The sequence below is a fragment of the uncultured Bacteroides sp. genome, assembly GCF_937912035.1.
GTDB lineage: Bacteria > Bacteroidota > Bacteroidia > Bacteroidales > Bacteroidaceae > Phocaeicola.
Genome location: NZ_CALDPF010000045.1, coordinates 1 through 57,671, shown reverse-complemented (window position 1 = coordinate 57,671; position 57,671 = coordinate 1). Strand labels below are relative to the sequence as shown.

At 40.8% G+C, this 57,671-nt stretch carries 39 protein-coding genes and 2 pseudogenes; 19 read left to right on the top strand and 22 right to left on the bottom strand.

The features are described from left to right. Window positions 1–35 precede the first annotated feature (35 nt). Window positions 36–764: a pyruvate formate-lyase-activating protein gene (gene pflA / locus Q0486_RS13365; RefSeq protein ID WP_299234319.1), complete on the top strand. Its 729-nt coding sequence runs from the start codon at window positions 36–38 to the stop codon at window positions 762–764. A gap of 80 nt (window positions 765–844) precedes the next feature. Beyond that, window positions 845–1,078, top strand: a complete 234-nt coding sequence (locus tag Q0486_RS13360) for a hypothetical protein (protein WP_299234316.1) — start codon at window positions 845–847, stop codon at window positions 1,076–1,078. A gap of 153 nt (window positions 1,079–1,231) precedes the next feature. Here the strand turns inward: Q0486_RS13360 and Q0486_RS13355 are convergent, their stop codons facing one another. Both Q0486_RS13355 and Q0486_RS13350 read right to left on the bottom strand, forming a co-directional pair. Continuing rightward, window positions 1,232–1,840 (bottom strand): response regulator transcription factor, encoded by a 609-nt coding sequence (locus tag Q0486_RS13355; protein ID WP_299234313.1) that lies wholly within the window; start codon window positions 1,838–1,840, stop codon window positions 1,232–1,234. Then, a complete protein-coding gene (locus Q0486_RS13350; RefSeq protein ID WP_299234310.1) occupies window positions 1,837–2,532 on the bottom strand; it encodes a hemerythrin domain-containing protein in 696 nt (231 codons plus the stop codon). Before Q0486_RS13350 ends, Q0486_RS13355 begins: the two co-directional genes overlap by 4 nt. A 198-nt stretch (window positions 2,533–2,730) precedes the next feature. Here Q0486_RS13350 and uvrA point away from each other — a divergent pair, with 198 nt between their 5' ends. The 4 genes and pseudogenes from uvrA to Q0486_RS13330 all read left to right on the top strand — a co-directional run bounded on the left by uvrA (window position 2,731) and on the right by Q0486_RS13330 (window position 10,578). Beyond that, entirely contained in the window at window positions 2,731–5,502 is a 2,772-nt protein-coding gene (uvrA, locus tag Q0486_RS13345; protein ID WP_299234307.1) for an excinuclease ABC subunit UvrA, read from the top strand. 228 nt (window positions 5,503–5,730) lie between these two features. Further along, window positions 5,731–8,325: a xylan 1,4-beta-xylosidase gene (gene xyl3A, locus Q0486_RS13340; RefSeq protein WP_299234304.1), complete on the top strand. Its 2,595-nt coding sequence runs from the start codon at window positions 5,731–5,733 to the stop codon at window positions 8,323–8,325. A 65-nt stretch (window positions 8,326–8,390) separates the two neighbouring features. Continuing rightward, window positions 8,391–9,844, top strand: a pseudogene (locus Q0486_RS13335) (RNase adapter RapZ). Next, window positions 9,841–10,578, top strand: coding sequence for a nucleotidyltransferase family protein (locus Q0486_RS13330; protein ID WP_299234301.1), 738 nt, complete (start codon window positions 9,841–9,843; stop codon window positions 10,576–10,578). The pseudogene Q0486_RS13335 and the gene Q0486_RS13330 overlap by 4 nt, the downstream one beginning before the upstream one ends. Before the next feature lie 55 nt (window positions 10,579–10,633). On the opposite strand, the gene Q0486_RS13325 is transcribed toward Q0486_RS13330, so the two are convergent. The 8 genes from Q0486_RS13325 to Q0486_RS13290 all read right to left on the bottom strand — a co-directional run bounded on the left by Q0486_RS13325 (window position 10,634) and on the right by Q0486_RS13290 (window position 22,496). After that, the gene (locus Q0486_RS13325; RefSeq protein WP_299234298.1) at window positions 10,634–12,097 is read right to left on the bottom strand and encodes a TlpA disulfide reductase family protein; all 1,464 of its coding nucleotides are present in this window, start codon (window positions 12,095–12,097) and stop codon (window positions 10,634–10,636) included. Window positions 12,098–12,264: 167 nt separating this feature from the next. Then, entirely contained in the window at window positions 12,265–14,559 is a 2,295-nt protein-coding gene (locus Q0486_RS13320; protein WP_299234295.1) for a hypothetical protein, read from the bottom strand. A 60-nt stretch (window positions 14,560–14,619) separates the two neighbouring features. Further along, window positions 14,620–16,896 (bottom strand): hypothetical protein, encoded by a 2,277-nt coding sequence (locus Q0486_RS13315; protein WP_299234292.1) that lies wholly within the window; start codon window positions 16,894–16,896, stop codon window positions 14,620–14,622. A 195-nt stretch (window positions 16,897–17,091) separates the two neighbouring features. Beyond that, window positions 17,092–19,851, bottom strand: a complete 2,760-nt coding sequence (gene metH / locus Q0486_RS13310; protein WP_299234289.1) for a methionine synthase — start codon at window positions 19,849–19,851, stop codon at window positions 17,092–17,094. Window positions 19,852–19,860: 9 nt separating this feature from the next. Next, the gene (gene smpB / locus Q0486_RS13305; RefSeq protein ID WP_235328590.1) at window positions 19,861–20,322 is read right to left on the bottom strand and encodes an SsrA-binding protein SmpB; all 462 of its coding nucleotides are present in this window, start codon (window positions 20,320–20,322) and stop codon (window positions 19,861–19,863) included. Between the two features lie 28 nt (window positions 20,323–20,350). Beyond that, window positions 20,351–20,920 carry a YIP1 family protein gene (locus tag Q0486_RS13300; protein ID WP_299234284.1) on the bottom strand — a complete coding sequence of 190 codons (570 nt, stop codon included), beginning with the start codon at window positions 20,918–20,920 and terminating at the stop codon, window positions 20,351–20,353. A 205-nt stretch (window positions 20,921–21,125) separates the two neighbouring features. Then, on the bottom strand, window positions 21,126–21,902 hold the full coding sequence (locus Q0486_RS13295) for a hypothetical protein (protein ID WP_299234281.1): 777 nt from the start codon (window positions 21,900–21,902) through the stop codon (window positions 21,126–21,128). Between the two features lie 84 nt (window positions 21,903–21,986). Next, the gene (locus Q0486_RS13290; protein ID WP_299234278.1) at window positions 21,987–22,496 is read right to left on the bottom strand and encodes a DMP19 family protein; all 510 of its coding nucleotides are present in this window, start codon (window positions 22,494–22,496) and stop codon (window positions 21,987–21,989) included. Window positions 22,497–22,991: 495 nt separating this feature from the next. Here Q0486_RS13290 and Q0486_RS13285 point away from each other — a divergent pair, with 495 nt between their 5' ends. The 6 genes from Q0486_RS13285 (at window position 22,992) to Q0486_RS13260 (ending at window position 33,947) form a co-directional block, all read left to right on the top strand. Further along, on the top strand, window positions 22,992–25,343 hold the full coding sequence (locus Q0486_RS13285) for a DUF4922 domain-containing protein (protein ID WP_299234276.1): 2,352 nt from the start codon (window positions 22,992–22,994) through the stop codon (window positions 25,341–25,343). Then, entirely contained in the window at window positions 25,325–26,641 is a 1,317-nt protein-coding gene (locus Q0486_RS13280) for a SpoIID/LytB domain-containing protein (RefSeq protein WP_299234273.1), read from the top strand. The genes Q0486_RS13285 and Q0486_RS13280 overlap by 19 nt, the downstream gene beginning before the upstream one ends. A gap of 100 nt (window positions 26,642–26,741) precedes the next feature. Further along, window positions 26,742–28,016, top strand: a complete 1,275-nt coding sequence (locus tag Q0486_RS13275; RefSeq protein WP_299234270.1) for an MFS transporter — start codon at window positions 26,742–26,744, stop codon at window positions 28,014–28,016. Between the two features lie 112 nt (window positions 28,017–28,128). Next, window positions 28,129–28,920: a hypothetical protein gene (locus tag Q0486_RS13270; protein WP_299234267.1), complete on the top strand. Its 792-nt coding sequence runs from the start codon at window positions 28,129–28,131 to the stop codon at window positions 28,918–28,920. Further along, window positions 28,920–33,197 (top strand): AAA domain-containing protein, encoded by a 4,278-nt coding sequence (locus tag Q0486_RS13265; RefSeq protein ID WP_299234264.1) that lies wholly within the window; start codon window positions 28,920–28,922, stop codon window positions 33,195–33,197. The genes Q0486_RS13270 and Q0486_RS13265 overlap by 1 nt, the downstream gene beginning before the upstream one ends. A 9-nt stretch (window positions 33,198–33,206) precedes the next feature. Then, window positions 33,207–33,947: an SDR family NAD(P)-dependent oxidoreductase gene (locus tag Q0486_RS13260; protein WP_299234260.1), complete on the top strand. Its 741-nt coding sequence runs from the start codon at window positions 33,207–33,209 to the stop codon at window positions 33,945–33,947. 1 nt (window position 33,948) lies between these two features. On the opposite strand, the gene Q0486_RS13255 is transcribed toward Q0486_RS13260, so the two are convergent. The 4 genes from Q0486_RS13255 to Q0486_RS13240 all read right to left on the bottom strand — a co-directional run bounded on the left by Q0486_RS13255 (window position 33,949) and on the right by Q0486_RS13240 (window position 40,450). Then, entirely contained in the window at window positions 33,949–35,316 is a 1,368-nt protein-coding gene (locus tag Q0486_RS13255; protein WP_299234257.1) for an MATE family efflux transporter, read from the bottom strand. Between the two features lie 191 nt (window positions 35,317–35,507). Next, entirely contained in the window at window positions 35,508–37,253 is a 1,746-nt protein-coding gene (locus Q0486_RS13250; RefSeq protein ID WP_299234255.1) for a phospho-sugar mutase, read from the bottom strand. Window positions 37,254–37,545: 292 nt separating this feature from the next. Beyond that, window positions 37,546–38,871, bottom strand: coding sequence for a signal recognition particle protein (ffh, locus tag Q0486_RS13245; RefSeq protein ID WP_299234252.1), 1,326 nt, complete (start codon window positions 38,869–38,871; stop codon window positions 37,546–37,548). A 256-nt stretch (window positions 38,872–39,127) separates the two neighbouring features. Then, a complete protein-coding gene (locus Q0486_RS13240) occupies window positions 39,128–40,450 on the bottom strand; it encodes an MATE family efflux transporter (RefSeq protein ID WP_299234325.1) in 1,323 nt (440 codons plus the stop codon). 234 nt (window positions 40,451–40,684) lie between these two features. On the opposite strand from Q0486_RS13240, the gene Q0486_RS13235 reads away from it, so the two are divergent. Beyond that, window positions 40,685–42,040 (top strand): hypothetical protein, encoded by a 1,356-nt coding sequence (locus tag Q0486_RS13235; protein ID WP_299234251.1) that lies wholly within the window; start codon window positions 40,685–40,687, stop codon window positions 42,038–42,040. An 87-nt stretch (window positions 42,041–42,127) separates the two neighbouring features. On the opposite strand, the gene Q0486_RS13230 is transcribed toward Q0486_RS13235, so the two are convergent. The 7 genes from Q0486_RS13230 to Q0486_RS13200 form a co-directional block, all read right to left on the bottom strand. Continuing rightward, window positions 42,128–44,164: a M13 family metallopeptidase gene (locus Q0486_RS13230; protein ID WP_299234248.1), complete on the bottom strand. Its 2,037-nt coding sequence runs from the start codon at window positions 44,162–44,164 to the stop codon at window positions 42,128–42,130. Between the two features lie 14 nt (window positions 44,165–44,178). Beyond that, the gene (locus Q0486_RS13225; protein ID WP_299234246.1) at window positions 44,179–46,128 is read right to left on the bottom strand and encodes an ABC-F family ATP-binding cassette domain-containing protein; all 1,950 of its coding nucleotides are present in this window, start codon (window positions 46,126–46,128) and stop codon (window positions 44,179–44,181) included. Window positions 46,129–46,496: 368 nt separating this feature from the next. Beyond that, window positions 46,497–47,768 carry an adenylosuccinate synthase gene (locus Q0486_RS13220; protein ID WP_154043968.1) on the bottom strand — a complete coding sequence of 424 codons (1,272 nt, stop codon included), beginning with the start codon at window positions 47,766–47,768 and terminating at the stop codon, window positions 46,497–46,499. A 24-nt stretch (window positions 47,769–47,792) separates the two neighbouring features. After that, entirely contained in the window at window positions 47,793–48,251 is a 459-nt protein-coding gene (locus Q0486_RS13215) for a Fur family transcriptional regulator (RefSeq protein WP_299234242.1), read from the bottom strand. 52 nt (window positions 48,252–48,303) lie between these two features. Further along, window positions 48,304–48,975: a DNA alkylation repair protein gene (locus Q0486_RS13210; protein ID WP_299234239.1), complete on the bottom strand. Its 672-nt coding sequence runs from the start codon at window positions 48,973–48,975 to the stop codon at window positions 48,304–48,306. A 9-nt stretch (window positions 48,976–48,984) separates the two neighbouring features. Beyond that, on the bottom strand, window positions 48,985–50,949 hold the full coding sequence (locus tag Q0486_RS13205) for a dihydrofolate reductase (protein ID WP_299234236.1): 1,965 nt from the start codon (window positions 50,947–50,949) through the stop codon (window positions 48,985–48,987). Next, window positions 50,936–51,400, bottom strand: a complete 465-nt coding sequence (locus Q0486_RS13200; protein ID WP_299234233.1) for a helix-turn-helix domain-containing protein — start codon at window positions 51,398–51,400, stop codon at window positions 50,936–50,938. Before Q0486_RS13200 ends, Q0486_RS13205 begins: the two co-directional genes overlap by 14 nt. 148 nt (window positions 51,401–51,548) lie before the next feature. On the opposite strand from Q0486_RS13200, the gene recQ reads away from it, so the two are divergent. After that, a complete protein-coding gene (recQ, locus tag Q0486_RS13195; protein ID WP_299234230.1) occupies window positions 51,549–53,369 on the top strand; it encodes a DNA helicase RecQ in 1,821 nt (606 codons plus the stop codon). 34 nt (window positions 53,370–53,403) lie between these two features. Here recQ and Q0486_RS13190 read toward each other — a convergent pair whose 3' ends face one another. Further along, window positions 53,404–54,228, bottom strand: coding sequence for a tetratricopeptide repeat protein (locus Q0486_RS13190; RefSeq protein WP_299234227.1), 825 nt, complete (start codon window positions 54,226–54,228; stop codon window positions 53,404–53,406). 115 nt (window positions 54,229–54,343) lie between these two features. Here Q0486_RS13190 and msrA point away from each other — a divergent pair, with 115 nt between their 5' ends. From msrA to Q0486_RS13165, 5 genes and pseudogenes are all read left to right on the top strand, one after another. Then, complete coding sequence (msrA, locus tag Q0486_RS13185; RefSeq protein ID WP_299234224.1) at window positions 54,344–54,829, top strand: peptide-methionine (S)-S-oxide reductase MsrA; 486 nt, start codon at window positions 54,344–54,346, stop codon at window positions 54,827–54,829. Between the two features lie 225 nt (window positions 54,830–55,054). Further along, window positions 55,055–55,420, top strand: coding sequence for a BlaI/MecI/CopY family transcriptional regulator (locus Q0486_RS13180; protein WP_299234221.1), 366 nt, complete (start codon window positions 55,055–55,057; stop codon window positions 55,418–55,420). A 105-nt stretch (window positions 55,421–55,525) separates the two neighbouring features. Next, window positions 55,526–55,822, top strand: a pseudogene (locus tag Q0486_RS13175) (transposase); the annotation flags it as partial. Window positions 55,823–56,056: 234 nt separating this feature from the next. Further along, complete coding sequence (locus Q0486_RS13170; protein ID WP_299234218.1) at window positions 56,057–56,305, top strand: glycosyltransferase; 249 nt, start codon at window positions 56,057–56,059, stop codon at window positions 56,303–56,305. Window positions 56,306–56,478: 173 nt separating this feature from the next. Then, window positions 56,479–57,671: 6-bladed beta-propeller (locus tag Q0486_RS13165; protein WP_299234215.1), on the top strand; the 1,193-nt coding region annotated here is incomplete at its 3' end.

The window sequence follows — 57,671 nt, the reverse complement described above, 5'->3', positions numbered from 1 at the left end:
GAAGAATCAAACAGCAAAAATTATAAAATCAAAATATGATAAGAGTACATTCATACGAATCGCTTGGCACTTACGACGGGCCGGGAATCCGTTTAGTGGTTTTCCTGCAAGGATGCAACTTCCGTTGCCTATACTGTGCCAATCCTGACACGATAGACCCAAAAGGCGAAAGCAAAGAAACAGCTCCTGAAGAAATACTGAAGATGGCAGTAAGCCAGAAACCTTTTTTCGGAAAAAAGGGAGGAATAACATTCAGTGGCGGAGAACCAACATTTCAGGCAAAAGCACTTGTCCCATTATTCAGAATGCTGAAAGAGGCAGGAATTCATATTTGCGTAGATACAAATGGAGGTATCTGGAATGAGGATGTAAAAGAACTTCTCTCACTTGCAGACTTAGTTCTGCTGGATGTAAAAGAATTCAATCCAGTCAGACACAAGTCTCTGACAGAACGAAGCAACGAACAGACTCTGAAAACTGCCACATGGCTTGAAGAAAACGGCAAACCTTTCTGGCTGAGATATGTACTTGTTCAGGGACACAGCGCTTTCAAAGAGGATATGGAGGCACTAGGCGAGCATTTCAAAGACTATAAGCAGATAGAAAGAGTGGAAATTCTGCCATACCATACACTTGGAGTGCATAAATATGAGGCAATGAATCTGGAATATAAACTTAAAGGAGTTGAATGCAATACTCAAGAACAGCTTGAAGAAGCCAAAAACATATTCCAAAGATATTTCAAAACCGTTTATGTGAATTGATTCTATAAAAAAAGTCCGTTACCGATGCAGTAATATTGTTTATTCACCATTTAGTAAGTAAAAATAAATAAATTGCAGATATGAATAGAAAAACGGTGAACATTACTGGCAAGAGAATAGAGCGTAAGATTACTACTGTAACTTTAATCCTCAGTTTCATAATAACAAATATAATATGGATTGTCGGTAATGTAAACACGAACGAACAGCCACACACATCAATAACACAATTTAAAGAAAATTCAGGCAAGGATAAAAAGATTGCAAACAACCAATCATTTGTTTCCTATCCACAAGCAAAACTTAAGTATTAAATGCGTGCACCCCGCGAATCACTTCGCAGGGTGCACCCAACTAATAACTAACTTTTTTACTTTTGTGGTTTACGTAATTTCTATATGACTAACACTGCAAAGGTAATCACTTGAACCAGTTCTGGCAATACCTAAAAGTAGGTATTTTTCAATTCAGATTTTCATCTTTACCTCGCTTATATCTACTAATTTATTCACTATGGCATATATAGTAAGTCCGGCAGCAGAATGTATTTGCAGTTTGCGTGTTATGTTTCTTCTGTGAGTAATAACCGTGTGCACAGATATATAAAGTTTTTCTGCTATCTCCTTGTTGGTCATACCTTTTACTACATATCCCAGTATTTCCTTCTCGCGCTGGCTCAAAGCATCCGGATCACCATCTTCATCATCTTCTACATTAATCAGGCCTGAAAGTTTTGAGGAAAGCGAGTCTATATCGTCAAACAGGTTTATGCTTTCATCATAATCCTTTAGCATATTTGCATCGACAACCGTACATACCAATGACATGAATTTAACATCGTGTGCATCATATTGCCGCTTGATTTCCTCTACATTGAACCAACCGTCGAACATAGGGTTAACAATCAATATGTCAGGCTTGTGCGACTCCATACACAGTTGCAGTCCTTCCATTGAGGATATTTCCAAAGTATCCACGCTATAGTCTGGAAGGTGTCTCAATACTGATATCAGGCCTGTCCTTATAATCATTGAGGTCTCAGCAACAGCTATATTTATAACATCATGGGATTTCATTTTGCCTCCTTTTCAAGTTTCTTTATTGCAGGCACAAACAGGAAGTCTTCTACCCTGTTGTGAGATGCAAGATCTTCCTCGCAACTGAAGATATCGAACAAAGTAGCATTGAGCAAACGGTTGTTCCCTCCCGCAGGGAAATACTTGATAATTATATTCTTAAGCTCAGTGAGCTTTGTATCTATATGTTCATGATGACTGGCAAACACACTTATATTATATCCTTCGGGGTGTTCACCGCGAAGAAGTTGTTCCACGTATGTAAACACATTCTCATTTTCGTGCTCCATGTGTTTCTTAACCTCGTCAACGTATGCGTCGAAAAAACGAAGAATAAGATATGTCACCTCTTTTTCTTTTGAGTCACCAATTGCCTCCACCAGTTTCTTTCTGATAGCAGGTAGTTGGAAATCAAGGAAATAGCTATGTGCTTCCCGTAGATAATTCATAAGTGAGGTAATGGATATTCCCTCCAAACGATCCTCCATCCTGTTGCTGTCTTCTATCAGGAAATTCACAACAGTCAGGAATGTATTACAGTCCACATCGCTAAGTTCACAAACCTCACGCACATTTTTATCTCCAAACCCTAAAGAGATACCAAATCGGCTCAATACCTGAAGAAGAGCGTAGTTTTCGCAAATCAGGTCACTCATTTTATCCGTCGGTTTGTAGATTCTGGTTCTATACATATTCAAAACATTGTTCATAGTTCTAATTCCGGTTACAAAATAATATATAAAAATCAGAGTTGTCAATACCTACTTTTAGGTATATTTCATCTTTACAAAGATGATGAAAATAGACGAAAAAATCTAATTTCATACATTAATTTTCCAAATTCTGACTGAATGTCCTATCTTTGCATATATCAAAAAATACGAAACAGAATGTCCGACAGCAAATACATTTCAATAAAAGGTGCGAGAGTAAATAACCTTAAGAATATAGACGTCGATATACCACGTAACAAGCTTGTGGTAATAACCGGTCTGTCCGGCTCCGGAAAATCATCATTGGCATTCGACACTCTTTATGCCGAAGGGCAGCGAAGATACGTTGAGAGTCTTTCCTCGTATGCACGCCAGTTCCTAGGAAGAATGGGTAAGCCTGAATGCGATTTCATAAAAGGTATTCCGCCTGCTATAGCCATAGAGCAGAAAGTAGTAAGCCGCAATCCGCGTTCCACCGTAGGAACTTCGACAGAAATATATGAGTATCTCCGACTGCTGTTTGCAAGAGTAGGAAAAACATACTCTCCTGTCAGCGGCGAACTTGTAAAGAAGGACAGTCCTGAAGACATTGTCAACTGTATGCTATCCTATCCTAAAGGTACAAGATACACTGTCCTCACTCTGTTGCTTCCACGCGACGGACGTACTCATCAGGAACAGCTTGACATGGACCTGAAACAAGGCTTCACCCGTCTGGAAGTAGACGGTGAAATAGTCAGGATAGAAGATTACAAATACGACGAGAGTGACAAGGTATATCTTCTGATAGACCGTATGAGCTGTAGCGACGACAAGGATTCTATAAGCCGACTTACCGACTCAGCTGAAACAGCCATGTACGAAGGTGACGGCACGTGTATGCTGCGTTTCTACATGCCCGACGGAGATACCAGACTTCACTGTTTCAGCACAAAATTCGAGGCAGACGGTATTAAATTCGAAGAACCGACAGACCAGATGTTTTCTTTCAATTCACCAATCGGAGCATGTCCTACATGCGAAGGATTCGGCAAGATTATAGGCATAGACGAACATCTGGTAATACCAAACAGGGCACTGAGCGTCTACGATGGTGCTGTGATGTGCTGGCGAGGAGAAAAAATGGGTGAATGGCTTCAAGAATTCCTGCGCGAAGCGCCAAAACACAACTTCCCGATTTTCACACCATATTACGAACTTACAGAGGAACAGAAGGACTATCTCTGGCATGGTCCGCGCGACAAAGTTTGTATAGACACCTTCTTCAAGATGCTTGAAGAAAATCAATATAAGATACAATATAGGGTGATGCTGGCACGCTATAGGGGTAAGACCACTTGTCCGACGTGTAAGGGAGGCAGACTGAAAAAGGAAGCCACATACGTGAAAGTAGGCGGAAAAAACATCTGCCAACTGGTCGACATGCCTATATCAGAACTGAAGGAGTTTTTCCGTACACTTCAGCTTAACGAACACGACACTCTGGTGGCACAGCGACTTCTTAATGAAATAAACAACCGATTGAATTTCCTTATGGACGTAGGTTTGGGATATCTAACACTTAACCGTCTGAGCAATACTCTATCCGGCGGTGAAAGTCAGCGTATCAACCTTGCCACATCGCTTGGAAGCAGTCTGGTGGGTTCATTATATATACTTGACGAACCGAGCATAGGACTTCATAGCCGTGATACCGATAAACTGATAAAGGTATTGCGACAACTTCAGCAACTGGGCAACACAGTTGTAGTGGTAGAGCACGACGAGGAAATTATACGTGCTGCAGACTATATAATAGACATAGGTCCGAAAGCCGGACGCCTGGGTGGTGAAGTAGTATATCATGGTGATATGAAAGACCTGCAGAAAGACAGCAACAGCTACACCGTGAAATATCTGTTGGGCGAAGAGACTATCCCTCTCCCACCAAGCCACCGTTCATGGAACAACTATATCGAAATTAAAGGTGCCAGAGAGAACAATCTCAAGGGTATAGACGTCAAGTTCCCACTCAATGTAATGACAGTAGTTACCGGAGTGAGCGGTTCCGGAAAAAGTACCCTTGTACGCGATGTGTTCTATAAGGCACTTAAGCGCGAATATAGCGAGGCCAGTGAGCGACCGGGCGAATTCGTATCTCTGGAAGGAGATATAAAGATGATAAACGACATTGAGTTTGTCGACCAAAATCCTATCGGAAAGTCATCGCGCAGTAACCCTGTGACATACGTCAAGGCATACGATGAGATAAGAAAACTGTTTGCCGAACAACCGCTTTCAAAACAGATGGGATATACAGCTGGTTATTTTTCTTTCAATACAGAAGGTGGACGTTGCGAAGAATGTAAAGGCGAAGGTACAGTAACTGTAGAAATGCAGTTCATGGCTGACCTCGTTCTGGAATGTGAGTCATGCCATGGAAAGCGTTTCAAGAGTGATGTACTTGAAGTCAAGTTTGAAGAAAAAAATATTTACGACATACTTGAAATGACCGTCAATCAGGCTATAGAATTCTTTACAGAACATAACCAGAAGAAGATTGTAAAGAAATTACAACCTCTGCAGGAAGTCGGACTTGGATATATCAAGCTGGGACAATCGTCTTCTACTCTCTCAGGAGGAGAAAACCAGAGAGTGAAACTGGCATACTTCCTCAGCGTGGAGAAATCGCAGCCTACGATATTCGTGTTCGACGAGCCGACTACTGGTCTGCATTTCCACGACATAAAAAAACTGCTTGAGGCTTTCGACTCACTGATAGCAAGAGGTCATACGATAGTGATAATCGAACACAACATGGACGTGATAAAATGTGCGGACTATGTTATAGACCTCGGTCCTGAAGGTGGCGACAAGGGAGGAAATCTAGTTATAGCAGGAACACCTGAAGAAGTGGCCAAGTGTGGAGCGTCATACACAGGACAATTCCTTGCCGAGAAAATAAATTGATAAAACTGCACATATTATATCTTAGGTTGTGAGACTACATAAAAAAGTCTTACAACCTTATTTTTTTGTCTTATTTTCCAAAAAGGAATAATAAAATGAAACATCTAGACATGTTTTTGTAACAAAAAGAGAATGATTTTCCAATCAATAAAACTATATTTGCAATTATTCGTGCAACATATAAGGCACATGATAACACCATGAAAAAACATAAAGACATTAACCGTTATGAATTTTAAAATCTTATTACAGGCAGGAATCTTCTGTGCATTATCAACATCATGCACACAAGAAAACAAATTTCCTTATCAGGATTCATCATTATCTCCCGAAGAAAGAGCAGAAGACTTATTGAAAAGACTCACACTTGAAGAAAAAGCTTTACTTATGCAAAACTCTTCGCCAGCGATAGAAAGACTTGGCATAAAAGAATACGACTGGTGGAACGAAGCTCTTCACGGAGTGGCAAGAGCAGGTCTGGCTACAGTATATCCACAGTCCATAGGTATGGCTGCATCTTTCAACGATGAACTTCTGTACGATGTTTTCACTTCAGTTTCCGACGAGGCCAGAGCCAAATCAACAGAATTCGGTAAAGCCGGAAAACTGAAAAGATATCAAGGACTGACAATGTGGACTCCTAACGTAAACATATTCAGAGATCCGCGTTGGGGAAGAGGCCAGGAGACATACGGCGAAGACCCATACCTGACATCAAGAATGGGAGTTGCTGTAGTAAAAGGGCTTCAAGGTCCGGACGACAGCAAATACGACAAACTGCATGCCTGCGCAAAACATTATGCAGTACATTCAGGACCTGAATGGAACAGACACAGCTATAATGCCGAAAACATTTCTCCCAGAGATTTGTGGGAAACTTATCTTCCGGCTTTTAAGGAGCTTGTGCAAAAAGCAGATGTAAAAGAAGTGATGTGCGCTTACAACCGTTACGAAGGTGAACCATGCTGTGGCAGTAACAGACTTCTTACTCAAATTCTTCGCGACGAATGGGGCTTCGACGGTATTGTAGTGTCAGACTGCTGGGCTATAAACGATTTCTGGAACAAGGGTTATCACGAAACACATGCAGACAAGAATCATGCCATAGCCGATGCCGTATCTAACGGTACTGACCTTGAATGTGGACCAAATTTCTCTTCACTTCCGGAAGCAGTAAAAGCAGGACTTATAACAGAAGAACGTATAGACAAATCGCTTAAAAGACTTCTTAAAGCCAGATTCGAGTTAGGCGAAATGGACGAAGAAACCCCATGGAGTAAAATACCATATTCTGTTGTCGATTCCAAAGAACACAGGGAACTAGCCTTGAAAATGGCAAGAGAATCAATGGTTCTTTTACAGAACAGGAACAACATCCTTCCTCTAAAAGGTAACGAAAAGATCGCTCTTGTCGGACCTAATGCAAATGATTCAACAATGCAATGGGGTAACTATAACGGATATCCTTCACATACCATAACATTATTAGAAGGACTAAAGAACTCTGTCAATTCTGAAAATCTGATATACGAACAAGGATGCGACAGAACTATCAGCACATATCTGAACAGTACTTTCAATCAATGCAGCAATGACGGCAAGCCTGGTTTCAAAGCCACATACTGGAACAATACAGAGATGAAAGGAGAACCGACAACTGTCACGCACGTAAGCACACCGTTCCATTTTATCACTACCGGAGGAACGACCTTTGCATCTGGAGTAAATATCCAGAACTTCTCCGCCAAATACGAAAGTGTATTGAAACCGGAAAGAGATACAGACATGGACTTCTGTTTCACCGCTCACGCACTGATTAAACTTTACATAAACGGTGAAAAGGTAGGAGAAGGAAAATCAATCAAAAACAATGAAAGTCTTTATACTCTTAAAGCTAAAGCAGGCAAGGAATACAATATTGTTATAGAATACATCTTCAATAGCAAAGACCGTGCTGCTTCGCTCGATTTCGATATGGGATATTATGTTCCTGTTGACCTGCAAAAAAGCATAAACGCAGTAAAAGATGCTGACATCGTAATTTTCGCTGGAGGTATTTCACCTACTCTGGAAGGTGAGGAAATGTCTGTCAAAATTCCAGGTTTTAAAGGTGGCGACAGAACCAATATCGAACTACCTGAAATACAAAGAGAATTTATCAAAAAACTGAAAGATGCTGGTAAAAAAATAGTCTACGTAAATTTCTCAGGTTCCGCAATGGGACTTGTACCGGAATCACAAAATTGTGATGCGATTATTCAAGCATGGTATCCCGGACAGGCAGGCGGTCAGGCTGTAGCAGACGTAATCACCGGTAAATATAATCCTGCTGGAAGACTTCCTATAACATTCTACAAAAATGTAGAACAAATTCCTGATTTCGAAGACTATTCAATGAAGGGACGTACTTACAGATATATGACAGAGAAACCTCTGTTCTGTTTCGGCCATGGTTTGAGCTACACAACTTTCGAATATGGAAATGCGACTGCAAGCAGCAATATCCTTAACGAAGATGAAGAAATAAAACTTACAATACCTGTAAAGAACACAGGCAAGAAGGATGGCGAAGAAGTTGTACAGGTATATCTGAAATATAACAAGGATAAGAAAGGTCCATCACATGCACTGAGAGGTTTCAAGAGAGTGGAAATAGAAAAAGGAGAAACTGAAAATGTAGAAATAACTCTTGAAAAAGAGGACTTCGAATGGTTTGATACTCAGAATAATACTATGAGAACACTCGAAGGGGAATACACTGTATACTATGGTGGTACGTCTGATATCAGTAAACTGAAAAAACTTACAGTAGAAGTGAAATAAGAGATATTTCTTGCATTCAACGAAAAAGAGTTGTACTTTTGAATTCAAAGAATACAACTCCAGACATGAATACAGAAACAATAAGTACATTATACAAACAAGTTACCGGTCAGCAGCACGATAATATCGAGTTGCTGACCGGTTCCGGTTCAAACCGCCAATATTTCCGTATGACCGGAATCCGCAGTCTGATAGCCGTACGTGGAGAATCAATTGCAGAGAACCGGGCCTTTATATATATGGCACGCCATTTCCGCAACAAAGACATACCTGTACCCGAGGTTCTGGCTGTTTCTGACGACGAAAGCTGCTACATACAGGAGGATCTTGGCGATACTCTCCTATTCAATGCAATAGTCAACGGCAGAACAACAGGAGTATTCAGTGATAATGAGAAAGCACTCATACGCAAGAGTATAGCCATACTTCCTTCAATCCAGTTCAAAGGAGCAGAAGGAATGGATTTCGGTATGTGCTATCCACTATCCGATTTCAACCGGCGCACAGTAATGTGGGATCTGAACTATTTCAAATACTGTTTTCTTAAAGCCACAGGCATCAGCTTCAATGAAAATACTCTGGAAGACGATTTTGAGGCAATGACCGATATTCTGCTCAAAGCTTCGTCGGAGACATTCATGTACCGTGACTTCCAGAGCCGTAATGTTATAATCAAGGACGAAGAGCCTTACTTCATTGATTTCCAGGGAGGACGCAAAGGTCCTGTCTATTACGATGTTGCATCATTCCTATGGCAGGCAAAAGCCAACTTCAATAACGATTTGAGAGAAGATATGATTGATACATATATCAGTGAGGCAAGCAAGTTCAAAGATATCGATCCTGCAGAATTCAGAAAGACATTACACCACTTCGTTATTTTCCGTACCATGCAGGTACTCGGAGCATACGGTTTCCGTGGACTATTCGAACGAAAAGCCCATTTCATAGAGAGTATTCCATACGCATTAAATAATCTTCAAACTCTGTTTAAACACCATTTAAACGAATATCCGTACCTCAGCAAACTTCTTATACAGCTTTCGGAAATGGATATAAACAATATAACAACATTAAAACGATGAATACAGACAAACAGCTTACAGTAAAAGTGATGAGTTTCTCTTATCGCAAAGGTATACCTGAAGATACATCCGGTAACGGAGGCGGATACGTTTTCGACTGCAGATATGTACACAATCCGGGAAGATATGACGAATACAAAGCCCTGACAGGACTTGACAAACCCGTTATAGATTTCCTTGAAAACGACGGAGAGATAACTGAATTCCTTACTCACGTATATGCACTTGCAGACGCACACATAGAACGTTATTTGGAAAGAGGATTTACCAACCTGATGATATGCTTCGGCTGTACAGGCGGACAGCATCGTTCAGTCTATTCGGCACAACATACAGCTGAGCACATCCACAACAAATTCGGTGTGAAAGTTGAGCTTCTTCACCGTGAACAGAATATCGAACATATTTTTGAAGCCAATAATACAGAAGTATGAAAGCTATGATTTTTGCAGCCGGTTTTGGAACAAGGTTGAAACCGCTGACAGACACCATGCCCAAGGCCCTAGTACCAGTGGCAGGCAAACCGATGCTGGAGCATGTCATCATGAAGCTGAAATCATCCGGATTTGACGACATCATCATAAACATACATCATTTCGGAGAACAGATTATAGACTTCCTCCACGCAAACAATAACTTCGGAGTGAATATCCATATAAGCGATGAAAGGGAAATGCTGCTAGATACAGGAGGAGGGATAAAACGTGCCCTTGAACTCTTCCCTACCGATGAGCCTGTGCTGATACATAATGTAGATATATTGTCGGATGTAGACTTGAATACTCTTTATGATTTTCACCTTCGTTCAGGCAATGACGCCACACTTATGGTAAGTGAAAGAAAGACATCGCGCTATCTTATATTCAATAAGCAGGACAGACTTTGTGGATGGATAAACAAAAACAGCGGTGATACAAAACCTGAAGGCTTCGTTTATGACTCTTCGGAACATTCTGAATACGCTTTTAGCGGAATACATGTAGTTTCGCCCACAATAATTAAATATATGGATGAGAACTATAAAGGTAAGTTTCCTATAATGGATTTCTATCTAGGTACATGCCATAAAGCTCACTTTGGAGCATGTATCAAACCGAAAATAAATCTGATAGATATAGGGAAACCTGAAACATTAGAGAAAGCGAATGAATTCATAAATATGATATAATGATAAAGGCGGCCCACAAGAACCGCCTTTAATATTAATAGAGTAGCAATAGGAATTATGCTCCTGCCTGTGCTGCCTCTTTCAATTGAGATTTTAGTTTTTCCATATTTTCCGGAGAAGAAGCCGACTTGAATCTTATGGTTCCATTCTTGTCAAAGATTACGCAATGAGGAATGGAGAGTGCCTGCTGCTTGTTGCCGAATGTTTTATAGATTTCGTTTTTGAAGGCCTCCTGCACACGTACGTGTTCACCCATCAAATCATAATGAGCTGCCATTTTTCGCCATTTGGCGTCCTCACTCGGGCGGTCAATGGAAAGATACAGCAGTACGATGTCGTTCGCTTTGGCATATTCCTGCAAGGGTTTTACATGCGCGAATGATGCACGGCAGGGACCGCACCAGGTTGCCCAGATATCCATGAAAATCACTTTTCCTTTGTACATGTCGGTGATATCCTTGAGAGTCTTGGCATGATTCACATCAGGGAAATGGATGTATTCCGGTACCTGAGTCTGGTTGAAAGCCTTGTTCTTGGCAATGGCCTGGTCTATCAGTGGCTGCCATTGGCTTTGCGGATACAGTTGCTTGAATCGTTCTTCCAACGGAAGTATCTCAGGACTGTATTTTTCCTCGTTTGCGTCCATCAGGAAGAGCAGTGCCATGGCCGATTCCTGTGCCTTACCCGTAAGGTTTTTTTCGACATAATGGAAAATCAACTTATTGGGATTTTTCTTCAATTCTTCGTCTATCGGTTCTCCTTTGGTGTAGTATGTGATACCAGCATTGTTATAAACTACTTCATGGAAAGCAGGAGAAAAGGTACTGGCAGGATGGTTCACGTTGCAGAACTCTTGCATCTTTTCCCATTCCTTTATCCATTCTTGCTTGGTGGCTTCGGAATAGCGGTAGGCAATACCGAAAAGCTGGTTCTGGAAAGCCCACATCACTTGTAAGCGTGTATTCTGGCGGGCTTTTTCATATAAATCCTCATCCACACCTTTCATCTTTTCATCCAAGGCTAATACCGCATCCTGCAACTTTCTGCTGACTGAAGTGGCTATGGTGTCCCGAGTAATACCCCACTTGTCGCCTTTTCTTGAAAGCACATCAAACACGTCCTGTCCCAGTTCGTCCATTAACCTTGATACCTCCATATTCTTTTCATTCTTGCCTTCCAGAATGGATATGGGATGCGTGGCTGCGGCATCAATTTGCAGGCGATAATTACCGCCGTCGGCAATGAAGGAACCTAAGTAACGCTTTCCCCACAGGAATAGACGTATCTGTTCGTACCCGTTACTGGGGAGTGTGAGACTGAACGTGCTGTCCTCATTCAGCTTTAATGTATCCTGAGATTGCGAATTAAACATTCCGTTGATGGATTTCTGATAGATAATTGTACCCTCGTCTAAATTCTTTACAGAGCCTGTAATCTTTATTTCGTGTGAGTCGGTACATGAGAAAAATGTTCCTATAAGCACACCGAGTGAAAGGAATGCGATATATTTGACTTTCATATACAATAGAGTTTAAGTTTTATGACATATTATGTTATTGAGACCCAAAGGTAAGGATTTTTTTGTTTGAGCTTATATTCTCATTTGGAGTTTGTTGGCTTTTTGATTTTAGATAGTCAAATTAATAATTGCGAGAAATATAAGAAGATACCATATCTTTGCTATTGTCACTTCAATACGTTAAACTCACAGATAGAAGTCCCTATATTACCCGTTCCGTCAGTCCCCTCAATCACTCCCACGAATCCGGTATTGATGTCTGAGCAGAAGAACTCCACTTCAGCACATCCGTTTTCGTCCGTAATTATGTCCGGTTTCCACATCAGGACGTTGCGTGCATCGGGCATTGGCAGCAGCATGTCAGCTTCCTCAGGCTTATAGAATTCGCGCTTGCCGTAGTACCCTTTGGTTCTGAACAAATTGTTCATCCTCAGTAGTTCTTCTTCTGTAAACTCCTCTCCTGTCCAGGTTATATGATCTATCTTTGTTACTACCCAACTTTGATCTTCCCCCATTGGCTCATATTTTATAAGTCTATACGTCTCTCCTCTAACAGGTGGTCTTCTTGTTTTAGGAGGAGGACAAGGGCATCCTACCGGATGGTGTGAATATCCATTATAGTCGTTCAAGTAGCTTTTCTCATAACCGGCACTACATCCGCATACCCAAGCTACACCAACCTCTATCTGCGCCAGACTGTCCAGCCTTCCCATCATCTTGTCCCTGAATACCCTTCCTTTCGTTCCTGTAACGGTCACCTCGGACAGAAGGATACTGCTGTCACGGCTTATGACGGAATTGTCAAACTTTTCTACTGACTTCACAAGATTCATGTCTTGAAATGCGGTATGGCATCTGAGATGGCTTCTCAGACTGTCTGCTATCGGAAAATCAGCCTTGAACGACACCTCCGGCTTGTACTCGTCCTTGTCAAGCATAGGTTTCAGATAGACATAGCCGCCACGCAAGGCAAGCATCTGTTCGGTAGGGACTGCGAAGTTCCCCATCGAGTCTGTCATGACGAACTGTGTATCCGCATCCGGTCCGGAAACCTGAAGAAGCTGCTGCACGTTTCCAACATCATTACGTTTCCTTTTCTTGCCTATGGTCTGTCTTCCTAAAATCTCGTCAGACAGGAAGATGGCCGGCTCTTTGGTTTCATCAAAGTTCTCCCATACGTACCTTCTCCAACCTTGGGTGAGCAGAAGAAGGTCAAGCGAACGGAGCCTGTCTTTGTTCCCGTCATTGAAATAGTATGCAGGATTGTGTATGTTGCCCCTTATCTCGGAGGACAGCATGCAGTAGGAAAGCATGTTCTCAGGAACAGCCTCATTGATGTATGAGGCATCGAAGATACTCAGACCAAGGTGTGCCACGACGGGTTTGCCATGTTCATCAGACACACGGACTGAGACTTTACCTTTCTCCCTTGTGGCGTATCTCTCCTTGTCAGTCTTTATCTCTATGTTCAGTTTCCTTTTGGGATTCAGGTAGACAAGACGTTCCGCAACGGGAAGCCCATTATTATCGTAAAGCGTAAACTCAGCTATACCCTGAAGAGGGAACTCGCTCACAGGAATCCTTACCTTCAGGATTTCATTCAGGATTCCTTCGGCCATGCAGTACTTCACGCCCCTCATCTTTCCCTCAAGACGTATCCGCTGAGGAGCTGCACCCTTCTGTTGTGAAAGAAGGAACTCCATATACTCCTCGGTCTGCTTCCTTAAATGGAGCGAAAGACCGGAGGATTCAATATCTGGAAAATCATGTTCAGTACCGTCATCAAGGACTGCGGTATAACGAGAACCCTTGTGGGGAAGAAGCATGAACATACCCATGCCGTCATGAAGAGACTCCAGACGTGCTATACGTCTGCCGTCCTCACGAAGCTCGCCCTTAACATCTGCGGGCATCCCTTTCTTGTCGGTGCCCTTGAAAGCCACCTTTGCCGCCACACCGTCTATGAGACTGCCGCCTTCAGGAAAGAAGGACAGGCGAGAAACTTTCCGTACTGTTTCACTGTCTTGTACATGTCCTTTGTCAGTTATGTTCTTTAAGATGCGTATCAATTTCGGATGGTAAGGTCTCAATGTATCAGCCGTGAATGAATACTTTGTGTAGGCATGTATCCGGTAGTCTCCAGGTCTGAGGTTCTTGTCCAAATAGACATGTCCCTCAGATATGCCGGACTGTATGGGGTACTTCTCCTGCCATACGATGCTGTCACTGCCGTCAAGCATTTCAACGAAAAGTGTTCTGCCTGCACCCGAGAGTGAAAGGGTGCTACGGTCGAATACATACGACTTGAACCACAGGTCTTCACCCGTCTCGTAGATGCCCTTGTCGGTCTGGAGATAGGTCAGTTCATCTGTCCGGTTCTGGGAATGGATACCATGAAAGGAGACAAGAAGGAAAAGAAGCATCAAAGGCTTAAGAAGCATTATTTTATGTTTTAGTTCCATTATAATTTATCATTTAAATGACACTTTCAAACCTTACACATGGCTCGGTTATAAATAAAGTCAATGTTTTATTACTCTGAACTCACATTGCGATGTACCAAGGCTACCCGTTCCGTCAGTCCCCTCAATCACTCCCACGAATCCGGTGTTTATGTCTGAGCAGAAGAACTCCACCTCCGCGCATCCCTTCTCGTCCGTGATTATGTCCGGTTTCCACATAAGGACGTTACGTGCATCTGGCATAGGCAGCAGCATGTCAGCTTCCGCAGGCTTATAGAACTCGCGCTTGCCGTAGTAGCCCTTGGTTCTGAACAGATTGTTCATCCTCAGTAGTTCTTCTTCGGTAAACTCTTCACCTGTCCAGGTTATCATTTTTGAGTCTGTTAATATCCAGTCTCCGTTTTCTCCTACAGGCTCATATTTTATAAGTACATAAGTCTCTCCTATGACAGGACGTAGTCTTTTCCCTGAATATCTTGTTTCGGCGCAACCTTCAGGATGATGTGAATATCCGTTATAATCATTTAATGCGTGATTTAAACTTTTACATTCACACACCCATGCTCCTCCTACATCCATCTGCGCCAGACTGTCCAGTCTTCCCATCATCTTGTCCCTGAATACCCTTCCTTTCGTTCCTGTAACGGTCACCTCGGACAGAAGGATACTGCTGTCACGGCTTATGACGGAATTGTCAAACTTTTCTACTGACTTCACAAGATTCATGTCTTGAAATGCGGTATGGCATCTGAGATGGCTTCTCAGACTGTCTGCTATCGGAAAATCAGCCTTGAACGACACCTCCGGCTTGTACTCGTCCTTGTCAAGCATAGGTTTCAGATAGACATAGCCGCCACGCAAGGCAAGCATCTGTTCGGTAGGGACTGCGAAGTTCCCCATCGAGTCTGTCATGACGAACTGTGTATCCGCATCCGGTCCGGAAACCTGAAGAAGCTGCTGCACGTTTCCAACATCATTACGTTTCCTTTTCTTGCCTATGGTCTGTCTTCCTAAAATCTCGTCAGACAGGAAGATGGCCGGCTCTTTGGTTTCATCAAAGTTCTCCCATACGTACCTTCTCCAACCTTGGGTGAGCAGAAGAAGGTCAAGCGAACGGAGCCTGTCTTTGTTCCCGTCATTGAAATAGTATGCAGGATTGTGTATGTTGCCCCTTATCTCGGAGGACAGCATGCAGTAGGAAAGCATGTTCTCAGGAACAGCCTCATTGATGTATGAGGCATCGAAGATACTCAGACCAAGGTGTGCCACGACGGGTTTGCCATGTTCATCAGACACACGGACTGAGACTTTACCTTTCTCCCTTGTGGCGTATCTCTCCTTGTCAGTCTTTATCTCTATGTTCAGTTTCCTTTTGGGATTCAGGTAGACAAGACGTTCCGCAACGGGAAGCCCATTATTATCGTAAAGCGTAAACTCAGCTATACCCTGAAGAGGGAACTCGCTCACAGGAATCCTTACCTTCAGGATTTCATTCAGGATTCCTTCGGCCATGCAGTACTTCACGCCCCTCATCTTTCCCTCAAGACGTATCCGCTGAGGAGCTGCACCCTTCTGTTGTGAAAGAAGGAACTCCATATACTCCTCGGTCTGCTTCCTTAAATGGAGCGAAAGACCGGAGGATTCAATATCTGGAAAATCATGTTCAGTACCGTCATCAAGGACTGCGGTATAACGAGAACCCTTGTGGGGAAGAAGCATGAACATACCCATGCCGTCATGAAGAGACTCCAGACGTGCTATACGTCTGCCGTCCTCACGAAGCTCGCCCTTAACATCTGCGGGCATCCCTTTCTTGTCGGTGCCCTTGAAAGCCACCTTTGCCGCCACACCGTCTATGAGACTGCCGCCTTCAGGAAAGAAGGACAGGCGAGAAACTTTCCGTACTGTTTCACTGTCTTGTACATGTCCTTTGTCAGTTATGTTCTTTAAGATGCGTATCAATTTCGGATGGTAAGGTCTCAATGTATCAGCCGTGAATGAATACTTTGTGTAGGCATGTATCCGGTAGTCTCCAGGTTTGAGGTTCTTGTCCAAATAGATATGTCCCTCAGATATGCCGGACTGTATGGGATACTTCTCCTGCCATACGATGCTGTCACTACCATCAAGCATTTCAACGAACAGTGTTCTGCCTGCACCCGAGAGTGAAAGGTTGCTACGGTCGAATACATACGACTTGAACCACAGGTCTTCGCCTGTCTCGTAGATACCCTTGTCTGTCTGGAGATAGGTCAGCTCATCAGATAGTGTTTGTCCGTTAACAGATAACGCAAACAATAATATTAAAAACTGTATTAAAATTTTGCTTGTTTTCATTTACTGGGAAAACTAATTTTACTAGAATTCGATATAATTAAATTAACGTATATTCGAAATAAGAATAAATATATTTTTTCTGTTAACTAGTAAATGATAAGGTTATTAAATGTTATAATGCACAATTATAACTTTTAAACTTTTCTGAATCCCGTATTCCCATTTACACAAAATATTTTATAGTGCCATTAATAATCAATCCCAAAGTTTAAGTCTGTTTTCACGAGCCTCATCCAGAGATACCACATTCACCTTCTTTTCCTGATGAGCGTCAGTCAGAGCCTTATATTCATCATACAAATCTTTAACAAATATCTCCTTCAGCTCCGGATTAAGCAGCTTTGCAGCTACAGGAGCATTCTGCGACGCATCCTTCAGATGAACCACCGGGGCATGATATGCAGGTACAATCTTTAAAGCCGTATGCAATTTGGAAGTTGTAGCTCCACCCACTATGACAGGTATATCAAGTCCTGCACGTTCCATTTCCGAAACCGTATGAACCATTTCGTCAAGCGAAGGAGTAATCAGTCCACTCAACCCTACTATATCAACCTTCTCACGTATGGCAGTCTCTATAATCTTGTCTGCAGGCACCATAACACCAAGGTCTATAATCTCGAAATTATTACATGCCATTACCACACCAACAATATTCTTACCTATGTCGTGCACATCACCTTTAACAGTGGCAAGAAGAACTTTTCCTGCACTTGCAGCACCATCCTTCTTTTCCGCCTCAATATATGGCTGAAGTACAGCCACAGCCTTCTTCATCGTACGGGCAGTCTTGACCACCTGAGGTAAGAACATCTTACCAGAGCCGAACAATTCGCCCACATGGTTCATTCCGTCCATCAAAGGGCCTTCTATTATACTTACGGCATTGGGATACTTATCAAGAGCTTCGTTAAGATCCTCTTCAAGGAAATCGCTTACTCCTTTAACCAAAGCATACTTCAATCTTTCTTCAACTGTAGTTCCTTCACGCCATACAATCTTAGACGAAGAAGCCTGTTCCTCGGTCTGCCCTTCCTTTTCTGCCTTCAATCTTTCTGCAGTCTCTATCAGTCTTTCCGCTGCATCCGGCCGACGATTAAGCACTACATCCTCTATTCTTTCAAGCACATCAGCCGGAATGTCTGTATATAAAACAGATGTTCCCGGATTTACAATGCCCATATCCATTCCCTGCCGGATTGCATGATAAAGGAACACAGCATGCATTGCCTCGCGGATATAATTATTTCCACGGAACGAGAAAGAGAGATTGCTGACACCACCACTGATGTGTGCTCCCGGAAGATTTTTCTTTATCCAGCCTGTAGCGCGTATAAAGTCAACGGCATAGTTGTTATGCTCCTCTATTCCTGTTGCCACAGCCAGAACGTTAGGGTCGAATATTATATCGTGTGGATTGAAACCTACAACCTCTGTCAAAATACGATATGCACGTTCGCACACTGAAATCTTGCGTTCGTATGTATCTGCCTGTCCCTGCTCGTCGAATGCCATAACTATAACAGCGGCACCGAATGCCTTGACAGTACGTGCATGTTCTATAAACATCTCTTCACCTTCTTTTAGGGAGATAGAGTTTACCACACACTTTCCCTGCACACATTTCAATCCGGCCAGAATAACGTCCCATTTAGACGAGTCAATCATCACAGGCACACGCGCTATCTCCGGTTCCGACGCCATGAGGTTAAGGAAAGTAGTCATTTCAGAGGCTGCATCAAGCAGACCGTCATCCATATTGACATCTATCACAAGAGCTCCGTCTTCCACCTGCTTTCGTGCAATGGAAAGAGCCTCATCGTATTTCTTTTCGTTTATCAGACGGAGAAATTTCCTTGAACCGGCGACATTGCATCTTTCGCCAACATTGACAAATCTCACTTCCGGTGTAAGCTCCATAAGTTCGAGACCTGAAAGCCACATATACTGAGGTTTTGACACAGGTTTATGTGGAACAGCATCCTTTATCAGTTCCTGATATTTGGCTATATATTCCTCTGTAGTACCACAGCAACCACCGATTATGTTCACCAGTCCTTCATTGATATACTCTTTTACTTCCTCTGCCATCTGCTCCGGAGTCTGGTCGTACTGTCCCAAACTATTCGGCAAGCCTGCATTCGGATACGCGCTTATATAATACGGTGCGCGGACAGCCAGAGCTTCCAGGAAAGGTTTAAGCTGTTTAGCTCCGAACGAGCAGTTAAGTCCTACAGACAATATGTCTGCATGTTGTACAGAAGCAAGAAAAGCATCAAGAGTCTGTCCGGACAAAGTTCTTCCGGCAATATCAGATACTGTAACAGAAAGCATCAATGGTACTTTTCTGCCAGTCTTCTGCATAGATTTCTCGGCAGCCATTATCGCTGCCTTGGCATTCAGAGTATCAAAAATAGTTTCTATGAGAATCGCATCTACTCCACCCTCAATCAATGCTTCCATCTGGATGCAATATGCAGAACAAAGTTCATCGAATGTAAGCGCACGATATGCAGGATTATTCACATCAGGACTCATTGAACAAGTTTTGTTTGTAGGTCCCACCGAACCTGCCACAAACCTCGGTTTGTCAGTATTCATGGCAGTATACTCATCTGCCACCTTTCTTGCCAGACGTGCAGCCTCAAGATTTATCTCACGGCAAAGGTGTTCGGCATGATAGTCCGCCATCGATACCGGAGTTGCATTAAAACTGTTAGTTTCAATTATGTCCGCCCCTGCCTGAAGATATTTTCTGTGTATTTCCTCTATCACATCAGGGCGTGTAAGACAAAGCAAGTCATTATTTCCTTTCTGCTGTCCCGGAAGTTCCTTGAAACGATCTCCACGGAAATCTTCCTCTGTCAGTCCATATCTTTGTATCATCGTACCCATGGCTCCATCAAGAACCAGAATACGCTCGTCTAATAGTTGTTGTATTGATTTTGTCAGCATATACTATGTTTATCTCTTAAACATACGATCCATCATTCTCTTGTCATCTTTCTCTTTAAGCGTTTCACGCTTATCGTACTGTTTCTTACCTTTAGCAAGTGCTATAACCACCTTAGCCAATCCACGTTCATTGATAAACATACGTGTCGGGACAATGGTAAACCCTGTTTCCTGAATTCCACGCTGCAATTTGCGAAGCTCCTTTTTATTCAGAAGAAGTTTACGGTCACGTCGTGCAAGATGATTATTGTACGATCCATAGAAATATTCTGCGATGTGCATATTCTTCACCCAAAGTTCCCCCTTAGAAAAAAAACAGAAAGTATCCACAAGACTTGCCTTCCCTTGTCTTATGGACTTTATTTCTGTTCCGGTCAGCACTATTCCGGCTGTATATGTATCTATAAATTCATAATCGAACGAGGCACGCTTGTTCTTTATATTTATATTGTTATTGGTCTGATTCTTCATAATCAATCTTTCTTTTTATCTCCACTAATCAGCGAAGAGTTACAGACAATTTATTAAAAACAAACTCTATGAGAGACGGACACAACAGAATTACAATTGTGGCTACCAAAGTAAACAATGTAACCTTATCCTCACTAATTTTAAGAAATCTCCTTGTACCTTCGAAAACAACAAACAGTGTATAAATCTGAAGTATTACAAGAAGAAGTTTTAATGACAACAGACTACTGAGCATATCAAGCACAAATTTGACAGTCATGGAATATGCCACAAACACTGTTATCATGTCCTTAGACAAGTTTGTGTCAAACCATTTCTGCAACATCTTATCAATAAGATAAGAAGAGAGGAAAAAGCCTCCGAATAGAGCTACAGCAACTGCACAGCAACGTGTCAGTGCCAACTGAAATACGTCAGGAATAAATTCTTTTCCGAAAAATGTTCCGATAAATTCGCTTACCCCACAAAGTCCTATCAATGGATAAACAAAAGCCGACAACACAGATTTGGCATCACCTTCGGATGCAATCTGTTCCCAAGCCTTCGCTGGTGACGAAAGTATAAATAATGTCCTTGACAACAAATCCTTATAATTCAATTTTCCTAAGTTTTAAAGTTTGTAAGTTTCTGATTATCTTTACTAATACCTTTTGCCGCAAAACGGCTATTTCAAAATCAATTCGAACCGCAAATGTATAAAAAAACAATGATAAAGTTATTAATAATGACAAAAAAATAGAAACGGGCAGTAAACAATGTTTACCACCCGTCAACAACCAGTTATGAGAAAATATAGGGAAAAGTTAATTATTAGATTCTCCGTCTGGGAAATATGTATCAACGATATTCTTGTAATTTATTTCAATCTTACTGTCGTATGCGCTATCAACCAAATCTATAGAACTTGAATTCTGTTTGAATTTGATTATTATTTTCTCTGGTTTTGTACCTTCCAAAACATAGCTCAAATTGAAATGACGTGATTCAGTACCACAAGTCTTTCTATCTTTATTAATATCTGAATCCGCAACCTGATGTACCAAATTCAGAACCATTGTGTTATCATTCACATCATCATCATTTTCAGCTGTCGCTTTAGTTAAATAGAATGAATGTTGATCAAGTTCTTCATTTAAATCTTCCTGATCGTCTGAACTTTTATAAAAATAAGTCAAATCAATAAAGATATTATATTCATCATAAAATTTTACATTTTCAGAAACTGTATGTATAGAGACATTTGGCTCTTCGTCATATCCATAAGTTATGTCACTAATAGGCAACAGATATTGAATTTCAGCATCAATAGATTTAGTTTCATTATTAATTACAGTTGTTCTAGTATCATATTTATATGTTACCCATGCATATTCAGTATTAATATCTGAAGTTAATAAGCTTGAATTTGTTGGCTCAACAGTATATCCAGCAGCACTCTTAAAGCTATAAAAGCCCATAAAGCCATCAACTTTCATTATTTCAGTACCTGTAAAATAAGGATCCGGCTCACCTAAACAAGAACTCAATCCCAAAACTGCCATAAATGCGGTAAGCAATACCGCGAACTTTGTCTTCTTCATAAATATCTGTTTTTCTTTTTAAATTTAATAAACTATACAGTAAATGCAGTATAAAAGCAAATACTGCATGATATCTAAAAAAAATTATTCTATTTCTGCAAAATCTTCCAAATGTTCGTCCACATACCCTGCTATAGTAGCAGTTACCATTTCTTCCATATCCATGAACTTTTCCTCCAATTCATCGAAAACCTCATATTGTTCGTACATAGCCATAAACTCATCGTCAGTACGTTCTTTCTGCAAATCTGCCTTATTTGCATCATAAATGGTTTTTGCATCATAAATCAATTTGGCAAAATCCTTGGCACCAAACATTCTCATAGCCTTGGCAAAAGGATTTTCAAAGAAATACGGACCATAACCATTCTGAATCAGCTGTACAAAACCTCCTTCGAGAACTTCCTCACGAAAAATATGATATCCCAACAATGAATGCTGGAAACCATTAAGCAACGGCATAGTCTCAGCGTTAATCTCACCTCCGGTAACTTCAATATATTTATCTATAAAAACTTTGAGGAAAGCATCCATTCCTTCCTCTGCCCCTTTACGCAAATCCGCGTCGGACACCGCTATTTTCTTAACTTCCATAATTTATGTTGATATTTGTACAAAGGAAATATTTTTTCGCCAAACATACAATATTTATGTAATTTAAGTTTAGCTTCGTTGACTTTAACTTCGTTGACAACCGGTTCAGTTAGTTAATACATAATCTATCTTTACCATGTTGAAAATTTGTTTTTATCCTGATAAAATCTATAAACTACAATTTTGTTTCTACAAACAACAGTGTAATTTCTATAAACAATAGTGTCGTTTATAAAAACAACAGTATGATTTATAGTTTTTTTCTTGAAGAAAGCAATTTATTTTATACTTGCATTAAAGTTTTCAGAAGCGGTATTTGTTTTTTCTTAATCCACAATTACGGAACTTCATCATTTAAATACTGTTTAAATGGTATTTAATCGATACCTAATGAATAAAAATTTAGAACGCATAAACCTAAAAAATATACTCAATAACAACATATGCTACACCTACTTTTATATCTTTGCATTATATAAACAAAAAAGAATGACTATGAATAAAGACATAACTTGCTTCACCGTTTCCGAAGATGAAAGCATTGCAAGACATATAATGAAAGAATGCGACGGAGTGAAGCAGACTATAGCACTGAAAATCAACGAAATTAACTCTACTCAGGGGATAAGAAATATCTTACGGCAGGCAGACACGGATTTCATACTGATATACACCAAACCATATCCTATAAACCTAGGATATAAATCCATAGAGCGCATGGCAGACTATCTCATGGCAGACAATGCCGGTATGGCGTATGCCGATCATTACATCATGAAAGAAGATACACGTTTGCCTCATCCTGTTATTGACTATCAGAAAGGAAGTGTACGCGATGACTTCGACTTCGGTTCGCTGATAATGTTCAGAACTGATGTTTTCAGGGAAGCAGCCGAAAGCCTTTTGGCGCAAAAGGAATATTTATTCTCGGGACTTTATGCGCTGCGACTGGCTGTTTCGAGAATTGCTGACATTATCCATATCAGGGAATTTTTATATACAGAAGTAGAAGACGATTTGCGAAAATCTGGCGAGAAACAGTTCGACTATGTTGATCCTCGCAACCGTAGCGTACAGATTGAGCGTGAAGAGGCTTTTACATATCATCTGAAACAAATAGGTGCTTATCTCCCGCAAAGAAACAGACTGATAGATACCGATGAAGGCAATTTTGCATACGAAGCTTCGGTCATTATTCCTGTGAGAAACAGAGTGAAGACTATTGATGATGCAATAAAGTCGGTTCTGGAACAGGAAACGGATTTCAAATTCAACATTATAATAATAGACAATCATTCTACTGACGGCACTACCGAATGCATAGATAAGTATAAAAATAATAAGAATGTGAAACACATAGTTCCGGAACGTACTGACCTGGGTATAGGCGGATGCTGGAATCTGGGTATTGACTATCCTGAATGCGGACGTTATGCTGTACAACTAGACAGCGATGACCTCTACAGCAGTCCATACACACTGCAGACTATAGTGGATAAATTCCGTACAGAAAAATGCGCCATGGTTATAGGCTCGTACAGGATGACAAACTTCAGTCTGGAGACGTTGCCTCCTGGAGTGATTGACCACAAAGAGTGGACAGACGAGAATGGCCATAACAACGCTTTGCGTATAAACGGACTCGGCGCTCCACGTGCTTTCTTCACTCCACTGTTGCGTGAAACAAGAGTTCCGAACACAAGCTATGGAGAGGACTATGCACTGGGACTGGCTTTTTCAAGAAATTACAAGATTGGAAGAATTTACGATGTGATATATCTGTGCCGCCGCTGGGAAGGAAACTCTGATGCGGCATTGAGCATAGAGAAGATTAACCAGAACAATGCATATAAAGACAGTCTGCGCACTTTGGAGATAAACAGAAGACTCGGACTGGCAGAAAAAGAAGCTGAAGGATTCATTGCTTCACAGTTAGAAAAATGGGAACTTTGTCGCAAGAACCATGAAGCGCTGAAAGACATCAAAACCAAAAGTTTCAATATCGACGGAAACAATATAAAGGTACAGTTCAATCCGGCAAGAGCAGTATCTACACTGGCAAAACTTGACAAATCATCCATCGAAGCACGTCCATGCTTCCTCTGCATGCAAAACAAGCCTGAAGAACAGTATTCAATAAGCATTGATGCAGGAATGAAATTCAGCATCAGAATAAACCCATATCCTATTCTACCTGGACATCTGACAATTTCTTCGGAAGAACACATTCCACAGACACTGGCAGACAAGATGAATATGCAACTGCCGGGAAAGGTTCTTCAAAAAGTAGAGGATTATTTCGGACACGGATATGCCATATTCTATAATGGCGCTAAGTGCGGCGCATCGGCTCCGGATCATTTCCATTTCCAGGCTGCCAGAAAGGAGAATATTCCTTTTATTGCCCAATGGGAAGAAATCTTCAAATCGGCAGTCAAAGATGAAACTGTAGAAATGCAAAACGGAGATATGTGTACAAGTTTCTCAGTCAATGGCTATATATGCCCGATAAAAGCTTTTATTTCTAACTCTGGTAACATTGACACAGAGCTACTCAACAGATATCTGAACTCACTGACTACACATGAAGGTGAAACCGAACCACGATTCAATATGTTTGCATGGAGAGATACAGACGGAAAGTTTATAACTGCATATTTTCCGAGAGAAGCGCACCGTCCATCATGCTATTATGCGGAAGGCAAAGAACAGATATTTGTCAGTCCTGGAGCACTTGATATGGCTGGCCTTATAGTAACTCCACGCGAAGAGGATTTCTTAAAAATAACAGAATCGGACATAAAAAAGATTTACAAGGAAGTATCATCATGGAAAAACCATATATAAATGTAGGTATAGTAACGGGGAAAGAAATCTCATTTACTCTGAATGGCAAATACCTGACACAAGAGGGTGAAGTCATAACGGGAAAGCTTAAAGCATCTGCAACTGGGAATGGGGAAATCTCATTTGGTACAAAAAAAACTGAGTCCATAGAACTCACTCCGGAAGACAACAACTGTTCGTTTACACTTCATAATGTAACAATAGGTATCTCCTATCATTGGGAAAGGCAGGAGGAGCAGACTTTCACCGGGAAATTAAAACTGATTACAGATGGAGATAATGTGATAGCCATAAACATATTGCCTGTTGAGGATTATCTGGTGAGTGTGATTTCTTCAGAAATGAGCGCCACGTCATCGCTGGAATTCTTGAAATCGCATGCGGTAATATCGCGTAGCTGGCTTCTTGCACAAATTGAAAACCGAGACAGGAAAAACATACATAAATCTTCACAGCAAAATTCCACAAAAGATGAAAACTGTATAATAAGATGGTACGACCGTGAGGATCATAAACTTTTCGATGTATGTGCCGACGACCACTGTCAGAGGTATCAGGGAATCACAAAAGCATCAAACCCGTCTGTAGCAAAAGCAGTGAAAGAGACTGAGGGTATGGTACTTATGTATAGTGATGAAATATGCGACGCGAGATTTTCAAAATGTTGTGGAGGTATTTCGGAAACATTCGATACCTGCTGGGAAGATAAGGATTATCCGTATCTGCAACCTGTCATTGACAATTCTGAAAACAATGATATACCGGGCCTCAGTATTGAAGAGAATGCCGAAAAATGGATTCGTACCACTCCTGCAGCATTCTGCAATACGCACGATGAAAAGGTTCTGAAACAGATTCTGAATAACTATGATCAGGAAACTACTGATTTCTACCGTTGGAAAGTGAAATATTCGCAAAAGGAAATATCGGAACTCATTCACAGGAAGACAGGTATTGAGTTTGGAGATATTAAAGATCTCATCCCAATGCAAAGGGGAAAGTCCGGAAGAATTTCAAGACTTAAAATAGTAGGCACTCTGCGCACTGTAACTATCGGCAAGGAATTGGAAATACGCCGTGCTTTATCGGAAAGCCATCTGTTCAGTTCGGCTTTTGTTGTTGACAAGACAGAAGTTGCAGGCAGCGTTCCGTCAGAGTTTACTATAACCGGTGCCGGCTGGGGACACGGAGTAGGTTTATGCCAGATTGGCGCAGCCATGATGGGCGAAAAAGGTTATTCCTACGACAAAATTCTTTTACATTATTACAAAGGTGCAGAGATTAGGAAAGTGTATTGAATTATAAAAGACTACAGTTACATGTTGACAAAACCTTTATTGACAATATATTAGTTAGAAATAAAAACCTTGTCAACTCGTTAACTCGTCAACTAATTATATGAATGAAACAATAAAAACACGTTCGCCATGGACATGGGTACCTTCGCTTTATTTCGCCGAAGGTCTCCCTTACGTGGCTGTTATGATAATATCGCTAGTAATGTATAAGCGAATGGGAATTTCGAATACGGAAGTGGCTCTCTATACCAGTTGGCTGAACCTTCCATGGGTTATCAAACCGCTTTGGAGCCCATTCATCGACATCATAAAGACCAAGCGCTACTGGATTACCTCAATGCAATTGCTGATAGGTGCAGGACTGGCAGGAATAGCTTTCACCATTCCTACCGATTCATTTCTGCAAACCACTCTAGCGATATTCTGGCTAATGGCATTCAGCTCAGCCACTCACGATATAGCAGCCGACGGATTCTATATGATAGGACTTTCGCAACACGAACAGGCACTGTTTGTAGGAATAAGGAGTACCTTCTATCGTCTTGCCACAATAACCGGACAGGGCGGACTTATCATGCTTGCCGGTTATCTGGAAAGTAGCAGTGGAAATATCAGCCGGGCATGGAGCATTACTTTCTATATCTTGTCGGGTCTGTTCATAGGCCTGTGGCTTTACCACAGATATATCCTACCCCGTCCCTCTTCAGATATAAAAATAAGCAACAGCAATTCAGAAGGCATTCTGTCGTCATTCATAGGTACATTCCGCTCGTTCTTCAAAAAAGAACAGGCAGTCACTGCTATTCTTTTCATGCTCCTTTACCGTCTGCCCGAAGCCCAACTGGCCAAAATGGGTATTCCATTCCTCCTTGACCCATTGGAAAAAGGCGGTATGGGAATGACTACGGAACAGATTGGTTTCACTCAAGGTACCGTAGGAGTGATAGGTCTTACAATAGGCGGAATTCTTGGAGGTATCGCGGTTTCGCGTCACGGACTGAAAAAATGGCTCTGGCCTATGGTATGGGCTATATCACTGCCCGATATAGTTTATGTATATCTAAGTTTCTTTCAGAACAGCAGCCTGGAAGTAATAAATTTATGTATTTTCATCGAACAATTCGGCTATGGTTTTGGTTTTACTGCATATATGCTCTACATGATTTATTTCTCGCAGGGAGAAAGCAAAACAGCACATTACGCAATATGTACAGCATTTATGGCGTTAGGAATGATGCTTCCGGGAATGATAGCCGGATTGCTGCAGGAAACCATGGGATACCGTATGTTCTTTATATGGATTATGGTATGCACGGCTGCGACGTTCTGGGTTACATCATTACTGAAAATTGATAACAATTTCGGAAAGAAATGAGTATAAACAGAAAAATGGGACATAACTTGCTTGAATATTACCATAAAATATCTTTTTGATTTTTCATTTAAACATATATCTTTGTGACATAATAACAAAAAAACGAAACATTATGAAACGAAATCTATTATCAACTTTAATTGTAATTACAAATATATTATTAACAGCTTTCCTGGCCTCTTGCGGTGAAAGTTATGCTCCGATAACATTAGTCAGCGCTGACGGAAAGACTCATATTACAAATAACGACACCATATATATCGATGCTTTCACAGAAGGACAGGATTTCTACATCAAGGGAGGCAACGGAAAATATATACTGGAAAATCAGAACAAAGATATCGTCAGCTATGAATACAATGGAGAAAAATTATCGCTTACTCCAGTAAAGATAGGAAACGGCATTATGCGCATTACTGATTACGAGAAGAATGAAAGCAGATTTGTTATAACCGTTAAAAATCAAGCACGCATATTCCATGTAAATAATATCTCAACTGAAGTTATAGGAGGAGCATTGACTCAGGATGAGACAAAAATGATTGAAGAAGATATAACAAACAGCGCAATAATGAAGGCCGGAGGGTCTATAGAATTTACCTATACTGTAGAGGAACTTAACGGAGGTAATGTAAGCATATACCCACAAAAAGGCGCAAGTGCAGTAACCGGAATTTTCAGTCAGAAAGAATCTTACGATCCGGAAAACGGAAACAAGATATTAACTTTCGACATAACACTGGCAGGAAACAACAAAATAGAACTGGATCTGATTGATAAAACTGAAAACAATTACACATATAAGGTTCTTCGACATAATGTGACTGAAACATATCAGAGTCAGTATCCTAGACTTGAAAAGGCAACAATTGAATATATTCTGGAAGACTCAACAGAAAACTGATGACAGACAGACCGGAACATATAGATATACAGTCTTTTGATTTTTTTCAAAGAATAGAAAAAATACATACTCAGCCCGCAGCGTCGCAAGACAACCTGCGGGCTAAGTATATTTTGCTATATAAGGTTCTGCAACAGGCATGCTACGAACTAACCACAGGAGTGACAGCTTCATTTGCAAATATGTTCTCCAGACTGGACTTTATATGCAAGGAGAAAAAGATGACTCCTTCGGACAGATACGCCATACAAACTATGAGGCGTAACTGCAACTCGGCAATGGGTGATAAATTCCAGCCGGACATGAACGAATATCTCTACGACCTCAGAGCTATAGTGAGATTTATATCACTAGGTTTTGAAGAGGATATACCGGCATCCATAATTCCGCAGATACCGCATTCCAACCGCCCGTACAGCGGAATACGCCTTTCGCACATTCCTTACGTGAGAGCCTCAGTGAACAGCTGGAACGAGAATCTTATTTTCGCATCTACCGACAGCGATGAAGATCCGATGATAGTAATCAACTATTCCAAGGGAGGATTTAACGGCGACATGCTGTATCTGAATAATCTGCTTGAGGAAAACATGCAGATAAACCTGCTTGGTGTGAAAGTAGATGAAGAAAACCACTATATACCGGAACTGATAATACTGCATCCGGACTTTCTACTCGACATCAGTTCGCTGGCTTCATGTTTCAGAGAGTACGGACATCATCCGTTGAACTTTTTCATGAGCCGCATAAAGCCTAAAGCAAATACTCACCACATACTTATGGGTAACCTTGCCGGACTGTTTCTCGACGATTATATAAACGAAAGGAATACACAACCTGTGACATACGCAGGCAGTCTGAAGAAATTTTTCTCGGCTTCGGCACTTGATTTCTGTACCTGCCCTATACCTGACAATTTCCATACAATGGCACAGGCGCAGATGATTAATATCCGTTCCTTCGTAAACGATATTCTTCCGCACAGCATACCTTCGTTCGACAGAAACAAGGTTATGCTTGAAGCATCGTTTATATGCGAAAAGCTTGGTTTGCAGGGACGTGTGGACTTGCTTCAGAAGGATTTCAAGGTACTGATAGAACAAAAATCAGGCAAAAAGGATGAGTACAACAAAAGGCATAAGGAAGACCATTTCATACAGATGATGCTGTATCAGGGTGTTCTGATGTATAATTTCGGAAAGGCAACCGAAGATATGCAGACCTTCCTGCTTTATTCCAGATATACAGACGGACTTATTATTGAACACTTTACAGACAAACTCTTCCGTGAAAGTATCAAACTGAGAAACATGATAGTGTGCAACGAAATGGCTTTCAGCGAAGGAGCCATTTCGAAAGTGACAGAAGAAATTGATACAGACCTGTTGAACGAACTACAGGTACACAACAAACTGTGGACCGACTATCAGGAGCCTGAACTTTATAAAACGATTCAAACCCTGAAACACTGCTCACCACTGGAAAAGGCTTATTTCCAACGTTTCTTTACATTCATATCAAAGGAATCGGTACTGACTCGCACAGGCGGCAGTGACGACTCATCCAGAGGATTTGCCTCGGTTTGGAACACTCCGTTGACCGAGAAAATAGAAAACGGTAATATCCTTACCGGTCTGAAAATAAAGGATAAACGCAAGAGTTCTCCCAACAAGGGATATGACCTGATAGAACTCAGCATATCTGCTCAAGGAGATGATTTCCTGCCCAACTTCAGAAAAGGAGATATAATAATATTCTATCCATATACAGAAAAACCAGACGTGAGAGACGAAATTCTCATGAAAGGAAATATAACAGAAATAACTCCCGACAATATAACAATAATACTGAGAAACGGACAGCAGAACAAGGACATAATAGGTGGAGATAACGATACCTTTGCCATAGAACATGATTCTTCGGACGTTTCTTCATCGGCAGGAATAAGAGGGCTTTTCTCCTTCCTTTCTGCACGTACAGACAGAAAGGAACTTCTCCTTGGGGCCAGAGAAGCATCGTTTAATAAGGAAATAAAGTTGAACGGCAGCTATGGACGTTTTGATGAAATCATTCTCAAGGAAAAACAGGCAGAAGACTACTTCCTGCTTGTAGGCCCTCCGGGTACGGGCAAGACTTCGTGCGCATTGAGATTTATGGTTGAAGAAGCTCTTTCAGAAAAAAATACGTCCATACTGTTATTATCATATACCAACAGGGCTGTAGATGAGATTTGCAGCATGCTTGTTGATTCCGGAATAGCATCCGATACCCCTTTTATTCGTATAGGGCATGAAATGTCGTGCGACAAAAGATTCGAACCGTTCCTACTGAAAAATCAGTTGGAAGACTGTCCGAAACTAACTGATATCAAAAAGAGAATCTCGGATACAAGGATATTCGTAGGAACGACTACTGCCATAAATAACAGACTCAATCTGTTCGACATAAAGCACTTCGATATGGCAATAATAGACGAGGCTTCGCAGATTCTTGAACCAGACCTGATAGGAATACTCTCTGCCAGGAGTGGCAACTATAATGCAATAGACAAGTTCGTGCTTATAGGAGATTACAAACAGTTGCCTGCCATTGCACTCCAAAATACTGAAAGCGCAAAGATTACAGACCCTCTTCTGAATACCATAGGACTGTATGATTGCAGAAACTCTCTGTTCGAAAGACTGTACAGACAGAGTGATGAAAAAGCCAAAAGCGTATTGAGGAAACAGGGGCGAATGCATCCGGCAATCGCCGAATTCCCTAACACGACATTCTACAGCCGTGAGTGTCTGGAATGTGTACCTCTACCCCATCAGGAAGAGGAATTGCCGTATGCAAATATTCCGGAAAATCCGGATATGATAGAAAAGCTTCTAACTTCAAGAAGAATGATTTTCATCACTGCACCTACCCCGGAAAATATATCAGCATCATCAGATAAAGCCAACATAAACGAGGCAAAAATTATAGCCGCATTGTTGCAAAGAATCTATAGTCTGACGGAAAACTATTTCAATGCTGACAAAACGGTAGGAATCATTGTGCCATATCGCAACCAGATAGCAATGATAAGAAAGGAAATTTCATCTCTCGGCATTCCGGAACTGATGAATATCTCAATAGACACTGTAGAAAGATATCAGGGAAGCCAAAGGGACATTATAATATATTCCTTCACCGTAAGAAATACCAGCCAGCTGAATTTCCTTACATCGAATACTTTCCGCGAGGAAGATGCAATCATTGACAGGAAACTGAATGTAGCCATCACCCGTGCCAGAAAGCAGATGATAATGACAGGCAATCCGCAGGTGCTTAGTGCAAACATCACGTTCTATAAACTAATGGAATATATCCGCATGAACAATGGATTTATTGATACCAATACAGATGACTTCTGTAAAGGTAACTTTACTATACCTTCATACGACATGAACTGGGAAACGGAGGATAAATCATATTCCATAAAACCGGAATTTGAACATGTATTCAAGGACATTATAGAAAGACAATATTCGGAGAATGTCCATTTATCAGGAATGGATGTCGCACGTGCCAAGGAACTGATTTCATACGGGAGAACAGATTTCAACTCTTTACACGGCTTGAAAGCAGATGACTACGCCCTACTGTTCAACTTTCATGAAATGAGAAAACAATACTCGGCTGCCATGGCAATGTACGAGGACTGTGGAAACTGGCTGAGGAATGCCATACGCAATGTTTCGGGCAGAGTGGTATTCTGCGATATATCATATGAATCGGCTGCATCAGGCTTGGCTTTCATAGACCTGTGCAGGCAGCTGAACCATACGGATATATATTACTTGGGAATATACCCCACGGAAGAGATGGGACAAACGAGCGAAAGATTTCTCACCTCAGAAAACTACAGACACGTGAAATGGAACTTACATCCACGCATCACGTCTGTAAGTGACAGTTTCTGGAAATCACACTCCGTACTTCCTGAACTTGTTATATTCAATATGTCGAACATTATGGGCTGCATATCTCCTATTGAAGCAAGACATCTTGCCATGCACATAAACCAACTTGTACACGCACGTCCAACGAACCACTACATCACCATATACAGGGATGATGCAGGAAACATGGTTAACAGAAATTCATATATGGCATTCTGCAGCCATTTGGGGAGAGAGTTCATCAGCCTGAATGAGCAGATGCCAATGATAGCAAAATATTATTTAGGGAAAAACACTAATATTCCTGAATATAAGGAATTTATTTACGAAATAAAATCAAACAGATAAAGAACAGCAATGACAAACAATACGAAACGTGCAGTAATTATGGGAGCTACTTCAGGATTAGGCTATGAAGTGGCACGACTTCTGCTTGCAGATGGCTGGAAACTGGGAGTGGCAGGACGCAGGGAAGAGAACCTGAAGAAATTACAGTCGGAATTTCCAGGACTGGTATGTATAAAAGCCATAGACGTAAAGGACTGCAATGCCGACAAGGCACTTTTATCTCTGATTGACGAACTTGGCGGTATGGATATGTATTTCCACAGTTCTGGTATAGGATACCAGAATGCGAGACTTGATGCCGATATAGAACTGAATACACTTGAAACAAACGGGACTGGATTTACCAGACTGGTAGGTACTGCTTTCAGATATTTCAGAGAAAAAGGCAGAGGACATATTGCAGTGATAAGTTCCATTGCCGGAACGAAAGGTTTGGGCGTAGCGCCTGCATATTCTGCCACAAAAAGATTTCAAAATACATATATTGATGCATTAGAGCAACTTGCCACTATGCAAAAGCTGGATATCCGTTTTACGGACATACGCCCCGGATTCGTCGCTACAAGTCTGCTTAACGACGGCAAGAACTATCCTATGCTGATGAAAACGCCATACGCAGCCAAACTGATAGTTAAAGCCGTAAGAAAACATAAACGGGTAGCAATCATTGACTGGAAGTACGCTATCCTGGTATTTTTCTGGAGACTCATACCACGATGCATATGGAAAAGGATGAAAGTGAAAAACTAAATCAAGCTGTATGCAGAGTATTCTCCTTTTCCACTATACGGCATAACCTGCGATATACATATCTGAATGCCGGAAGAAGAAAGGCCACGGCAAACATCCATGCCACAGGATCACCAAAGCATACCGCCCAGTATCCCCACATTGGAACAGCCACTACGCTGACCAATATGCGGGCTATCATCTCAGCCACTCCGGAAAGCATAGACAGCTGGGTATAACCGGCTCCCTGAATGGTATATCTGAATATACATACCATACCCAAAAATATGAAGAATGAAGCCGATACATGCAGAAACAATGCAGTGTCGGCCAATACTTCTGTTTCAGAAGCATCGACAAACAACATGGCTATCTCTTCAGAAAAATTCCACAAGACCAGATTCACCATTGCTACATAAGCAACAGTAAGCAACATTGATGCTTTAACACCCTGCCATATTCTCTCCGGTTTTCCTGCTCCATAGTTCTGTCCGCTGTATGTAGCCATTGCCATACCAAGACTTTCGAGCATACAAAGGAAGAACATCTTTATCCTCATAGCTGCCGTAAATGCCGCCACACATGCCGTACCCAAAGCATTATTGGAACTCTGAAGCATTATACTGCCAATGGCTGTTATGGAAAACTGGAGCCCCATAGGTGCACCTATGTATAGCAACTGTTTCGCCAATTCTGGTCGGAAACGTCTGTCGGCAGGAGCAGTTTTAAGAATGTCAAACTTGCGATACATATATTTGTAACACATCAGCGCCGATACTCCCTGCGAAACAACAGTGGCTATAGCAGCACCGGCAACACCCCATCCCAACACCAGGATACATACCAGATCAAGAACAATATTCAGTACAGTAGATATTAGAAGAAACCAGAACGGTGTCTTGCTGTCGCCCAATGCACGTATTATACTGGAAAGAAGATTGTAATAGAATGTACACGGAATACCGATAAAAGTCACCAAAAGATATAGATAAGCTCCTTCCATGATATTATCAGGCGTCTGCATCCATTTCAAGATATAGGCACATAGCAGACTCGTAACAATAGCAATGGCAACAGACATCACTCCTGCCAGTTTCAGGCTGACAGATACAAATCTGCGCATAGTGACATAATCGCGTGCACCGAATTTCTGAGCAACAGGAATACCGAAACCACCGCAACATCCATTACAGAAGCCAAGGATAAGAAACACTACAGACGTGCTAGCACCTACAGATGCCAGTGCATTGATACCAAGAAACTTACCCACTATCGCAGCATCTACAAACGAATATGTCTGCTGAAGCAGATTTCCCAATAAGAGTGGAACTGTGAAATTCAATATAAGAGGCAGAGGAGCCCCGGATGTCATCTCTTTAGACTTTGCCATATATCCTGTACTTTTTACCGGGATGCAAAGGTAATGTATTTTCTACACTCATAGACTTAGGGTTATCAGGATTTTAACAAAAAATAAACTGCACCGGACGATATTGTTCTCACAATCATCATCCGATGCAGTCTGAATATTATTTGAAAATCGTTTGCAAAAGCATTGCAAAACTTTTGCAAGACACCTTATCAGATACCAAGAGATTTCTTGACAGCTTCAATCTTTTCTTCAGCGTCTGCGCATGCTCCGGCATAGCACTTAGGACATGCCATTTCGCCCTTGATTTCCATATAGAACTTAATCTTAGGTTCTGTTCCTGAAGGACGTACAGAAATCTTAGTACCGTCTTCTGTGAAGAACTGAAGCACATTAGATGGTTCCGGCATATCGATGTCTGTTACATTACCGTTACCGTCTGTAGCCTTAAGAGTCTTGTAGTCCTTAACAAGAGCAACCTTGGAACCGCCAAGTTCCTTAGGAGGACATGCACGGAAGTTGTCCATCATAGCCTTTATTTCATCCGCACCACTCTTACCTGGTTTAGTAACGTTTACAGTCACTTCCTTAGAAAAACCATACTCAACGTAGATTTCCATCAATACATCGTACAATGTCTTGCCCTGATCTTTAGCCCAAGCACATATTTCAGCAAGAAGAGCACATGCAGAAACAGCATCTTTATCACGAACGAAATCTTCAGCAAGGAATCCGTAGCTTTCTTCACCACCACCAATGTACTGTTTGATACCTTCGTTCAGACGGATCTGACGTGCAATCCATTTGAAACCAGTGTAGCAGTCGTACATTTCAATGTTGTTCTTATCAGCTACAGCCTTGATAAGTTCAGTAGTAACGATTGTCTTTACAACGAATTCATTACCCTTCATCTTACCCATAGCGATACGGTTCTTGATGATATAGTACAAGAAAATCAAGCAAGTCTGGTTACCGTTGATAAGTACCCATTCTCCTTCGCTGTTCTTGCAAGCCATACCAACACGGTCAGCATCAGGGTCGGAAGCCATAACGATATCGGCATCAATGCTCTTAGCAAGGTTGATAGCAAGTGTAAGAGCCTCAGCATTTTCAGGGTTTGGAGAAACTACAGTTGGGAAATCACCACTCTTGACCATCTGTTCAGGCACGCAGTGAACATTTTCGAATCCCCACATCTTAAGAGCCTGAGGAATAAGCATCATACCTGTTCCGTGGATAGGAGTATAAACGATCTTAAGATCTTTCTGACGTTTGATAACTTCAGGATCGATAGAGATTGAGTGAACTTTTTCCAAGTAAACATCATCTACATCCTTACCGATAATCTGGATAAGGTCTTTGTTGCCTTCGAATTTGATATCTGCAGCAGAAGCAATCTTGTTAACTTCGTCGATGATACCCTTATCATGTGGAGCAAGAACCTGTGCACCATCATCCCAATATGCTTTGTAACCGTTGTATTCCTTTGGATTGTGTGAAGCAGTAAGGATGATACCGCTCTGGCAGCCAAGGTGACGGATAGCGAACGACATTTCAGGAGTTGGACGCATATCGTCGAAAAGATATACCTTGATACCGTTTGCAGAGAAGATGTTTGCAGAGATTTCAGCAAACAGACGGCTGTTGTTACGACAGTCGTGACCAACAACTACAGAAATATCTTTCTTGCCTGCAAAACATTTGTTAAGATAATTAGACAATCCCTGAGTTGCAGCACCTACAGTGTAGATGTTCATGCGGTTTGAGCCAACGCCCATGATACCACGCAAACCACCTGTACCAAATTCAAGATCTTTATAGAATGCTTCAATCAAGTCTGTCTTGTCTTCGTTTTCTATCATACGTTTTACTTCTGCCTGAGTTTCGGCATCGTATGCTGGTGTCAACCATTTCTGTGCCTTCTCAATACAAAGCTTAATTAATTCTTCGTTTCCCATGATTAGTCGTTATTAAATGATTATTGATTATATGATTAATTATCCACAAAAATATAAAATGAAAACAAATTATCCTAATGTTTTAATATTAAATGAAACATCTTGACAAAAAGAGGTATTTCGGCAATCTGAAACAAAATATATTATGCAGAAATTGATTTCTGTTTAATCGTTCCCTCTTGCAAGATAAATATTTAATAAATAAAAAATTAAGGCTGAATGCCATTTAAACAATGCTTTATCACTGTTCAAACGGTATTCAGCCCGATTAGTATTTCAAAATGAATGCGTATTATTTCTTCTTAAGTTTTTGCATCATACCAGCCATCTTACTGCCAGTCACCATCTTCATCATCTTGCGAGTCTGGTCGAACTGCTTGAGAAGGCGGTTAACCTCCTGAATGTTCGTACCACTACCCTTTGCGATACGCATACGGCGAGAACCATTAAGGATTTCAGGATGAGTACGTTCTTCTGGAGTCATTGAATATATGATTGCTTCAATACTCTTGAACGCATTGTCGTCAATATCAATATCCTTGATAGCCTTACCCACACCAGGAATCATAGAAGCAAGTTCCTTGATGTTACCCATCTTCTTGATCTGGTTTATCTGTGTAAGGAAGTCATTGAAGTCAAACTGATTCTTCTGGATTTTCTTCTGAAGACGTTTGGCCTCTTCTTCGTCGTACTGTTCCTGTGCACGTTCAACGAGTGATACGATATCACCCATGCCTAGGATGCGGTCTGCCATACGTGCAGGGTGGAACAAATCGATTGCGTCAAGTTTTTCACCTGTACCTACGAACTTGATAGGCTTGTTAACTACAGTACGGATAGAAAGTGCGGCACCACCACGAGTATCACCATCCAACTTAGTAAGAACTACACCGTTGAAATCAAGGCGTTCGTTGAACTCACGTGCTGTGTTTACAGCATCCTGACCTGTCATTGAATCGACTACGAACAGTGTTTCATCAGGATTAATAGCTTTCTTGATAGCCTCAATCTCGTTCATCATCTGTTCGTCGATAGCAAGACGACCGGCTGTATCGACAATAACAAGGTCATAGCCCTTAGCTTTTGCCTCATGGATTGCATTCAAAGCAATCTGTACAGGATCCTTACTGTCAAGTTCTGAATAAACAGGAACTTCAATCTGCTGTCCAAGTACCTTCAGCTGTTCAATAGCTGCAGGACGATAAACGTCACAGGCTACCAACAGAGGCTTACGGTTTTTCTTGGTTTTCAGCATACGTGCCAACTTTCCTGAGAAAGTAGTCTTACCTGAACCCTGAAGACCTGACATAAGTATCACTGCAGGGCGTCCTTTAAGTTCAAGCTCAGCTGTTTCACCACCCATCAGTTTGGTAAGTTCGTCATGAACAATCTTAACCATCAACTGACTTGGTTTAACTGCTGTAAGCACGTTCTGTCCCAAGGCTTTCTCCTTTACTGTATCTGTAAAGTTTTTCGCAACCTTATAGTTCACGTCGGCATCAAGCAAGGCGCGACGTACATCTTTCAGAGTCTCGGCAACATTGATTTCGGTGATTTTACCTTCACCTTTCAATATCTTAAACGACCTCTCAAGTCTTTCACTTAAATTATCGAACATATATTATTTGGATTTTTCTTAATTTCTTCTATTTCAACGGGGTGCAAAAATACATAAAAAAACTTAGAGCCCGTTTTAATTTTCCATAAAAAAGAGTTTATAACCCATTTTTCGCTTTGTTTTGAGTTTCTTTTTGGTCTATTTCCCAGCTTTCAATCGGCGCATAGCCCGCTATGCTTCTCATTAAAGCAGAAAAATATCCTCAAAAATAAATATCAAAACAACAGCGTGCAAAATTAAAACAGGCTCTTTTCCCTCAAATCTTTTTATTCTGCCATTTTGCTTTTTTCAAATATATAATACTGAAAAACAACATAAACGAATAATACACCACTTCGGTAGTGAAACAAATCTCTACAGGCTGACGTAAAACCATACCTACAATCACTACATAAAGCGCATAAAATATCAGAACTCCGGTTTCCAATACCAACGCCGCCTGCGTATTTCCCGTACCGGAAATTCCATTGAAATAGATATTGGCAAGCGAGGCTATCATCATCGCACCGCAAACCACATACAGTGCAGGAACAGATTCGGAAATCAGCGTAGGGTCGCCACTATACACCGAGAGTATTAGGTCTGGAAACAGTACTGTCAGAATAACACAAACCACCATTATAAGGAAAGAGACACGGACTATGCGATGAAGCAAAGCCACAACCTTATCTGTTCCTCCCGCACCAATCAGATTGCTGACAAGTGTATTAGCCGTAGTGGCAAGAGCCTGAACAGGGATAAGAAGAACTATATACACACTCCTCACAATGTTGGCTATGGCAAGTTCCCTCTGCCCCAAGCGTTCGAGGGCCATGAAGAATACAAACCATATAGCCATCGAAAGGAAATACTGAATCATTGTAAACGACGATATGCTCATAATTTTACTCACCATGCTGAAATCAACACTGAACGAACGTCTGAAACCGTATTTTCTAAGATCAATCCTGCAATATGTATATATCAGGAAGAATACCAGTGATGACGCTTCTGCTATAACGGAAGCCAAAGCTGCACCTCTGACCCCCATCTCAGGCAATCCCAATTCACCGAACACCAGACCATAGTCGAGTACTACATTCACGAGTGCCATCACAACGGAACTGAGAGTCAAGACTTTCGTATTGGTAATTCCAATATAAAAAGCCCTGAACATTACATTGAGAAAAGCAAAAAGGAATCCCCATATACGCCATGTAAAAAACTGATATGTAGCTTCGTATATAGTATCGGAAGTTATAAGCATACGTATCAGCGGACCGGCAAAAATATACATAACTACAGCAAGCACTACAGCCATAAGGAAGCTGAACATACTGCCCTGCATCATAACCGGACCGACATCACGGTAGTTTCCTTCGCCATTGCGGCGTGCTATCAATATCTGCGAACCTATACTGAAACCAAATGCCACTGTATAGACACAGATATATAGTAGACCTCCCATTGCTGCAGCTCCCAAAGCCACTTCACCTACGTGTCCGAGGAAAGCAGTATCTGTAACATTGATAATATTTTGGGCAAGCAGCCCGAGAAGTATAGGATAAGTAACGCGCCAGATTTCTTTATTGGAATACATATTCATACACGATGTTTATTCTATATTATAAATATGCAGCAAAGATACGAAAAGAACTCTTCAATACATAATTTCATATAATATTATATATGTATCCCCATGTCCGATAGGAGACTTTGTTTCACTTAAAACTATTTCATCCACATCAATATTATTGCATTACAATCAAAAAAGCTTGTATATACCAAACAAAAACAATACCTTTGCGGCTCCTTAACCAATTTTTAAAGCTAAATGAATAAATTTTTATTATTAGGCGCAACGGCGCTTATTGTTTCAAACACAACTTTCGCAGGAGATTATCTGACTAATACAAACCAACATGCTGCATTTTTAAGAATGGCAGCACGTGGAGCGTCAATAGATGTTGACGGAGTTTACAGTAACCCTGCAGGTCTTTCTTTCCTTGAAAAAGATGGCTTCTATCTGTCTCTTACAGGACAAAGTGCATATCAGACAAGGGAAATAAACGCCAGTTATAAAACATACAAGGGCATGAGCACTCCTACTACACCTGAATTAATGGACGTTAATGAATACTATAAAGGAACTGCATCTGCTCCATTCATTCCTTCATTCCAAGGCTTGTATAAAAAGGGAGACTGGACTATCTCTGCCGGATTTGCCATTACAGGAGGTGGAGGTAAAGCATCGTTTGATAACGGCCTTCCAATGTTCAACTCGCTTGTAAAAGCTGGTATTTTCCAACAAACAGCAGCGGCAGGACAACCTGTCGGAGCAGACAAAGTAAACATAAACAGTGCTTTAGACGGAACTCAATATATATTCGGAACTCAGTTAGGACTTTCTTATAAGATTAATGATTGGCTGTCGGCATACGTTGGAGGAAGAATGAACTACGTAAAAAGCAGTTATGAAGGTTTCCTGAAAGCCAACCTCATTGAAGCCCTCGGAGGTAAAGAACTTATGACAATGAACCTGGACTGCCAGCAAAGCGGTTGGGGAGTCACTCCTATAATAGGAATTGATGCAAAGTTAGGAAAACTAAATCTCGCAGCAAAATACGAGTTCAAAACAAATCTAAATATAGAGAATAAGACAAAAGTACTGGATGTACCAAAGAGTATTCCTGAAGAAGTAATAAAGCCATACGCCAATGGCGAACAGACTCCGAATGACATACCTGCATTCCTAAGTGTTGCAGCTCAATACGAGATTCTTCCCACTTTACGCGCATCAGTAGAATATCATTTCTTCGATGACAAAAATGCCGGAATGCTTAATGATCGCCAAAAAACACTGAAACATGGAACTCATGAATATCTGGCAGGTATTGAATGGGATGTTATCAAAAGACTTACATTAAGCGGCGGTTTCCAGAAAACAAACTACGGCCTTAGCGATGAATTCCAGACAGACACAAGCTTCTATTGCGATTCATATTCATTAGGTTTCGGAGCCAGAGTTTATCTAAGTCAGTCTTTAAGCATGGATATAGCATACTTCTGGACTAATTACAGTGACTATAGCAAAACTACTGACAACTATAACAATACCAAACTCCCGGGAACAGACATTTACAGCCGTACCAACAAGGTGTTTGGCCTCAGCTTGAACTATAATTTCTGATAACTTTTTACTTAAAAATCAAAAGCCGTTTGTAGATGTGAATCAAACTACAAACGGCTTATTTTTATCTTAATTCTTCAATAAGAATTACCAAACTCTACAACGGTTTTCAGGTGCAAGATACATTGAATCTTTTTCAGTGATACCGAATGCTTCGTACCATGCATCAACATGTGGAAGAGCACCGTTCACACGCCATTCTCCAAGTGAGTGAGGATCTGACTTAGTACGTGAGCGGATTTCCTCTTCGCGGATATTACCGGCCCAAAGTGTAGCGTATGCGATGAAGAAACGCTGGTCAGCAGTAAATCCGTCTTCTTCAGGAAGAGGATTGTTCTTTGTTGCATTCTTATATGCTAGATAAGAAACATTCAAACCTCCGTGGTCTGCTATGTTTTCACCCAAAGTCAACTGTCCGTTAGCCTTCAATCCCGGAAGAACTTCAATGTTGTTGAAAAAGTCAACCATTACTTTTGTACGCTCGTTGAAACGGTCACCGTCACCTTCAGCCCACCAGTCTTTCAAGTTACCGTCCTTGTCGTACTGGCGTCCCTGATCATCGAATCCGTGTGTCATTTCATGACCGATTACCACACCGATAGCTCCATAGTTGAAAGCATCGTCAGCATTCATGTCAAAGAACGGATACTGAAGAATTGCGGCAGGGAAACAGATTTCGTTAGTCTGAGGATTGTAATATGCATTTACAGTCTGAGGACTCATCAACCATTCATCCTTGTCAACAGGTTTTCCGATACGGCTTAACATGTCTTTTGTGCCCCACTGTGCAGCACGGCATACATTTGCCCAGTATGAATCTTTCTCGATGTTAAGGTCAGAATAGTCTTTCCATTTGTCAGGATAACCTACTTTTACGTGGAATGTAGAAAGTTTCTCCATAGCTCTTACCTTAGTGCTGTCGCTCATCCATTCCTGTGCCTGGATACGTTCGCCAAGAGCTGACTGAAGGTTCTTAACCAATGCCACCATACGTTCTTTGGCAGCTGCCGGGAAATATTTCTCTACATACATCTGACCTACGATCTCGCCCAACATTCCGTTAACGGCATTAACTGCACGTTTCCAGCGTGGCTGGTTCGCCTGACGGCCAGACAATACCTTACCGTAGAAATCAAATCTTGCAGCTACAAAATCATCGCTCAGATAATTTGCTGCAGCATCAAGAAGATTGTACTGCAGATAAGAGATATGACGTGAAAGAGGCAAAGTATTGATAAGATTTTCCACTTCCTTGATAGGCTCAATCTGCTCTACGTTGAGTTCTGTCACACCTTCTACTCCCAAAGCCTTGAGATAAGCATCCCAATCAATTCCAGGGAAAGTCTTCTTCAAGTCATCGTATGACATTTTATGATAGTTGGCTTCAGGATTACGACGTTCTACTGCGCTGTAAGAAGCCTTTGCAATAGCTGTTTCAACTTCCATCACATCAGCCATTTTCTGTTTAGCCTCATCTTCTGAGAAACCAGCCAATGTGAAAAGCTTAGTGATATACAGTTTGTACTGTTCACGGATAGCGGTTGTACTTTCGTCTGTATCAAGATAGTATTCCTTTTCTCCAAGGTTAATACCTCCCTGGGCAATCTGGAAGATATTCAAAGTACTGTTCTTTGGATCACCATATACATAGTTGCTGAAATATGTACCTATACCGTTGTTGAACATTTCAGCCTTAACCTGCATAATCTGGTTCTTGTCAGATATTGCAGCTATTCTGTCAAGCATAGGTTTGATTGGAGCTATACCATCAGCATTAAGCTTTACGCTGTCCATTGCCAGATTATACAAGTCTCCGATTTTCTGTCCCTGGCTTCCAGCCTGATTTTCCTTTGAAGCAAATCCTTCAATCATTTCCTTCAACTGCTTCTGGTTGTCTTCCATAAGCATTTCGAATGCTCCATAGCGTGAGTATTCAGCTGTAAGCGGATGTGAATCATTAAAACCGCCACAAGCAAAACGGAAGAAATCATTTCCCGGAACTGCTGTTGTGTCAAGGTTGGCAAGGTTTATTCCTGTGCTCACCTTTGCTTCCTTCTGGCCTGCACATCCGGACAGTGCGGCTACAGCCAATGCTGCAAAAGCAATACAATGTTTAGTTTTCATAAATTAATATTTAGTTATAGTTCTGTTTTAAGTTCATCTATTTCCATCAGTGCCGTCTCCCACTCTTCCTCAATCTGGGAAATCTGGTTTTTCAAATCCTGATGCTGTTCATAGAGTTTCATGTCGGATGCTCCCTCAGGAGTAGCCATCTTTTCTTCCAGTTGCGATATTTGAGTTTCTATTTTGGAAATTCTGTCTTCACAGTCGGCAGCCTGTTTTTCCAGTTTTCTGATTTTCTTGTTCAGTTCCTTTTGGGCTTCGTAAGAAAGCTTACTTTCCGACTGTGCCGGCTGTTGCACATCTTTTTTCTGTGAAGAAGCTGTAGGCGACTGCGACAGATGAAGTTCATTCAGACTTTCCATTTTCTTTTTCTGAAGGAAATCGTATATACCTCCGATATGCTCTTTCACTACTCCACCACCAAACTCATATACCTTGGTTACAAGTCCGTCCAGGAACTCACGGTCGTGGGATACGACAATTACCGTTCCGTCAAACTCTTTGATAGCCTCTTTCAAGACATCTTTAGAACGCATATCCAAATGGTTGGTAGGCTCGTCAAGTATAAGAAAGTTCACTGGTTCAAGCAGAAGCTTTATCATTGCCAGACGGCTGCGTTCTCCTCCTGAAAGGACTTTTACCTTCTTTTCTGAAGCCTCACCTCCGAACATGAAAGCCCCAAGAATATCACGTATCTTCAGACGGATATCACCTTTTGCCACACGGTCTATTGTGTCGAATACTGTTACATTCTCATCAAGGAGCTGTGCCTGATTCTGTGCGAAATATCCTATCTGTACGTTATGTCCTATAACAAGTTTTCCCTCGTACGGAATCTGATCCATAATACACTTGACTAGTGTAGATTTACCTTCACCGTTCTTTCCAACGAAAGCTACCTTCTCACCTCTGTTTATTGTAAGAGTGACATCATGGAACACAACGTGGTCACCGTATGCCTTCTTTACATTCTCGCATATCACAGGATAGTTTCCCGAACGGATAGCAGGTGGGAATTTCAGTCGCAAAGAAGAGGTATCCTCATCGTCTATCTCTATAGGAACAATCTTTTCAAGCTGCTTAATACGGCTCTGCACCTGAACAGCCTTCGTAGCCTTGTATCTGAAACGTTCGATAAACTCTTCTGTATCCTTTATTTCCTTCTGCTGGTTTTCGTATGCACGAAGCTGCTGCTCGCGGCGTTCCTTACGCAACACCACAAACTCGTCGTACGGGACCTTATAATCATATATATGTCCGCATGAAATTTCTATAGTTCTGTTCGTAACATTATTGATGAAGGCACGGTCGTGGCTGACAAGTACCACAGCTCCGGGACTCATCTTCAGGAAGTTTTCAAGCCACTGTATACTCTCTATGTCAAGATGGTTTGTAGGCTCGTCGAGCAAAAGAACGTCAGGACGACGTAACAAGAGTTTTGCAAGTTCAATACGCATTCTCCAGCCACCGCTGAATTCGGATGTAGGTCTGTCAAAATCGCTTCTTGAAAATCCCAATCCCGTAAGCGTACGTTCTATCTCTGCCTTATAATTTGTTCCGCCCATCATCATGAACCTCTCGTTCTCATGAGTGAAGCGGTCTATCAGTTCGTGATAACTTTCAGAATCGTAGTCTGTTCTGTCCGCCAATTCCTGATTCATTCTGGAGATACTGTCCTGCAATTCAAAAATATGCTCGAAGGCCATTTCAGCCTCAGCCATAACAGTTCTGGTATCACTCAGTATCATTACCTGAGGCAGATACCCTATTGTAACTCCACGCTGAACCGCCACTACTCCATCAGTTGGGGATTGCAGGCCTGCAAGAATCTTTAGCATGGTAGATTTACCGGCGCCATTCTTACCGACAAGTGCTATACGGTCCTTCTTATTTATCACGTATGATACATCCTCAAACAGAGGAGTAACTCCAAACTCAACTTTTAATCCTTCTACTGAAATCATTCTCTACATATTGATTTACAAAGTGTCGGCAAAGTTAGTATTTTTACATTAAATAGGAATTATCGGTTAACAAGATTTTATAATGAAAGCCCAAAATAAGAGACGCCCTCAATCACAGAGAACGCCTCCCAACTGAAGGATTAAATTTAAGAGAGAGATAGTAATTAATAATTTGTTTCCACAAATATATATTAAAATAAACAATTGCAAAAATTTAAAGCTTAATTCTTTCAAAATAAAAGCAAACAGATATTATTCACAAATATTTATTCAATAAATAAACACTTTTGCTTACGAAAAAACAAAAGCTGCTGATTTTCATTCAAATCATGAAAACCAGCAGCCAAATATATTATAATCCCGAAAGATTATTCTTCAGTATATCTTTCAATTGTCTGTGCACGGTCAGGACCTACAGAAACAATCTTGATTGGAGTACCAAGTTGTTCTTCAAGGAATGAGATGTAAGCATTGAATTCTTCAGGGAATTCATCTTCGCTAGTCATCTTAGTCATATCAGTCTTCCATCCCGGCATTTCTACGTAAACAGGTTCTACACCTTCGTTGATATCGAATGGGAAGTAATCTATTTCCTCGCCGTTTACCTTATAAGCAACGCAAGCCTTGATTGTTTCGAAACCGTCAAGAACGTCGCTCTTCATAAGAATAAGCTTAGTAACACCGTTAATCATGATAGAGTAACGCAAAGCTACAAGGTCAACCCATCCGCAACGGCGTTCACGACCAGTAACAGCTCCGTATTCATGACCAAGATCACGGATTTTCTTTCCTGTTTCATCGAACAATTCAGTTGGGAAAGGACCTGAACCAACACGTGTACAGTAAGCTTTCATGATACCGTAAACCTCGCCTATTTTGTTAGGGCCAAGACCAAGACCAGTACAAGCACCTGCACAAATAGTGTTTGAAGAAGTTACGAAAGGATAAGAACCGAAGTCAACGTCAAGCATTGTTCCCTGAGCACCTTCGCAAAGAACGCTCTTACCTTCTTTAAGAAGATTGTTTATTTCGTGTTCGCTATCTACAAGGTTGAACTGACGGAGATATTCGATACCTTCCATCCACTGTTTTTCAAGTTCAGTGATATCATATTCATAGTTCAAACTTTTCAAGATCTGTTCGTGACGAGCTTTTGCAGCGGCGTATTTAGCTTCGAAGTTGTTCAATATGTCACCTACACGCAAACCGTTACGGCTGACTTTGTCTGTATATGTAGGACCGATACCCTTACCGGTAGTACCAACTTTTGAAGCTCCCTTTGCTGCTTCGTATGCTGCATCAAGAATACGGTGTGTAGGCAATATAAGATGTGCTTTCTTAGAAATGTGCAAACGTTCCTTCAAAGGATGTCCGCTTGCCTCAAGAGCCTCGGCCTCTGCCTTGAACAATGCCGGGTCAAGCACTACACCATTACCGATAATATTTACTTTGTCACCCTGGAAAATTCCTGACGGAATAGAACGGAGAACATATTTCTGTCCTTCGAATTCCAAAGTATGACCTGCGTTAGGGCCACCCTGAAAACGCGCAACTACATCATAGCGTGGAGTCAAAACATCGACAACTTTACCTTTACCTTCGTCGCCCCACTGTAAACCTAACAAGACATCTACTTTCATGATTCTTATATTTAAAATAGTTTTTTATTTATTCCTTTTTCGTTTGGCCACACACTTACTACATAGTCCGTATATATATAATGAATAATGCGAAGCCTGAAAACCTTTTAATTTACTTTGTACTATGGCCTGTTTCAAATTCTCATCCTCAAACTCAGAAACCTTTCCACATGCAGTACATATCGTATGATGATGTGTTTCATTATTATACGACCTCTCATATTGTGAAGTATTTCCGAATTGATGTTTGATTACCAGACCGGCATCTATCAAAAGAATTATAGTGTTATACAAGGTAGCACGGCTGACACGGAATTTTTCTTTCTCTTCCATATACTGAAGCAAGGTTTCTATATTGAAATGTCCCTTTATAGAATATATGGAATCAAGTATAGCATAACGCTCGGGCGTCTTACGATGTCCGTTCTTCTGTAAGTACTCTGTAAGCACCTGTTTTACCGTATCTTTTATCTTATCTGCCATTAAAAAATATCTTCAGCCGTCAAAGTTAATATAATTTACTCAATCCAAGAAACTATTGACAATATTCTATATCATATTTTATTTCATCGATATAAAGTTTCAGTTCCGGATTGGCTGTTTTGCTTAAAAGGCCCAACTGTCTGCCCACCATTTTGGCATTCTCTTTTGACTGTGTGGCAAACTTCTTCAGTGCTGTGGCAGCAGCCTTCTTCACCATAGGTTCTCCACCTTCGATTTCAGTGAATGCCTGATCCAAAAACTCCGCCTCGGCACGTTCGTTCAACTTCATGCCCTTCATAAGAAGGCGAGTCATCAGCATATATCCGCAGAACTGGAAATAAAGACGTTCGTCCGCAATCCATTTGAACACTACATCCGAAGCATAATCCACATTCTGCAATATATTCATAACGGTGTATTCTGCCAATTCAGGATATTTCATGTCCTCAATCCATATTTCGGCTATATCCTTATAGAAAGAATCGACAGGCTGAAGCAGTGTAGCCATTATCTTGCACTCACGGATATTCTCTTTCCACAAAGCCTGAGCCAATTCGTGACTTTTCTCATATCCAGCAGCAATTTCCTTGATACGGGAATATTCGATACCGAAATTCAGTTTATAGTCCATCCCCTTTTCGCGCATACTCTGTGAGATTACACCATTCATATACAAACGGAACTTCGATTTTATATCTTTTATTGTTTCTTGTACGTCGTTCATGATATCAATTCAAAGATTAGAATAGTCAAGGCTATAGCGAAGCATCTGTTCCGCATAACCTTCGGTATAGTCTATTTTTACATCTATAATATTATTCTCATTGTCTGTCAATGCAGTATATACAGGATTTATGAATCCTTTGTAAGGTGCCAGATTTAGAGCCTTATATCTTTCAAGAATCTCGGAATGTAATGCCGGATTAACCTTCACGGCATACTTCTCTACCAGCTCGCGTGCCGCTTCATAATCACCCTCACTCTTTATTCTCTGGATTTCGGCAAGCAACACTCCGAATAGAGAACGTAATTTTTCATAATCGTTGATTACCACGAATGTTTTGGAATCATTTTTCACCAGCTGCACCACACCCTCTGCCGCTCCATGTTCCAAAGCCCATGCGGCAATAAGCTGACGGTTACGCATGTGCGATTCTTCAATACAGCATCCCGGCTCTATTCTGACAAGTTGTGTCAGCAATCCGTTCATCATATACGAGTAGTACTCTGCCTTATAAGCCTCACTGTCCGGAGTAAGCCCAAGTTCCACCATTTTTGCATCCGGTATGTAATAAAGTCCGAACAAATCGGCACGTGCCTCTTCTATTGTAGCACCGTACGCCTTTAAAGCATCAGGATCAACTCCAGGAAGGAGTTTGCCGGAACCGTGACCAAGACATTCATGCAAGTCGGTATGAAGGTCACCTGTTATATCAGCATACTTGTCCAGCAGCTGCTTTTCATATTCACTATACACAAACTCATCTCTGAAACCGTTACCTCTGGCAGCCTTGTTATATGCGTCAGTAAGGTTACCGATTGTAACAGACTTGGAACCGTGAACACTGCGAATCCAGTTTGAGTTAGGCAGATTGATACCTATTGCACTGGCAGGATAAAGATCGCCCGCAAGTATGGCGGCAGTAATAACTTTTGCTGATACACCCTTCACCTCAGACTTCTTGAATTGTGAAGATACAGGCGAATGGTCCTCAAACCACTGGGCATTACAGCTCAACACCTCTGTGCGGTGAGTAGCCTCAAGATCTTTAAAGTTTACTATTGACTCCCAGCTGGCTTTCATTCCGAGCGGATCGCCATAGCTTTCTATAAATCCATTTACAAAGTCAATATGCGACTCTGTATCTTTAAGCCAACAAATGGAATAATCGTCAAATATTTTCAAATCTCCAGTACGGTAAAATTCTATGAGCAGACGTATCACCTCTTTCTGATGTTCATTTTCTGCCACATCCATAGCCTTTTCAAGCCAATAAACAATTTTACGAATGGCATTACCATATTCACCGTCAAGTTTCCAGACCACTTCGGTTATCACGCCATTTTTCTTTTCCAGACGGCTGTTCATTCCGTACATCACAGGAGTTTCGTCATCCGGCGATTTCATGGCAGCATAAAAGTCCTCAGCCTCCTGCTGTGTGACACCTACATAATAATTCGAAGCTGACGTAAGCAACAGGTCCTCACCATCAGCCTGATTGACTCGCTTAGGCATTATGGCAGGGTCAAAAATTACAGGGAATAATTCGTTACATAATCCAACCACAGTTTGCCCATCCTTTAACGGCAACAACGACTTATCAAGCGACATTACTGCATCACGAAGAAAATCTACAGAAAATCCAGGTATGAACTTATCTGTGGAATAATGATGGTGTATTCCGCTAGCAAACCACACTCGCTTGAGGTATACTTCAAACGCTTGAAACTCTGTATCCAAACGATCACCGTCATAATGTTTATAAACAGCTTCCAGCAGACGGCGTATTTTCAGATTATATTTTCCGTTCTGGTCGAACAGTATATCACGTCCGTTTAAAGCTGCTTCGGACAGATAATATAAAAGTTTTTTCTGGTTTAATGTCAAAGACTCGAAACCATGTACTTTATATCGTAAAATCTGCAGGTCTGCAAATTGTTCTACTGAATAATTAAAATTATCTTCAGACATTTTCATGATTTTTTCTGTATTCGTTAGGAGTAATACCTACAATTCTATAAAATGCAGCATAAAAAGACTGACGGTTGGCAAAACCCGACATGGCACTTATCTCCTCTATATTCTTTCCCGCATACCTTTTGTCTGCAAGCATACGTTTTGCATCCCTTATTCTATATTCATTAAGCAAACAGGAAAAATTCATCTTATACTTGGAGTTGACCACAGCAGAAAGATACCTTGTGTTGGTCTTTAAGATCTTTGCCAAATCACTGGCCGAAAAATTAGGCTGTTTGTATCTTTTTTGGGTTACGACAAGTTCATATATCCTTTCGTAAAGCTCATCAGCAAGTTCAGTCCTAATAAGGTCACGATAAGGTGCTGATTTTATTTTCTTTTCCCTCAGATTATATGGCATTTTAACCTGTCCAGCATTTTCATTATTGATTACTTCATGATTATTTTCCATTTGTGCTGATACGTTTTTAGTCCTAGTTTACTATTTTTACAATACAAATTTGTAAGTTTTTTTTTAGACTGCAAAATCTTTGTCAACTTTTTTCGAATGTATCAATATTGAATATTATCTTTGTACTCGCTAAAAACAGACTTACCAGATGCTTGACATTCTCAAAAAATATTTCGGATATACAGAGTTCCGTCCTCAACAGAAAGAAATAATCACAAATATACTGAATAAAAAAGATACCCTGGTTCTTATGCCTACAGGTGGAGGCAAATCCTTATGCTACCAGATTCCGGCACTCATGATGGAAGGTACAGCTATAGTAGTTTCACCACTGATTTCACTCATGAAAGACCAGGTGGAAGCATTGCAGGCCAACGGTATAGCCGCACGCGCACTGAACAGTATGAACACTGATACGGAAAATACAAGCGTACGCATGGAGTGCCTGCAGGGAAAAGTCAAACTGCTCTATATATCTCCCGAAAGACTTATATCAGAAACCAACTATCTGCTTAGAGACATTAAGATTTCCCTTTTTGCAATAGACGAAGCACACTGCATTTCGCAATGGGGACATGATTTCCGCCCTGAGTATACACAGCTGGAGATACTTAGAAAACAGTTCCACCGAGTTCCAATAGTGGCACTGACTGCCACCGCTGACAAAATCACACGTCAGGACATAGTAAAACAACTGAAAATGAACGAACCGGAAGTATTCATTTCCTCGTTCGACCGTCCTAACCTGAGTCTTGACGTAAAGAAAGGCTACCAGCAGAAAGAAAAAATCAGAATAATAAAAAGATTCATAGAGAAGCATGGCAACGAAAGCGGAATCATATACTGCATGAGCAGAAAGACTACAGAGAAAGTTGCAGAACTGCTTTACGACGAAGGCTTCGACACGGCAGTATATCATGCAGGACTGTCAAATTCCGAACGCGAACAGACACAGGACGATTTCATCAATGATCGTGTACAGATAGTGTGTGCCACCGTTGCTTTCGGAATGGGAATAGACAAGTCGAACGTAAGATGGGTGATACATTACAATCTGCCTAAAAGTATAGAGAGCTTCTATCAGGAAATAGGTCGTGCGGGAAGAGACGGTATGAAAAGTGACACCATGTTATTCTATTCGCTTGGAGACATGATTCAGCTTACCAAATTTGCCGAAGAAAGTAATCAGAAGGAAATAAACGTAGAAAAGCTGAACCGTATGCAGCAGTATGCCGAAGCCGACATCTGCCGCCGAAGAATCCTGCTAAGCTACTTCGGGGAAACGATGGATCACGACTGCGGCAATTGCGACGTATGCCGTAATCCTCCGGAAAGATTCGATGGAACGATAATAATACAGAAAGCTCTGAGCGCAATAGCAAGGACCAACCAGCAGATAGCCACAGGAACACTTATAGAAATACTACGAGGTAACTTTACACAAGAAATATCTGAAAAGGAATACGACAAGATAAAGACATTCGGAGCCGGAAGAGATATTCCTTCGCGCCACTGGCAGAACTATCTGATGCAAATGCTGAACATGGGATACATAGAAATAGCATACAATGAAAACAATCATCTGAAAATAACCGAACTGGGAGCCAGGGTTCTGTACGGAAAACAGAATGCGGAACTGGTTGTCATTAAAGAAGATGAATTCACCAACAGACAATACAAAAAGAGCAATATCGGTACATCGCCTGTACAGATTAAGAAAAATGCTTACGGGAATCTGGAAAATGAAGACTCCCTGTTCGAGACCCTGCGTCTGTTGAGACTCAAGCTGGCAGAACAGGAAGCCATACCTCCTTATATTGTAATGTCCGACAGCACGCTGCAATCACTTTGCGACAAGAAACCCAAAAACCTGGAAGATCTGGACAACATTTCCGGATTCAGCGAATATAAAAAGAAGAAATACGGACGCGATTTCGTCAATGCAATAAAGAAATATTACAACTCGTAAAGAAATAAATATAGAATAAAACAACAGATGGAATCTATTTGCATTTCTTAATCTGCTCCAAGAGTGCCGAACGAGGTATACCTAAAGAGATAGCTTTTTCATATGCCTTAAGCGCCTTGGACTTGTTTTTTAGAGACAGATAAACATCTCCCAATTGGACAGTTGTTTCTGCATCCTTTGGGTCGAGACGCAACGCTTCTTCCAGATCAAGAACAGCCGCCTCTGGATATCCTCTTTCCAAATCAAGATTTGCTCTCATTATCAAGAGTGAAGCATCATCTGCAAACTCACCGATGAGCAAATTCAATTTGTCACGTGCTCCGGTAAAGTTTCCCTCAAGCTGATCAAGCATTGCCAACCCTATTCTGGCAGCCTTGTGCGACGGCTCCTTGCCAACAATTACATTATAGTCTATGCGCGCTTCAGTATACTCGCGCCTCTGCATATATATGTATGCACGGTAAAGACGGGCCTCAACATTTTCCGGTATAAGGTCTATCACATTACAGAAATCTACGTACGCCTTAGAATCCAATCCTTTATCAAGATACAAAGTACCACGGTTTAGAAGCATGGCTGTGGAATACGGAGTGATGTTAAGAGCCATGGTATATGCCTCGATAGCCTCATCCGTACGCCCCATGCGTTTCAGGACCGTACCAAGATTGGAAAAAAGAAGAGCATTTCGCGCATTGTTCGGATCCATTTTCAAAGCCTCACGGAAAAGTTGTTCCGCCTGCACGAGACTGTCACTCAAAGCATACTTCATGGCACGTTCCACGACCTCATTGTACGATTGCGAATATAATTGGAATAAAGTACCAAGCGACATAAAAATGAGTATAAATATTTTCTTCATAATCACGAATTTTCTATAGTTTACAACGCAAAGGTAACAGATAAACATATATATAGCGAAAGAGTTAAAATCTTTTTGTATGTTTGCACATTCATTTATAAAACTGACTGAAATCATGAAAACAGAAAAAGCTATTTTTGCCTGCGGATGTTTCTGGGGAGTACAACACCAGTTGGAAAGGGCAAACGGTGTGATAAACACCACTGTGGGATACATAGGCGGACACAAGGAAAACCCTACATACCAGGAAGTAAAGGCTCACACTACAGGACATGCCGAAGCTGTACTTGTAGAATATGACGCCGAAAAGATTTCATACACAGACCTGTGCAAATTGTTTTTTGAAATACACGACCCCGCACAGACTGACGGACAGGGTCCTGACATAGGCCCTCAATACAGAAGCGAGATTTTCTATCTTGACAATTCACAGCTGGAGCAAGCGCAGAATGTTATTGCTATATTGCGCGACAAAGGATATGAAGTCAATACTACACTTACTCCGGCATCTCATTTTTGGGAGGCTGAGGACTATCACCAACATTATTACGACAAAACAGGAGGAGAGCCTTATTGCCATATCAGAGTAAAAAAATTCTGACAAAATTTCAGCGACTGAAATCCCGTATTAAAACAACAGTTCATTTTGACTAAAACGACAGTTCATTTTATTTCGAATGGGCTGTCGTTTTTTTATTGATACCGCCAATCCAAACTGCCAACATGAATTGTTCAATTATTAACCATGTTTAACCTTCTAATATTTGTATAATTACGATTATTTCGTAGATTTGCGAAAAGTTAGTAATTGAAAAATTAATACGATATGGAAAAACTGACATTTCAGGAAGAAGAAGCTATGCGCTTTATATGGAAACTGGGGCCTTGCTATGTGAAAGACGTAGTGGGATGTTACGACGAACCGCTCCCACCCTATACCACTGTTGCATCAATAATAACCAACCTTAAAAGAAAAGGTTACCTGAAAGCCGAAAAGTTCGGAAACACTTACAGATATACCCCACTTGTGAAACAGGAAGAATACACAAAAAGTTCGGTAAGCAGTCTGGTGAAAAACTACTTTGCCAACTCATACAAGGAAATGGTTTCTTTCTTCGCCAAGGAACAGAAGATTTCGAAAGACGAACTTAACGAAATCATAAATCTGATAGAAAAAGAAGATGACAAATAAATCTCCGTCAGAAAGCTGTAAAATTTTAAATAGTTGACGACCGTAAAAACTCTTGAATACAAGTCTTTTGTGGAGTTTGACTATGGGAAACTTGTAGGTGATAAAGAATAGCTATTTGAGAGACTGTTCGTTGACGTAATACAACTTGTAACCAAGCTGAAAAACAATATGAAAGGAGCTTTGAAGTCCGTTTCAGACAAGCTGCTTCTTAGGAAACGAGCCATTATCGAAACCATCAATGACGAACTTAAAAATATAGCACAGGTAGAACATTCAAGACACAGGACATTTGATAATTTCATTGTCAACCTATTTGGTGCACTAGCTGCATATTGTTGCTTTCCAAAGAAACTGTGTATCAATGTTTCACGAACGATTGACACACAGCTTACTTTGTTCTAAATTCGTCGAACTCATGTTAATTTATTTTGCTTTGTAATAAATATAAATTTAGTAAATTTAAAAATAAAAAAACTATAAAAAAAATAAACATAACACTAATACATAATTTATGATTACAATAATTAATAGATTGTGTATACAAGAACAATGTATATTACGTGGACTTTTCCATAAGGATTTAGGATTATGGGATGGAAAAATGGGTATAAGTTTATTTTTTTTGATTATCCGTGAATGCCAAGAATAATTAATCCTTATTGGATAAATTTCATGTTTACCGGTTATCTTTCTGTAGAACAAATACTTGAACTATATGCCTATGCAAATTTTGGAGTAGTTCCTTATATTCATGAAGAGTTTGGTTATGTGGTAGCAGAAATAATGCTGAATATGCTTTCTCTCGTCGTACATGATAACTCTGGGTTACACGAAGTAACCAATACCGGGAAATATGGAGTAGCATTTATATCCGGAAAGAAATAGAAGAGTACAAGATTTTAAAGAAAACATAATCAAAATGACAATGCTTGATATATCAGAAGATAACTTAAAAGAAGGAAGAGAAAAAAATATTTTATTGATCTATTCAAAGAACGAGTGAAGAGTCTTTATGAGAAGAAATTAATATTTATATCTAACCATTAATTTTTCAGCTTATGAAAAAACGAGTCAAACGCATATTTATCTTCTCTATGTTGGCTTCTGTGTTATTATACAGTTGCTCAAGCAAAGAAAAAGAAGTCCCATTGGATTCAGAAGAACTGTTGTCTTTTGATGTATCTACATTGGATGACAGGGAGTATGACGTCAACCTGTCAGAACTTATGGAATCGGTGGAGATTGTACAGCTGGACAACTCTACAGAGGAGGCGTTTGGTAGAATTGTCGATGTAGCAATAAGTAAGAATTATATTGCAACAATAAATGTAGGTAATTGCGTGAAATTATACAAAAGAAAAAATGGAAGATTTCTAGGAAACATCGGCAATCGCGGACAAGGTCCCGGTGAATATCTTTCGGTTTCAGAAATTAAGATTGATGAAGATGAGAATAGAATCTATATATGGGCAGGGATGAGAGACCATATATACTCTTATGACTTAAATGGTACATTTATTCCAAAAGAAACTATATATCTTCCCAAGGGATGTACAACAAGAGGAATAATATTCCCTAATAGAAAAAAAAATGAAGTGATTGTTTTTGGAACGCCTTATTCACATTACCAAAGAGAAAATACTCTTTATGAAAATGAAAAGAATGTATGCTGGATACAAGATTTTAAAGGAAATATAAGGGATTCAATACCTGCCTCAAATTTTATAATACAACGTAGTTCGTCTTTTTGCTGGGCTTCACATATCGACCCCAATACACCCATATATTCTTATGCCTTACGAACAATAAGAAGTGAAATGAGAAGGGACACTATCTATCATTACAACTCAATGACAAATCAACTATATCCGGTATATACAAACAACTATCCACATGAAAGTAATAATGTTATCACTTCACTAGAATCTGTATCGCACTATTATACTATTTATGCTACCTATAGAAAAGGGCGTATTACTAATCCTGAAAACCTTTTGGAATATAAGATATTGCAAGTTGACAAGAAGACGCATAATGGCAAGTATATCCGTATGATGAATGACTATTTGTGTGGTATTGAGGTTGTACTATATGATTTTTTGCTAAGTACAAAAAACAATTATTCATTCATAGATTATCATCCTTTAGATCTGAAAGAGCAATTGGAAGAGGCACTGGAAACAAACAAGGATATGCCTGATGAAGTGAGGAAGCGTATTACCGGAATGAAGAACAGATTGAATGAGAATGA

Bases quoted from the DNA above. Each gene is read 5' to 3' on its own strand.
- pflA (WP_299234319.1), top strand. From the start codon at position 36: ATGATAAGAGTACATTCATACGAATCGCTTGGCACTTACGACGGGCCG.
- Q0486_RS13360 (WP_299234316.1), top strand. From the start codon at position 845: ATGAATAGAAAAACGGTGAACATTACTGGCAAGAGAATAGAGCGTAAG.
- Q0486_RS13355 (WP_299234313.1), bottom strand. From the start codon at position 1,840: ATGAAATCCCATGATGTTATAAATATAGCTGTTGCTGAGACCTCAATG.
- Q0486_RS13350 (WP_299234310.1), bottom strand. From the start codon at position 2,532: ATGTATAGAACCAGAATCTACAAACCGACGGATAAAATGAGTGACCTG.
- uvrA (WP_299234307.1), top strand. From the start codon at position 2,731: ATGTCCGACAGCAAATACATTTCAATAAAAGGTGCGAGAGTAAATAAC.
- xyl3A (WP_299234304.1), top strand. From the start codon at position 5,731: ATGAATTTTAAAATCTTATTACAGGCAGGAATCTTCTGTGCATTATCA.
- Q0486_RS13330 (WP_299234301.1), top strand. From the start codon at position 9,841: ATGAAAGCTATGATTTTTGCAGCCGGTTTTGGAACAAGGTTGAAACCG.
- Q0486_RS13325 (WP_299234298.1), bottom strand. From the start codon at position 12,097: ATGAAAGTCAAATATATCGCATTCCTTTCACTCGGTGTGCTTATAGGA.
- Q0486_RS13320 (WP_299234295.1), bottom strand. From the start codon at position 14,559: ATGGAACTAAAACATAAAATAATGCTTCTTAAGCCTTTGATGCTTCTT.
- Q0486_RS13315 (WP_299234292.1), bottom strand. From the start codon at position 16,896: ATGAAAACAAGCAAAATTTTAATACAGTTTTTAATATTATTGTTTGCG.
- metH (WP_299234289.1), bottom strand. From the start codon at position 19,851: ATGCTGACAAAATCAATACAACAACTATTAGACGAGCGTATTCTGGTT.
- smpB (WP_235328590.1), bottom strand. From the start codon at position 20,322: ATGAAGAATCAGACCAATAACAATATAAATATAAAGAACAAGCGTGCC.
- Q0486_RS13295 (WP_299234281.1), bottom strand. From the start codon at position 21,902: ATGAAGAAGACAAAGTTCGCGGTATTGCTTACCGCATTTATGGCAGTT.
- Q0486_RS13290 (WP_299234278.1), bottom strand. From the start codon at position 22,496: ATGGAAGTTAAGAAAATAGCGGTGTCCGACGCGGATTTGCGTAAAGGG.
- Q0486_RS13285 (WP_299234276.1), top strand. From the start codon at position 22,992: ATGAATAAAGACATAACTTGCTTCACCGTTTCCGAAGATGAAAGCATT.
- Q0486_RS13280 (WP_299234273.1), top strand. From the start codon at position 25,325: ATGGAAAAACCATATATAAATGTAGGTATAGTAACGGGGAAAGAAATC.
- Q0486_RS13275 (WP_299234270.1), top strand. From the start codon at position 26,742: ATGAATGAAACAATAAAAACACGTTCGCCATGGACATGGGTACCTTCG.
- Q0486_RS13270 (WP_299234267.1), top strand. From the start codon at position 28,129: ATGAAACGAAATCTATTATCAACTTTAATTGTAATTACAAATATATTA.
- Q0486_RS13265 (WP_299234264.1), top strand. From the start codon at position 28,920: ATGACAGACAGACCGGAACATATAGATATACAGTCTTTTGATTTTTTT.
- Q0486_RS13260 (WP_299234260.1), top strand. From the start codon at position 33,207: ATGACAAACAATACGAAACGTGCAGTAATTATGGGAGCTACTTCAGGA.
- Q0486_RS13255 (WP_299234257.1), bottom strand. From the start codon at position 35,316: ATGGCAAAGTCTAAAGAGATGACATCCGGGGCTCCTCTGCCTCTTATA.
- Q0486_RS13250 (WP_299234255.1), bottom strand. From the start codon at position 37,253: ATGGGAAACGAAGAATTAATTAAGCTTTGTATTGAGAAGGCACAGAAA.
- ffh (WP_299234252.1), bottom strand. From the start codon at position 38,871: ATGTTCGATAATTTAAGTGAAAGACTTGAGAGGTCGTTTAAGATATTG.
- Q0486_RS13240 (WP_299234325.1), bottom strand. From the start codon at position 40,450: ATGTATTCCAATAAAGAAATCTGGCGCGTTACTTATCCTATACTTCTC.
- Q0486_RS13235 (WP_299234251.1), top strand. From the start codon at position 40,685: ATGAATAAATTTTTATTATTAGGCGCAACGGCGCTTATTGTTTCAAAC.
- Q0486_RS13230 (WP_299234248.1), bottom strand. From the start codon at position 44,164: ATGAAAACTAAACATTGTATTGCTTTTGCAGCATTGGCTGTAGCCGCA.
- Q0486_RS13225 (WP_299234246.1), bottom strand. From the start codon at position 46,128: ATGATTTCAGTAGAAGGATTAAAAGTTGAGTTTGGAGTTACTCCTCTG.
- Q0486_RS13220 (WP_154043968.1), bottom strand. From the start codon at position 47,768: ATGAAAGTAGATGTCTTGTTAGGTTTACAGTGGGGCGACGAAGGTAAA.
- Q0486_RS13215 (WP_299234242.1), bottom strand. From the start codon at position 48,251: ATGGCAGATAAGATAAAAGATACGGTAAAACAGGTGCTTACAGAGTAC.
- Q0486_RS13210 (WP_299234239.1), bottom strand. From the start codon at position 48,975: ATGAACGACGTACAAGAAACAATAAAAGATATAAAATCGAAGTTCCGT.
- Q0486_RS13205 (WP_299234236.1), bottom strand. From the start codon at position 50,949: ATGAAAATGTCTGAAGATAATTTTAATTATTCAGTAGAACAATTTGCA.
- Q0486_RS13200 (WP_299234233.1), bottom strand. From the start codon at position 51,400: ATGGAAAATAATCATGAAGTAATCAATAATGAAAATGCTGGACAGGTT.
- recQ (WP_299234230.1), top strand. From the start codon at position 51,549: ATGCTTGACATTCTCAAAAAATATTTCGGATATACAGAGTTCCGTCCT.
- Q0486_RS13190 (WP_299234227.1), bottom strand. From the start codon at position 54,228: ATGAAGAAAATATTTATACTCATTTTTATGTCGCTTGGTACTTTATTC.
- msrA (WP_299234224.1), top strand. From the start codon at position 54,344: ATGAAAACAGAAAAAGCTATTTTTGCCTGCGGATGTTTCTGGGGAGTA.
- Q0486_RS13180 (WP_299234221.1), top strand. From the start codon at position 55,055: ATGGAAAAACTGACATTTCAGGAAGAAGAAGCTATGCGCTTTATATGG.
- Q0486_RS13170 (WP_299234218.1), top strand. From the start codon at position 56,057: ATGCCAAGAATAATTAATCCTTATTGGATAAATTTCATGTTTACCGGT.